Source organism: Brucella gallinifaecis (assembly GCF_006476605.1).
Taxonomy (GTDB): domain Bacteria; phylum Pseudomonadota; class Alphaproteobacteria; order Rhizobiales; family Rhizobiaceae; genus Brucella; species Brucella gallinifaecis.
The window spans coordinates 342,844-400,514 of sequence record NZ_ML636802.1 but is presented as its reverse complement, the minus strand read 5'-3'; the positions used below and the strand labels follow the sequence as shown (position 1 = coordinate 400,514).

Genomic DNA, 57,671 nt, shown 5'->3' with positions numbered 1-57,671 from the left:
TTCGTCAGCGCATTTGGGGATTATTCGTACCGATCTGCATATTGTCAAAAAGTGGGATTTGTTACTTGAAGGCCGAGTGATGCACATGACTGAGGCCAGAACCACTGACTTTGGTGCATTGGCTGCTGTATATCGACATGTCGGCGACAACTTCAAAATCGGTGCCGGATACAATTTTGGACGTTTCTCCGATGATTTACGTGACTTATCTATGAATGATCGCGGTGTTTTTATTAATTTGATAGGAAAGCTCTAGGGTCGGCACCCATTCACTTGATGAGAATGGCATCTGAAAGTGCAAACACGCCCAGAAATGAAAAACCCCCGGAGAACCGAGGGTTTAAACACATCCACGTATTGGTAGATACGTAGAAAAACAGAATTTTGGTGCCCAGAAGAGGACTCGAACCTCCACGCCCTTGCGAGCGCCAGCACCTGAAGCTGGTGCGTCTACCAATTCCGCCATCTGGGCGATGAGGATCGATCTAAGGGGTCGGCCTGTTTCTGTCAATCGCCATTTCGCAATTCCATCAGCTTTTTTTCACATTGCTGATTTGGGCAATCAAAAGACCGGTAAACAGTCGCTCAGGCGCGGTGCTTTTAAACAACCGCGCCTGAAATTCCCTTATGCCGAAAGCACTTCCTTGGAAGCAACGGTCGAATCGGCATTGAGCTTGTAGATGATCGGAACGCCGGTATTGAGTTCCTGCTTGAGAATCTCTTCCGGGGTCAGGCCATCAAGCGCCATGATCAGCGCACGCAGTGAATTGCCATGTGCTGCAACCAGAATGGTTTCGCCGCGCAAAACATGCGGCTGGATCGTGTGCAGATAATAAGGCCAGACGCGGGCACCGGTATCTTTCAGGCTTTCGCCACCCGGAGGAGGGACGTCGTAAGAGCGGCGCCAGATATGAACCTGTTCTTCGCCCCACTTTGCGCGTGCATCATCCTTGTTAAGGCCTGACAGATCGCCATAGTCGCGTTCGTTCAAGGCCTGATCACGGATGGTTTCGAGGTCCGATTGACCAAGCTCGTCAAGAATGTGCTGGCATGTAACCTGTGCACGTGACAGGCCTGACGTATAGGCAAGGTCAAATTTGAGACCAGCCTCTTTCAGGCGCTGACCGGCAGCCTTGGCTTCGGCATGACCCTGTTCGGTCAGGCCCGGATCACGCCAGCCAGTAAAGAGGTTTTTCAGATTCCATTCGCTTTGGCCGTGGCGGACAAGGACGAGGGTACGAGACATCGCAGCACTCCGTTGGGATGAAAAAGAAAGTTCAATCGTTAAGCCCGAGAACATCGAGCATGGAATAAAGGCCGGGCTTTTTACCATGTGCCCATAAAGCTGCTTTCACAGCGCCACGGGCAAAAATTGTGCGGTCTTGCGCATGGTGAGACAATGTAATGCTCTCGCCCTGACCGGCAAAGATGACAGAATGATCGCCAATCACTGAACCGCCACGCAAGGTTGCAAAACCGATTGTGCCTTCTTCACGTGCGCCGGTATGACCGTCGCGCACACGAACGCTGTTTTCAGCAAGATTGATTGCCCGTCCTTGTGCGGCGGCCTCCCCAAGCAGAAGGGCCGTACCGGAAGGCGCGTCGACCTTGTGCTTGTGATGCATTTCGAGGATCTCAATATCGAAATCTTGCGCATCAAGCGCCTGTGCAGCCTTCTTGACAAGACCGGATAGCAGATTGACGCCAAGGCTCATATTGCCGGATTTGACAATTGTGGCATGGCGTGCGGCGGCAATGATCTTTTCTTCGTCTTCAGCGCTTATGCCGGTTGTGCCGATAACATGAACTATACGTGCCTGTGCGGCCAGACTTGCATAATTTAATGTCGCTGCCGGGCTGGTGAAGTCGAGAACACCATGGGCTTTTGCGAAGATTGGCAGCGGGTCGCTGGTAATTTCGACATCAAGTTTGCCAAGCCCTGCGATCTCACCCGCATCCTTGCCAAGAAAGGCTGATCCTTCGCGTTCAATGGCACCGACCAGCCGTGCGCCGTTCGTTTCATGGATTGTCTGAATGAGCGTCTGCCCCATACGGCCACCCGCACCCACAACCACAAGGTTCATTTCAGCAAGCTCAGCCATTGGATTTTTCCTCTGCTCCCGCATTTCCGATAAGATTATCGCTTTTTCCGCTTTGAAGCTCGTAGAAGCGGGCATAGACACCATTTGGTATCTGGATCAGATCATGATGACGACCTTCTTCAACCACATGGCCTGCTTCCATCACCACGATGTGCTCAGCATTGACAACGGTGGAAAGCCGATGCGCGATCACGATGGTCGTGCGATCCTTCATGATGTGATCAAGTGCCTGCTGAACGCGCTGCTCCGATTCATTGTCGAGCGCAGATGTTGCTTCATCAAGCAAAAGGACAGGCGCATTGCGCACAATTGCACGTGCGATTGACAAGCGCTGGCGCTGCCCACCGGAAAGCGTCACACCGTTTTCGCCGACTGGCGTGTCATAGCCCTGCGGCTGCTGCAAGATGAATTCATGCGCATTGGCAAGCCTGGCCGCTTCAATGATTTCTTTCTGTGTGGCATCCGGGCGACCATAGCGGATATTGTCGGCAATCGAGCCTTCAAACAGATAGGGCTGCTGTGAAACATAGGCCACGCAATGGCGAAGCGAGTGTTTCGTGACTTTGGCAATATCCTGCCCGTCGAACAGAATTTTCCCCTCGCTTACATCGTAAAAGCGCTGCACAAGACTGATGAGTGTTGATTTTCCAGCACCCGATGCGCCGACAATTGCGGTGGTCTGTCCTGCTCTGGCAGTGAAGCTCACACCATGCAGAACCGGTGCAATATCGCTGTAAGAAAAATGGACATTCTGGAAATCAATCTCTCCCTTGCCGGGCTTGAGAGCCACAGCATCCGGCGCATCTTCCTGATTGGGTTCAATGTCGAGCACTTCATAGATCATGCGTGCATTGACGAGCGCACGTTCAAGGCCGACCTGCAAACGGGCAAGCCGGCGTGCCGGATCATAGGCCAGCAACAATGCCGTGATGAAAGCGAACATCGAGCCGGGAGGCTGCTGGTTGAGGATCGCATTATAACCGCTATAGGCCAGCACGCCTGCAATGGCACAGCCTGCCAGAATTTCGGCGATAGGGGTGGTGCGTTCTGATACACGGGCAATCTTGTTGCTGCGGTTTTCGGCCTGATCAATCAGCGTGCCGATTTTGTCGCGCAACTGGTCTTCCATCGTGAAGGCTTTCACAATGGCGACACCCTGCACCGTTTCCTGCATGGCACCCAGAAGATGCGAGTTGAGGTGCACAAGATCGCGGGTGACGGCGCGGATACGGCGCGAAATATAGGCAACGGCCAGAACAAGCGGCGGGCCGATCAAAAAAACCACCGTTGACATGAAGGGGTCTGTGTAAAACATCATGCCGATCAGACCGATTAGCGCAACAAAATCACGCGCAATCGATGTGATTGTCATGTTCAGCAAATCACGGATGCCATTCACATTCTGATTGATCTGCGCTGCCAGATGGCCGGATCGTGTATCACTGTAAAAATCGAGACCGAGTTTCAGCAGATGATCGAAGATGCGTTTTTGATAACGCGCAACCAGATTATTGCCGATTTTGGCAAGTTCAACGGCCTGAATATAGCTTGAAAGGCCGCGTAGAATGAAAATGCCGAGAATTGCCCCGCAGATAATCCATATGAGGCCGATTTTCTGTTCATAGAAAATCTTGTCGATCATCGGCTTCATCATATAGGCAAGCGCACCGTTGGATGCGCCGACAATGAGCGAGGCGAGAATTGCGATTGCATAGCTAGCCTTATACTGGCTTGCATTCTCCGACATCATGCGACGGATGACGCGCGTTGCTTCGCTCGGATCGATTTTCTTCTTTTTCTTTTTAAATAGGCTCACGGGCAAAGTGCTTTTTGTCTGGCAGCGTCTGGCTGCAATAATGATCAATTGCAGCGCTTCTATAGCGTTATCTTTGCGGCTTGACCATGCCTGAGAATGTGTGCGGCTCAGCCAAGACGCCAGCGGCGTCCCTGGGTGGCCACTTCAAACCGTGTCGGGGCACGCGCAAAAGCGGACAGTCCGCTGAGTGCTGCAAGTGGATGAACGACAACACGCACCGCAATATCATGCATGAAATGCGAGTGGGGCGCCTTGTCTTCAAAGGCTGCGCGAAACGATCCGCCTTGAAGTGCGGGAAGAATGCGCTGTGGAATGCCGCCTGATAAATAGACACCGCCCTGCGCCTTGAAAATAAGTGCAAGGTCGCCTGCAATACGACCAAGATAGGTCACAAACAGCTCAAGCGTTTCAACGGCCTGTTTATTGCTGCCATCAAGACCGGCTGCGGTGATATCGGGTGGTGTGTCGAGAACCGGTTTTGCATTATCGGCCGCGCAGATTGCCAGATAAAGATTGCGCAGACCGCGGCCGCACAGGATCTGCTCGGCTGCAACGCGGCCTTCGATGGTCTCGATATGCGGAAAGATCTGATAATCGCGTGCACTGCGTGGGCCGATATCAATATGACCGCCTTCGCCGGGAACCGGAACCCATGCCTTGCTGGTGCGTACAAGCCCTGCAACGCCTAAACCTGTGCCGGGTCCAAGGACCACGCGCGTCGCTGTAATTTCTTCTTCATTGCCGCCGATCTGGTGCAGATATTCTTTTTCGATGGACACAACGGCGAGCGCCTGCGCCTCAAAATCATTGAGGACGGTCACATCTTCAAAGCCCAGATTGGCAATCATTTGTTTTGGACGCACAACCCAGTCGCAATTGGTGAGATCGATCTCATCGCCATCAACCGGGCCGGCGACTGCGAGAATCGCTGAACGCGGACGGATGGATGTATGGTTGAGAACTGTCTGCTCGATAGCATCGTCTATCGTGGCATAATTTGCCGTTTGCACAACCGGAAACTCTTTTGGCTCTGCATGCGTATCAACAAGCAGCGCAAAGCGGGCATTGGTGCCACCGATGTCGCCGACGAGGACGGGAAATTTGAAATTCTGGTCAGCGTTAAACATGGTGTGCCTTGCTGCTTTGTTTGTTCTTATTATTTGCGGGCCATATGGACGCGCCTGATTAAGGCCCTGACCCTAATCAAGCACTTTTATAAGTTTTTCAGCCGTGGCCGGGTTGAGCGCCATGGGAATGTCATAGACGCTGCCAAGACGTGTCAAAGCCTTCACATCCACATCATGCGGCAATGGCGAAAGCGGATCGATAAAGAAGATTAAAGCCTGCACAGTGCCTTCGGCGATCATGGCACCGATTTGCTGGTCGCCGCCAAGAGGTCCACTTTTAACGCGCAGAATATTGAGTGAAGGACAGGCGTCCTGAATAAGCCCGCCGGTGGTGCCGGTTGCCACGATATCATAATGCGACAGAGCTTTTTCATGGCTGCGTGCGAAAGCAACCATCTCGTCCTTTTTCAGATCATGGGCGATCAATGCGATGCGCAGGCGTCCTGTCATGAATATGATAACCTTGTCATTGGCGTGTTAAATCGTTTTAAGCCTATAGCGGAGCTATAAGCCAGTGAAAAGCCTGTTTTCTGATGCTAGTATGGCGGACCCGAAATTCGTATCACTTTATTGCAATCAACTGAGCGAATTTCGGGACCAAAGCCATACTAGTAAATTATTGAATCTAGTGTGGTTTACGGATTTGAAGTTCCTAAACATGAATGCAAGACAAATGATAGGAACTTCAAATCCACCACACTAGCTTTAATTAGCATTATAGATTACATCCGCAATTGAATCCGGCGACGGACCATTAAGCACAGCGGCACAGGCTTTTGGCAGGTCTGAAACCATGATCTGCTTTGGTTTTTTCGGCAGTTCTTTGGATGGCTTTGCAGGCTTCCATGGTTCATCGGTAAACCACCATGCCAGTGACTTGTCGCAACCATCGCCACCTGTGACTTTTGGCTGTGGCTTGCAGTCGGGCGATCCGGGCTGGCAATGCAGCCTGATGTGAAAATGATAGAAATGACCCCAATAGGGGCGCACTTTGCTCAACCATTGGCGGTCGCCGGTTGCAGTGTCGCAAAGCTGTTTCTTGATGCCGGGATGTACGAATATGCGTTCGACTTCCGGGTAGCTGGCAGCGTGTTTGATAAGCGCTGTACGTGCCGGGGTCCATTTCTTTGGATCAACATAAAGCGAATCCTTTTTCAGCATGGAAATGGCGGATACGTTTTCACGCTCTGCATCGGTGAAGCGTTCTTTTGGCATTGGCGTCAGCCAGATATCGGCATCAAGCCCCACTTGATGGGAGGCGTGCCCGGTCAGCATCGGGCCACCGCGTGGCTGCGAAATATCGCCAACCAGCAGCCCCGGCCAGCCGTCTTTTGCGGCATCGCGGGAGAGTTTTTCAAGAAGGCCGATTGTGCGCGGATGCCCCCAGTTGCGATTGCGTGAAAGGCGCATGACCTGCCAGTTCGGACCATCCACAGGCAAGGCAACGCCACCGGACAAGCAACCCTTGGCATAAAAGCCGATGGATTGCGGCTCTTTCGTCAGAACGGGCAGTTTCTTGCTGCCGAAAGCCTGTTTTGCAGGGGCATCCTGCGCAAATGCCTGTGAAGTAAGTTCTGCTGAAACAAATTCTGGCACAATCATTACCGAAAGACAGGTTGCGAGGACAAAACGCGACCAGAATCGGGAGGAAAATCTCTTAGCCATGGGCAATTTCCAAATAAATTTGCTCGAATCATGCAAAGCAACAGCCCGGATTTGGCTTTCCGGGGCTGTTGTCAGCGCCAATTATTGTCTCTCCACATGGCCGAAAAAGCAATTTTATAATCGGGGTAGATAAATTCATAACCCAAGGCCTTGATGCGCTGGTTGGAAACACGTTTATTCTCGCCATAAAAGGAGCGGGCCATTGGTGTCATCTCGGCATCTTCAAATGGAATTTCAGGCGGTGGAATAACGCCCATCAGCTCGGCCGCATAGGTGACGACATCCTGTGGCGGCGCTGGTTCATTATCGGTAATATTGAATGCGCCGCCCGTATTGGTGCCGGCGAGAAAGCGTAATGATCCGGCAATGTCTTCAACATGAATGCGATTGAAGACCTGATCCTGCTTGATAATGCGTCGCGCCGTCCCACGCTCAAGATTGATGAAAGCATTTCTTCCGGGACCATAAATGCCCGACAGACGAAGAAGCGCAACCGGCGTGCCGTAACGCTCGCTCAGCGCCTGCCATGCATTTTCTGCTTCAACGCGCTCTGTTGAACGTCGTGAAGCGGGCTGGCGCAATGCTGTTTCGTCAATCCAGTTGCCATCGAAATTGCCATAGACACCAACGGTTGAAAGATAGCCGATCCAGCGAATAGTATTGCCCGGACGCCGCAATGCTTCTTCAACGATTGCCAGACAAGGATCACCATTGTCACGCGGCGAAACCGAGATGACGACATGGGTTGATTTTGCGAGGCGGTCGATCAGTTCCGCTGAAGCAGTTTCGCCGTCAAAAGTGATTGGCGCAATGCCGGATTGTTCAAGAAGCGGGAAATTCTGCTCATTGCGCGTGGTGCCATCAATGCGTTCTGCCTCTCCACGCATCAGGCGGGAAAAAGCTCTCGCTGAATAACCGGCCCCAAACAGAAAAATACGCATTCCAGCTATTCTCCAATATCTATGATCCATTCTGCACGCACCGTAGCATCCTCTTCGCGTGAGGCCAGACGTTTGTGTGATGTTTTGAAATAGTCTGTACTTGCAAGCTGTTTCAAAGCCCAGACAGCAGCACCACGCACGACAGGCGCCGGATCTTCAAGCAGGCTTTCCACTAGCGGCACCAGCGTTTGATCCTCTGAATTTCCTGCCGCAATCAGCACATTGCGCAGGAAACGGTCGCGCCCGATACGCTTGACGGGAGAACCGGAAAACAGCGTGCGAAATGTGGCATCGTCAAGGGCAAGAAAATCCGCAAGCCTGGGCGCCTTGAGATCGTCACGGGCCTTGAGCTTCATCTCGCTGGTCGCTTGCGCAAACTTGTTCCAGGGGCAGACAGAAAGGCAATCGTCGCAACCATAGATGCGGTTGCCCATGGCTTTGCGAAATTCGAGCGGGATCGGACCTTTATTCTCAATGGTCAGATAGGAGATGCAGCGCCGCGCATCGATCCGGTAAGGCGAGGGGAAGGCCTTTGTCGGGCAGGCATCAAGACATGCCCTGCACGATCCGCAATGATCGCGATCAGCTTCATCGGGTGGAATGTCAGCCGTGGTAAAGATCGAACCAAGAAACAGCCATGAGCCAAGTTCACGACTGACCAGATTGGTATGTTTTCCCTGCCAGCCAAGACCTGCCGCCTGTGCCAGCGGCTTTTCCATCACGGGCGCTGTATCGACAAAGACTTTTACATCTTGTCCCGCACGCGCTGCAAAGCGGCTTGCAATATGTTTGAGCTTGCCCTTGATGATGTCGTGGTAGTCGCGATTTTGCGCATAGACCGAGATTGCGGCGCGGTCCTTGTGTTCAAGAATTTCAAGGGGATTGTTGTCCGGTCCATAATTCATGGCAAGCACCATGATTGACCGGACTTCTGGCCATAATACACTCGGATTAGCGCGGCGTTCTTCGGTTTCCTCCATCCAGAGCATATCGGCGTGATGGCCGTCAGCAATATATTGCCGCAACCGAAGGGGGGCTTGCGGAATACAATCAGGACCCGTGAAAGCCACGGCATCGAAACCGATTGCTTTGGCTTCTTCGATCAGAAAGCGTTTGAGCTTGAGCGCCTTTTCGAGAGCCTGTTTTTTATCAGAAGTCGAGGTCGCCATAATGGGCCACTGGTGCTAGTCCGCGCACGCGATCAGACAATAAAGGGCGGAAGGACGGACGCGATTTCATGCGAGCATACCAGTCGCGCGCGGCTTTTGTCTCGCCCCATTCGATTTCGCCCAGATAATCGAGCACGGAGAGCGATGCTGCTGCGGCCATATCCGCATAGCTTGGCAGACCGCCTGCGAGCCAGTCGCGGGTGGCGGCAAGCCAGTCGATATAGCGCATATGCTGACGGATATTGGTGCGGGCTGCACGAATGGCGGTTGAATCGGGTGCGCTGCCACCTGTTTCGGCTGACATTTGCAGCTTGAACACGCGTTCACGCGCAATATGGCGTGTGACTTCATTTTCAAGCTTGAGCAGAAACCAGTCAACCAGTCGGCGCACTTCTGCGCGTTCCATCGGGCTTTCGGGCAAAAGGCGGCGATTGCGCTTGAGTGCCCCACGTGTTTCGTCGAGATATTCTGCAATAACTGTCGCACCGACAACGGGCAGATCGCGTTCAGCGAGCAGGACGGGGAGTGTTGCTGCGGGGTTGAGTGCAAGAAATTCCTTGCGGCGCGACCATGGACGCTCCTCGATCATTTCGGCCTCAACATCATATTCGCCGAGAATAAGCCGCACATAGCGCGAACCTGAAGACATGGGATGATGAAAAAGCGTAAGCATGATCGACGCGGTACTCTCGACTGACAAGCTTGACAGCATCGGCCCAAAAATCGGGATTCGATTTTTGGAAAGCACGATGCTTCGTTTTAAGGGCCAGAGCGTCCTTTGTGCGTCTTTTCGGGACGCACGGCGCTCTGATTAACTTCCGGTGAGAAATCTCGGCTGGCATTTGCACCCTTGGCAGGTTATCGCTGCTTTCAGGTTATTCGAGCCGCCTCAACGGAATGTTTAGGTTATAGGTGCTATGCTTGGCTGAGACAAGCAATCGCCGGGAGTGCTGTTTGTAGCATTTTCATGATTAACAGCTCGTCAAGATGCGCCATTTTTATTCTGCCACCTTCTAAGGTACTGACTTCATGGAAATTTATAATCTTCTGGAAGCCGCTTTTCTCGGACTGATCGAAGGTTTGACGGAATTCATTCCCGTTTCTTCTACAGGGCATTTGTTGCTGATCGGCCATTTTCTCGGCTTTGAATCGACTGGAAAGACCTTTGAGGTTCTCATTCAGCTCGGTGCAATCCTTGCGATCCTGACAGTCTATTCGGCAAAACTGCTTAAAATTCTGACCGACTTCCCGCGCGATGCCCGAACCCGTCGTTTTGTTTTTGGTATTTTGCTGGCATTTTTGCCTGCCGCCATCATTGGTGCAATGATGCATGGTTTTATCAAAAGCGTGTTGTTTGAAACGCCGATGCTGGTTTGTATCATGCTTATCCTTGGCGGGTTTATTCTGCTCTGGATTGATCAGATGGACCTCAAGCCGCGCTATCGTGACGTGATGGATTATCCGATGCCGATTTGTCTCGCCATTGGTTTTTTCCAGTGCCTTGCTATGGTTCCCGGCGTGTCGCGTTCGGGCTCCACGATTGTTGGTGCCCTCCTGCTTGGCGCAGACAAGCGCTCGGCGGCAGAGTTTTCGTTCTTCCTCGCCATGCCAACCATGGCCGGCGCTTTTACTTATGATCTTTATAAAAGCCATAGCATGCTTTCGATGAATGACACGGCTCAGATCATTATCGGTTTTATCATGGCTTTTATCTCTGGCGTATTTGTCGTCAAGCATTTGCTTGATTATGTCTCGCGCCATGGTTTCAGGCTGTTTGCATGGTGGCGCCTGATCGTTGGCTCGCTTGGAATGGCTGCGCTTTTGGTCTGGGGGTGAGGAGCGGTCCGCATCGCGGACAAAAAGCCAATGATTTGGCTTTTTGAGCGACGAACGCCCGGAGCCATAGCGCAGGGCTGGAGCGGTCGCGCAAAAGAAAAGGGGCCATTTGGCCCCTTTATTCATCCATATTCTACTCTTACGCCAATCCGGTCTTGGTATATTGACCGGCAACGCGGTAGCGCCAGAGATAGGCTGGCAGGATTGCATCCACGGCTTCCGGCGTAATACCGATGCCCTGCAATGTGCGGCCTTCCTTGATTGCCTGTTGCGACACGACATTATCTGATTTGAGCAATGTCACCTGATCATTGGTAAGCAGCGGATTGGGCAGCAGACCCAGCACAGACGCCTGAATGCGGGCAACCCACCAGGGTATCGAGATGATGATGCGCTTTCTGGCAATAACGCCAAGCATATCTTGCATCCAGTTCTTGAATGGCTGGACATCCGGTCCACCCAGTTCATATACGGTGCCGGCTTTCAGCTTGCCATCGACGGCCTGTGCAACAGCTTCTGCGACATCGCCGACATAAACCGGCTGAAGCTTGGTTTCACCACCGCCGATAACCGGCAGAAAGGGTGAAAAACGGGCCAGATTGGCAAAGCGGTTGAAAAAGCGGTCTTCATGGCCGAAAATGATCGACGGGCGCAGGATAACAGTATCGGGCAGCACGCCAAGAACAGCCTTTTCGCCTTCTGCCTTGGTTCGGGCATAGCTGGATGCTGAATTTGCATCGGCTGCAAGCGAAGAAAGATGTGTGAGCTTGAGACCCGCCGCTTTGGTTGCTTCGGCAATGTTTTTTGCGCCCATAACCTGCACGGCAGTAAAACGCTGCTTGCCGCTTTCCGACAGAATGCCAACAAGATTGATCACATGGTCGGCACCCATGATCGCGCGTTCAACCGAACCGCGATGACGCACATTGGCCTGAACCATCTGGATCTGGCCGACATTGCCAAGTGGTCCCATATAATAGGCGACTTCCGGTTTGCGCACAGCGACACGCACACGATAACCGCGCTTGGTGAGGCTTGCTACGACCGCGCGTCCAACAAAGCCAGAGCCGCCGAAAACGGTGACCAGTTTTGGTCTGTTGTGAACTTCGTTTGGTTCGGTCTTCATCCTGAACTCCTGCATGAAAGCCTGATTATGTTGCCATTATTACGGTTGGCATGATGATTGCGGCATGTTTTATGGCGCTGATTTATCGCCTTTTGGCAACAACGCAAAGGGGACTTGTTGTCACGACTGCGACAAAGGTCGCTTTTCCAGTATTAAACATGCAATACCGCTTTGAGATTTTGCGGCTTGCTGGTAAATCGCGCATATGAGCACACCACTTGACCATATTCGTAATTTTTCGATCGTCGCCCATATCGACCACGGCAAATCGACGCTGGCCGACCGCCTCATTCAATTGACGGGCGGGCTGGACACGCGCGAGATGAAGGACCAGGTCCTCGACTCGATGGATATCGAGCGTGAGCGCGGCATTACCATCAAAGCCCAGACCGTCCGCCTTAACTATAAGGCGAAGAACGGTGAGAACTATGTGCTGAACCTCATCGACACGCCCGGACATGTCGACTTCGCCTATGAAGTCTCGCGTTCACTGGCTGCGTGCGAAGGTTCGCTGCTGGTTGTCGATGCTTCTCAGGGCGTGGAAGCCCAGACGCTGGCCAATGTCTATCAGGCCATCGACAACAATCACGAGATCGTGGTGGTGCTGAACAAGATCGACCTTCCCGCTGCCGAGCCTGAGCGCGTTAAAAGCCAGATTGAAGAAGTGATAGGCATTGATGCTTCGGATGCCGTCGAGATTTCGGCCAAGACAGGTCTTGGCATTGCCGATGTTCTGGAAGCAATTGTTGAAAAACTGCCGGCACCGACAGAAGGTGATCGCAATGCACCGCTCAAGGCCATGCTGGTCGATAGCTGGTATGACAGTTATCTGGGCGTTATCGTTCTCGTTCGTGTCATCGATGGTGTTCTTAAAAAGGGACAGACTATCCGCATGATGGGGACGGGCGCGAAATATCCGGTCGAACGCACCGGTGTGTTCACGCCAAAAATGGTTCCCATGGACGAGCTTGGGCCGGGTGAGCTGGGTTTTATCACTGCCTCCATCAAGGAAGTGGCTGATACGCGCGTTGGTGATACGATCACCGAAGATCGCCGACCGACTGAAAAAGCTCTGTCAGGCTTCAAACCGGCACAGCCGGTAGTATTCTGCGGGCTTTTCCCGGTCGATGCGGCTGACTTTGAAGATTTGCGCTCCGCCATGGGCAAGCTGCGTCTTAATGATGCGTCATTTTCCTTTGAAATGGAAACCTCTGCAGCGCTTGGTTTCGGTTTCCGTTGTGGCTTCCTCGGGCTTTTGCATCTTGAAATTATTCAGGAGCGTCTTGAGCGTGAATTTGATCTCGATCTCATCACGACCGCGCCTTCTGTTGTCTATCGCCTGAACATGCAGGACGGCTCGCAGAAGGAGCTGCACAATCCGGCTGATATGCCGGATGTGGTTAAGATTGATGCGATTGAAGAGCCGTGGATTCGTGCAACCATCATGACACCGGATGATTATCTCGGTGCGATCATGAAGCTTTGTCAGGAACGCCGTGGCCTCCAGATCGATCTGACCTATGTTGGTCCGCGGGCGATGATCACCTATGATCTGCCGCTCAATGAAGTCGTGTTCGACTTCTATGACCGCCTGAAGTCGATCTCGAAGGGCTATGCCTCGTTCGATTATAATCTTTCCGATTACCGGGAAGGCGATCTGGTCAAGATGTCGATTCTGGTCAATGAAGAGTCGGTTGATGCGCTTTCGATGCTGGTGCACCGTTCGGCTGCTGAAAAGCGGGGCCGTGTGCTCTGCGAGAAGCTCAAAGAGCTGATCCCGCAGCATATGTTCAAGATTCCTATTCAGGCAGCGATCGGCGGGCGTATTGTTGCGCGTGAGACGATCTCGGCACTGCGCAAGGATGTGACGGCCAAGTGTTACGGTGGTGATATCTCGCGTAAGCGCAAACTTCTGGACAAGCAGAAGGAAGGCAAAAAGCGCATGCGTCAGTTCGGCAGGGTGGAAATCCCGCAAGAGGCCTTCATTCAGGCGCTCAAAATGGGTGATGAGTAAGAAACATAAAGAGGTGCTTTGGCACCTCTTTTTCGTTTGCCCCGGCACAGTGCCGTTCTGGACGCATGAAGGCTTGTTTCGCTCGAAGGCAAACAATGCACTTGTTCACTTAGGGTCAGGACCCAATAAATTGCTTATAATGATTGTTGTTCTTGTCAAAAGCCATGGAAAAGTCTATTCCCTGTCATTGTAACGGTATTACATTACAATGGTGAGCAGGAGAGAACAGATATGGTGAAATTGCTGGCTTCAATTAGCCTGTGTGCAATATTGGCTTTCACAGGGCAGGCACTGGCGCAGACAAAGGAAAAATCTGCATCGGGTGACGCGCATTCACATTCACACGCGCATGACCATGCCAATAAAGACAACAAGAGCGTCTATAATGGCTATTTCGAAGATGATCAGGTCAAAGAGCGTGGGCTTTCCGATTGGCAGGGCGACTGGCAGTCGGTTTATCCCTATCTGAAGGATGGGACTCTCGATGCTGTTTTTGCGCATAAGGCGGAGCATGGCGATAAGAGCGCAAAGGAATATAGCGATTATTACGAGATTGGTTATCGCACGGATGTCGATCGTATCCTTATCAAGGGTGACGAAGTTTCCTTTTATAAAGGTGACAAGGCTTCCACTGGCAAATACGCCAGCGACGGCTATGAAATTCTGACCTATGCCAAGGGAAACCGCGGTGTTCGCTTTATCTTCAAGAAGGTGGAGGGCGACAGCTCTGCTCCTGAATATATGCAGTTCAGCGATCATGGTATAGCACCACAAAAGGCGGATCATTATCATCTTTACTGGGGAAATGATCGTGCGGCCTTGCTCAAGGAAGTCACCAATTGGCCGACTTATTATCCGTCATCATTGAGTGGCAAAGATATTGCCCATGAAATGATGCACCATTGATCATCTGATCTGCAAAAGGGCGAATAGTTCACAGGGCCGGGGTGCAAAAGCACTCTGGTCTTTTATCGACCGAACTTTTGCTTAAAAGGTTTTCTCGCCCTTTAGCGTGGACAGGAGAGAATAACATTGAGGAACATATAGGAACGTTTTGTTTATATATGTCTATTTAAGTAGCTGGTTTTACTTAAGAAAAATGGCGCACCCGAAAGGATTCGAACCTCTGACCCCCAGATTCGTAGTCTGGTGCTCTATCCAGCTGAGCTACGGGTGCTTGCCTGTGTGCCGCGTTTGCTGCGGCGATGGGCGGTTGATAATCGGACCCATTGCTAAATGCAAGCGCCTTCTTGGAAAAAAATGCGCTTATATGAAGTTTTCTTATCAAGTCCTGATTTTACGGGCTTTTTGAGCGGCTCTGGAGCCGTGGAAATCTCTCATCAGACGTCTATAATATGCAAGTCTTTCAATATTTTCCCTCTATTGCGAGGGAATCATCGTGAAATTCACGAGCTGATATTGTTTCTTTGCTGGTTATTATGTCTTTCATGCATATGAGGAAGGTCAGGCAGGCGAATTTCAAAATGTGCGCCGATCGGGCGGTCTTCACGCAATTCGATTGAACCGCCATGCGCGTGAACAAGTTCCTGCGCAATTGCAAGGCCAAGGCCGATCCCGTCGCTGCGTGTTGACCCCTTGAAAGCCGTAAACAGATGGTCGCGTGCTTTTTGCGGCAGGCCGGGGCCAGTATCTTCAACGCCGATGATCGCTGTTGTTCCAATGCGCCCGGCTGAGAGGGTCAGCCGTTTGACGGTGGCAACATCACTGGTATGGTCACGTTCCATTGCCTGAACAGAGTTGCGGCAGAGATTGTAGAGAACACGGAAAAGCTGTTCAGAATCGACATCAAGTTCGAAGTCTTCTGCAATCAGGTTTTCAAATTCGATTCTCTGATGCTGGCTGAGATTGAGCGTTTCCTGAACATCGAGCGCAATTGAATAAAGAAGTACGCGGCGTGGGGTCGGGGGCAGCTCCTGCGAGCGGCCATAGGCCATGACGCTTTCCGAATAATTGATTGCCCGGCTGAGTGTATGAATGAGCTTTGGAGCAAAGCGTTGTACCGCGGGATCCTGTGTGTCTGTAAGCCTGTCGGATAACAGTTGCGCCGAAGCCAGAATATTGCGCATGTCGTGGTTGATCTTGGAAACGGCCAGCCCCAGATCGGCAAGGTGTTTCTGTTCTTTGAGGGTGCGTTGCAGGTCGCTTTGAATATGCGCGATCTGCCGTTGTGCAATGCCAAACTCGTCCTTGCGGTTTTCTGGCACCAGAATGCGTGCGGGATTGTCAGGGGCAGATGCAAAATCAATCATATTGCGATGCATCAGGCGGACAGGCCGAAGCAGCATTTCATGAATGATCAGATAGATAAGGCTGGCTGCAATCACAGAAATGAGCAATGAAATCAGTGCCACATTGGTCGCATAGCTCAGCATGGCATGACGCAGCGGTGCATCAGAGGTGACAATTTCAACAATTTGCCCTGATGGATCATTGGGTGGAACAGAACCGTAAATGCGTAAAGTCCGGTCTCCGCCATTAAACAGAGTGCCGAAAGCATCCCATATGGCTGCCGCTTCACTGATATTGTCAAGATCAATCACCTGATCAATTGCGGCAGGCATTTCGCTCATGGCGAGCAGGTTGGATGCGTCAGCTTCGCGTAAGGCAATTGCCTTGGTGCCGGTTGCAAGCAGGACCTTGTCCTGTACTTCGCGTGGAATGTCGATATTGCCGCTGGCAATAAGCACCTCCGCCACTGCATCAACCGCATCAAGGCGTGCATTTAACCAGCGCACACGCATGCTTGCGATGGATGGCACAAAGATCAATACTTCGGCAATCAGAACCGCAAGAGCGGTGAGAATAAGCAACTTGCTTGAAAGGCGATTACGCCAGTGCAGACGGGTGAACTGGGTAGAAGATGTTTTGCTACCGCGTGGCTGTGACATAGCGGGCGAATTGGTAATCGCATTCGTGGCAATATCGCCTCTATCTATGGTCTTTTCAACAGCAGCCATACATCAAATCCAGATAGCCAGACTGCGCGGCTGCCATGCAGCCTTGCCCGGTCCAATAAACTTCTAGCACTGCAATAAATATAAATGCCATTACCTATATATGGTGATGCAGCATAATTCCAACCTGCTTTATGATTTTTGATGAACAGGTTAAAAGCTCTGCTCTGCAGCATTACCGAAATTTAACTCGACGCATGGAATCGCCGCGTGCAAAATTGTCCATGGGGAAATCCATAGTGTCGCATGGGTCGCATAAACATCAAATCTGTCTGTGCGATCATCATTTTGATACTTTTTGCCAGCATTTTAGTGCCGGTATAAATGTCATTTTTAAATCAGATGCCTTTCGAAGCTTTCGATAGCGCTCTGCCGGAGAGTTGAATGAAGTCCTGGAAGCAGATTTTTCTATGCCTGCTTATTGTTGCTGCGGCTGCTGGCGGCTGGTATTTTTATTCCAGTAAGGATTCTTCAACGCAAATCGCTTCAGGGCAGGCTTCAACACAACAGGGCAATGGTGCTGCGACCCGTGGTTCTGGTGGGCGTCCTGCGCCTCTTGTCGTGGTTGAGCCAGCCGGTCAGGAGACGATCAATAATCGCCTGACGGCCATTGGTTCAGCCCGGGCATTGAGTACGGTTTCTGTGACACCCTATTCGAGCGGCTATATGAATGAGTTGCTCGTCAAGGCAGGCGACACGGTAAAAGCCGGTGATCCTATCGCTTTGCTGGATAATGAAATGGAGACCATAGCGCTTAACAAGGCACAGATTGCGCTCAAAGATGCAAAGACCACGCGGGATCGTATTGCGCGGCTGCGTGCCACCAATACTGCTACGGTTGTGCAGGAGGTAGAAGCCGATCTTGCGCTCTCCATTGCCCAGCTCGCTCTCGATGATGCGCAGCTTGCCTTGAGCCGCCGTACGGTGCGTGCGCCGATTTCCGGTGTGGTTGGTATTCTTCCCGTCAATGCCGGGAATTATGTTACGGCACAGACGTCGATTGCACGTATTGATGATCGTTCAAAAGTGCTGATCGATATATGGGTGCCGGAACGTTTTGCACCGCAGATCAAGGTTGGCCAGCCTTTGAGCGCAGAATCAACCGCTTTTCCCGGCGTGAGCTATAAGGGCGTGATTAATGCGGTCGATAATATGCTTGATGAGGACAGTCGCACCTTACATATACGCGCTGAGATCAATAATGATGAGGACCGTCTTCGGGCTGGCATGTCGTTTTCAGTGACAATCTTGTTTCCCGGTGACAGCTATCCGTCAGTCGATCCCCTCGCGATCCAGTGGGGGGCTGATGGGTCCTATGTCTGGCGGATTGAAGAAGGCAAGGCTAAAAAAGTTGCCGCCCGCATCGTGCAGCGCAATTCCACCAATATCCTGATCGATGGTCCTGTGAAACAAGGGGATATGATCGTTACGCAGGGTGTGCAGTCGGTGCGTGATAACGCACCCGTGCGTTTGCAGGATGAGCAGGGAACAGCTCTGGCCGATCCTGCGAAAACCCGAAACGCAGGGTGAGGACAAGGCGTGAGCAATCCTAATTCGTCTTCGGGAAACACTGGTGGATCGACAGCATTATTCATTCGTCGTCCTGTCTTTGCCTTTGTTATCAATGTTCTGATTATTGTTGCGGGTCTTGCAGCCTTTACCGGTGTCGATATTCGCGAATTGCCGGATGTTGATCGTCCGGTTGTCACCATCAGCACGGATTTCAAGGGCGCTTCGGCGGAAACCATTGACCGGCAATTGACGCAGGTGCTGGAAAATGCCGTTGCACGTGTATCAGGCGTCAAGTCGATATCATCCTCTTCATCCTTTGAGCGCAGCCGCGTCACGGTAGAGTTCAATGACGGTGTTGATCTCAATGTTGCTGCGGCCGATATGCGCGATGCGATTTCGCGTGTGGCCAACAACGTGCCTGAAGAAGCTGATCCCTCACGCATTATCAAGGCAGATTCCAACGCCGATCCGGTGATGCGTCTTGCTGTGACCTCTGACACCATGTCGGTTGATGACATGACGGTTCTGGTTGAAGACCAGATTGAAGATGTATTGTCGGCAGTGCCCGGCGTTGCCGATGTTCAGATCAATGGTGATCGTGACAAGATTTTCCGCATCGATATCAATCAGGCGCGGCTTGCAAGCTATGGTCTGACGATTGCCGATATTTCAAGTGCACTTTCCTCAATGGGGCTTGATGCCCCTGCCGGGTCGCTGCGCAGTTCCGATCAGTCGATCGTGGTTCGTGCGACTGCTAATCTGGAGAGGCCGGAGGATTTTGAAAATGTCTATATCAAGGGGCATACGCAGCTTCGCGATGTGGCAACGGTAACGCTTGGGCCTGATATTGAAAGCTCTGCCGTGCGCTCCAACGGCAAGACAGCAATCGGCCTTGGCATTGTGCGTCAGGCGCAATCCAATACGCTCGATATTTCCGAAGGCATTCGCGCAGCTGTTGCCAATCTGAAAAATACATTGCCGCCCGGCGTCAGCGTGACTGTCACAAGTGATGATGCAAATTTCATCAATGGCGCTATTCATGAAGTTGAAATAGCACTGATTGCCTCGGTGATTATTGTGGTGGTGATCATTTTCATATTCCTTTGGGATATCCGCGCCACGCTTATTCCGACACTGGCAATACCTGTAGCGCTGGTCGGTACTGTTGCTGCAATTTACCTCACCGGATTTTCCATCAATATTCTCACTCTTCTGGCGCTGGTGCTGGCCACGGGGCTTGTGGTGGATGATGCAATTGTGGTGCTTGAAAACATTGTGCGCCGGCGCAATCAGGGCATGGGGCCACGTGCAGCAGCCGTGCTTGGTACGCAGGAAGTGTTTTTTGCCGTTGTTGCAACAACATTGACACTTGTCGCCGTTTTTGTGCCGATTTCTTTCTTGCCGGGGCAGGCGGGTGGCCTGTTTCGTGAATTTGGTTTTGTGCTGGCTATTGCCATTCTGTTGTCATCCATTGTGGCATTGACGCTTTGTCCGATGCTGGCCTCGCGCTTTTTAAAAGAAGGCAGCGAAACAGGTGAGGGCGGGCATGGTCCGAAATTTCTGCGCCGCATTGGTGCGGCTCTGGCGCGTTTTTATCGCAAAAGCCTTCATGCCTGTCTTGCGGCCCCCTTTATTGTGGTGATGGTCGCGATTTTGTTTGCCGGCGCTTCCTATATTGGTTTTGGCACCCTCAGACAGGAACTGACGCCCACAGAAGATCGTGCGGTAGCTCTGCTGCGCATCAATGGTCCGCAGGGCATCAGTGTCGAGTTTTTGCAGTCACAGCTTGACAAGATTGAAGCGGCTATCCAGCCCTTGCGTGACAGCGGCGAAATTCAGACAACCTATGCCATTGCCGGTTCTGGCGGTTCATCCAATAATGGTTTCATGGTTCTCACCCTGGCGCCATGGAAAGAGCGTGGTCGCACGCAACAGCAAATCATGGCCGATATCAATGAGCGTGTGCGCGGCATTACGGCTGTACGTATTTTCACCATGCAGCCCAACAGCCTTGGCATTCGCGGCGCAGGCAATGGTTTGCAATTCGCGGTTCTTGGCAGCGATTATGCCAAATTGCGCCCGGCCACCGATGCAATCGTTGCGGCACTGGAAAAAGATCCGCGTTTCGTGCAGCCGCGCCTGTCGGTTGAGCCAACCCAGCCGCAGCTTTCCGTTGAAATCAACCGCGAACGCGCCTCTGATCTTGGCATTGATATTACCGGACTTGCCAATGCCGTGCAGTCGGTTCTCGATGGCCGCAAGATTGGCTCGGTCTATGTCGGAGACAGAAGCTTCGACGTGAAGCTGGTTTCCACCACCAACCCGATCAATGACCCGACTGATCTCGAAAACGTTTTTCTCAAGACAAGCGATGGGCGTTATGTGCCGATGTCGTCGATTGCGAGCGTTGTTGAAAAAGCCGTTCCGCCGCAATTGAACCGTGAAGAGCGCTTGCGCTCGGTTGCAATCACTACCGATTTACGCAGCGATTTTGCATTGGGTGACGCCTATGCAGCGGCCCTTGAAATAGCGGCACCTTTGCTGCCGCCCGGCGCCCATATTATACCACTGGCGGAAGCCTCGACCTTGAGCGAAACCTCAACCGGTATTGCGCTGGTATTCGGTTTTGCAATCATCATCATCATGCTGGTGCTTGCCGCGCAGTTTGAAAGTTTTGTCAGTGCGCTCATCGTTATGGCAACCGTACCGCTGGGCCTTGGCTGTGCGGTCTTTGCGATGATTTTGACCGGTACGAGCCTCAACGTCTATAGCCAGATCGGGCTTGTGCTTCTTGTGGGCATCATGGCCAAGAACGGTATTCTGATTGTCGAATTTGCCGATCAGTTGCGTGACAAGGGCATGAATGTGCGTGATGCAATTGAAGAAGCGGCCAATATTCGCCTGCGTCCGGTCTGCATGACCATGATCTGTTCGGTGCTGGGCGGGGTGCCGCTGGTTCTGGCAAGTGGTGCGGGTGCCGAAGCACGTGTTTCGCTTGGCTGGGTGATTGTGGGTGGTCTTGGCCTTGCAACCATTGCAACCTTGTTTGTAACACCGGTTGCCTATCTGCTGCTTGGACGCTTCACCAAACCAAAGATTGAAGAAGAAGCGCGGCTTGAACGCGAAATGATCAGAGCTGTGGCCCTTGAAGAAAAGCTGAAATAAAAAGTCTCTGTCTTGAAGCCGGGATTTTTATGCGCAGGCATGGCTGCTCTGATCGTAATTATTCTTGACGCTTTGCCTGTTCGCGGCGATGTTTTCTCATCATGAAAACGATTCTTATTGCAGCAGCCATTGTCCGTGATGAAGCGGGCCGTTTCCTTCTTGTGCGCAAGCGCGGCAGCGAAATTTTCTTCCAGCCCGGAGGCAAGATCGATACGGGTGAAGCGCCTGAAAACGCGCTTATTCGCGAGATCGAGGAGGAGCTTGGCATTGTCATTGATAAAAGCCAGTTGCGCTATGCCGCACGCATGTCTGCGCCCGCTGCCAATGAACAGGATTCAATCGTTGAAGCAGAGCTGTTTCATCTCGCCTTGAAAAAAGGGCAGGTGCCGGCTGCTTCCAGCGAGATTGAAGAGCTGATCTGGGTTGCGGCGGGTGATCAGTCCCGCCCTGTTGCCCTGCTTTCACAAAGCATTCAGGCCCGGTTCGCGGCTATGGCCTGAAATCCTTTATTCGCAGATGAATAGGTTTTTCGTTTGCGCATTTATTATCTTGCTCTTATCAGTCTGTTTGCGCTTATAAAGCATAAAGCATAAAGCATAGGTTCTGGAGGAGATATCCATGCAATTGAAGGCATCCGAAAAACGGACTTTGGGTCGTACTGGTCTGGCTGTGACTGCACTTGGTCTGGGAACAGCGCCTTTGGGTGGGCTTTATGCGCCGGTTTCGCGGGCTGATGCACATGCTTTGCTGGAAGCCGGGTGGGAAAGCGGCATCCGCTATTTCGACAGTGCGCCGATGTATGGCCTTGGCCGTTGCGAGCATTTTCTTGGTGATATGCTGCGTGAAAAGAGCGAACGCGCGGTTGTTTCCACCAAGGTCGGACGCTTGATGACCAACGAACGCGCAGGTCGCACATTGCCGCCGCCACCACCTAAAAATCCGCTTGATTCCGGCTGGCACAATGGTCTTAATTTCCGTGAAGTGTTTGATTACAGCTATGACGGCGTCATGCGCAGTTTCGATGATAGCCAGCAGCGTCTGGGCTTCCCGGAAATCGATCTGCTCTATGTCCATGATATTGGCCGTGTAACCCATGCTGAGCGGCATGAGCTGCACTGGAATGCGCTGACCAAGGGCGGCGGCTTCCGGGCGCTGACCGAATTGCGCGAAGCAGGCAATATCAAGGGCTTTGGCCTTGGTGTGAATGAATGGCAGATCATTCGTGATGCATTGGAAGAAGCCGATCTTGACTGTTCGCTTTTGGCTGGCCGTTATTCACTGCTTGATCAGGCTTCGGAAAAAGAGTTCCTGCCGCTGGCGCAAAAGCGCGGCATGGCGCTGGTGATTGCCGGTGTGTTCAATTCCGGTATTCTTGCAGCACCACGTGGGGTGGAGCAGAAGTTTGATTATGCCGATGCACCTGCCGAAATCATTGCACGTACCAACCGCTTGCATGATATTTGTGAGAGTTTCAATGTGCCGCTTGCTGCGGCTGCCATGCAGTTTCCATTGCGGCATGAAGCGGTCAGCTCGGTTTTGATCGGGGTGCGTTCGCCCGAGCAGATCAGGCAGAATATTGCCTGGTTTGACCAGTCCATCCCGGATGAATTCTGGCAGGCTTTGCATTCTGAAGGCTTAATTTCCTAAGCATGAGGGTCAAGCTCTCTGTGTCCATGCTCTGAGCATGGACACAATTCTTCGTCCTGATGCACATCCCTGTTGCCAGAGGTTTCCTCTGCTTGTTTGGGCAGAGAAGGGCGTGAGCTTAGAACCAGCGCACAGCCTGCGATGATCACGGCAGCACCGGCAAATTGTATCAGTGAGAGCTGCTCTTTCAGGAATACAGCACCCACCAGAACCGCAATCACGGTGACGGCAAATTCCACGCTGATGGCTTTTGTCGGGCCGACATTTCCCACAAGTCGGAAATAAAGCACATAGGTCAGCGCACTCATTACACAGGCTGAAACCAGCAGATAGGTGAAATCGATCAATCCCGGCGTGGTGGGCACGCGAACAGCAAAAATCAGCGGCAAGGTCATAAGGCCGCCAAACACAAAGGCGCCAATGGTGGTTTCCCACGAGCCGGTGGTGGAAAGACGGCGGCTTGCATAATTGCTTCCAAAAGCTGCCGAAAAGCATGAGAAGATTACGGCAATGCAGCCCATTATGAATTCAGGCGTCACGGCCACTGCCGGAAATCCGACCAGCAATACAATGCCGGTAATGCCAAGCACAAGGCCAGCCAATCCCCGTGGGGTAATGCGTTCAAGACCCCATAACTGGCTGATCACCATTGAGAAAAGCGGAATTGACGCAACACAGATTGCAGCCATGGCAGTGCCGATCAGCGGCGTGCCGTAGGAAAGGCCGATCAGCTGACCGGCAACGGTGGTCGCGCCAACAATCGCAAAGGGTTTCCAGCCCGCATGAAAATCCAGACGGCGTTTTGAGAGTTTGGCGATTGCAAACAAGGTTCCCGCTGCGATGAATGAGCGGAAGGCGACCGCGCCGACCCAGCCAAAAGCTTCAACCACGCGCAACACCACGAGGAATGACAGCCCCCATGCTATGGCAAGAAAAATATAGGTGGCGACGTCTCTGGGTTTCATGCCGACAGGCTTTCAAAGTGCTGCTGATTATCGACTACTTCATCGGGATGAAAAGCGAAAATGCATTCATGCTAAAACTCATACTATATTGGAATATTGGAATGAAATTATGCTGTTTTTGCAGCGGCATTATCGAGCGCTTTTTGCGCAGCCGCAGCACCGATATTTGCAAAGAACCGATCCGCAATCTTGCGTGCTACTGAGCCAAGCAGTTTGGAGCCGAGCTGCGCGATCTTGCCGCCTGCATCGCCATTGATGGAATAGCTGAGAATTGTCTCATCACCATCTTCGGTCAGGGTCACATCGGTATCGCCATGGGCAAAGCCTGCAATCGAACCCTCACCACGCCCTGAGATCGTATAGGACGCAGGTGGATTGAGGTTGGAAAGTTCCAGCATTCCATGAAAACGGACTTTGATAATGCCGAGGCTGACTTTTAATGCGGCACGAATTTCTGTGGCTGAAATTCGCTCCAGATCCTCGCATCCGGGAATGCAGCTTTTCAGCGTTTCAATATCATTGAGCGCATCCCAGACGGCCTGCCGGGGGGCGTTGATTCTCTCTTCTCCGGTAAGGTCCATGCTTTGACTCTGCTCCTGATCAATCTAAATTGATGCATATGCATATATGGAACCACATCAAAAGGAAAATTCTGTAATTTAACGGATGCATTTCTCGTTCAAAATGCTCTATGAAGACAATTAAATCGATTTGATTGACTGGAGAACCATCATGGCAAGAGATATAGCGAAGCTCGATGCAACGGTTGCCAAGCTGAAAAAGCATTGGTTGGAATCTGCACCCAAAGACATGCGTGCAGCATTTAAAGCCGATCCGGGCCGTTTTGATCGTTATTCGCTGTCACTTGACGATCTTTTGTTCGATTGGTCCAAGGCTCGCGTCAATGATGAGACAATTGCGCTTCTGACAGAGCTGGCAAAAGCCGCTGATGTTGAAGGTCGCCGCGCAGCCATGTTTGCAGGCGAGCACATCAACAATACCGAAGATCGTGCTGTTTTACATGTAGCCCTTCGCGACACCAGCTCGAAAGAAGTTCTGGTCGATGGCCACAACGTCCTGCCGGATGTGAAGGAAGTGCTTGAGCGTATGGCTGCATTTTCGGACGGTATCAGGTCCGGTTCTGTCACAGGCGCGACGGGTAAGAAGATCACCGACATCGTCAATATCGGCATTGGCGGCTCTGACCTTGGTCCGGTCATGGCAACCATTGCGCTTTCGCCCTATCATGATGGCCCACGCGCCCATTATGTTTCCAACATTGATGGCGCACATATTGCAGATACGTTGAATGTGCTTGATCCGGCAACCACGCTGATCATCGTCGCCTCCAAAACCTTTACCACCATCGAGACCATGACCAACGCGCAGACTGCGCGTAAATGGATTGCGGGAGCTCTGGGCGAGGATGCTGTTGGTGCGCATTTTGCGGCTGTTTCGACTGCACTCGACAAGGTTGCAGCATTCGGTATTGGCGAAGACCGCGTCTTTGGTTTCTGGGATTGGGTTGGCGGTCGCTATTCGGTTTGGTCGGCAATCGGTCTGCCTGTGATGATTGCGATTGGCGCCGACAATTTCCGGAAGTTTCTTGCCGGTGCGCATTCCATGGACGTGCATTTCCGCGATGCACCATTGGAAAAGAACCTGCCCGTCTGGCTTGGTCTTATCGGCTATTGGCACCGTGCAATCTGCAATTATTCGAGCCGCGCAGTCATTCCTTATGATCAGCGTCTGGCGCGAGTTCCAGCCTATCTCCAGCAGCTTGATATGGAATCAAACGGCAAGAGCGTGACGGTTGACGGCACGCCGGTTTCCGGCCCAACTGGTCCGGTTGTGTGGGGTGAACCCGGCACCAATGGCCAGCATGCCTTTTTCCAGCTTCTGCATCAGGGCACGGACACCATTCCGCTCGAATTCATCGTTGCGGCAAAGGGTCATGAAAAGCACCTTGATCACCAGCATGAAATGCTGCTCGCCAATTGTCTGGCGCAGTCAGAAGCCTTGATGAAGGGCCGCACACTGGATGAAGCACGGGCACAGCTTAAAGCCAAAAACCTGCCCGAGGAGGAAGTGGAGCGCATAGCGCCGCATCGCGTGTTCTCCGGCAACCGCCCATCGCTGACGCTCGTGCATGACAAGCTTGATCCGTTTGCATTGGGCCGCCTGATCGCGCTTTATGAGCATCGCGTATTTGTTGAAGCGCAGATTTTCGGCATCAATGCGTTTGATCAATGGGGTGTCGAGCTTGGCAAGGAACTGGCTACCGAGCTGCTGCCAGTTGTTTCGGGGGCAGAATCTGCTGAAGGCAAAGATGCCTCGACAATTGGCCTCGTTGCGCATTTGCATGCACGCCGCAAAGCCTGATATTAAGGCAAATCAATAAGGCAAGCCGGGCGCTATGCCCGGCTTTTTTGTGCATTAAGTGGGAACTGAAATGAAGACCGAGATTATCGAGTTTGCCGGCGATGTACCGGGTAACGCTATCGAGCTGCGTGTATTGCGTTTTGCAGGTAAAACCAGTGATGCGCCAACCGCCTATCTGCAATCATCCTTGCATGGTGGCGAATTGCCGGGACAGGCGGCTTTGCATTTTCTCGTGCCGATGCTCAAAAAGGCGGCTGATGAGGGCCGTATTCTCGGGAACATCACAATTGTCCCGCAGGCCAATCCGATAGGCTCGAACCAGTGGCAGGCGCATCAGCATCTTGGTCGTTTCGAGTTTTTTTCCGCCGTCAATTTCAACCGTGCTTTCCCGCTTTTGCCAGATTTTGATACAAGTGATCTGCCCGGCCCGGATGCACCCGTTGCCCTTGCGCAACGCCTCAAATGCACACTTCTCAAGCTCGCGCTTGAAAACGATATTGTGCTTGATCTTCATTGTGATGATGAAAGCGAAAATTATGTCTATATCGCGAAAGAATTCGTGGAAGACATGAAGGATCTGGCCGTGGCGCTCGGATCAACCGCAATTCTTGCATGGGACACAACCGCGGATGCGGCTTTTGAAGAGGCCTGTGCGCATCCGGTTCTGCAAATGCCAGCGGATCAGCGCAATATGAAGCGTCGCGCCGTGACTACGGTCGAGTTCCGTGGTTTGAGCGATGTTTACGCGGATATGGGCAAGGGCGATGCCGAAGGACTTTATAAATTTCTCGTTCATCGTGGTGTTGTCCGCGATGAAAACGTGAAGCTTGATCTTGATTACAAGGGGCTGGTGACGCCACTTGAAAATGTGGAAATGCTGCGTGCGCCTGAAGGCGGCATGGTGCTTTATCATGTTGCGCCCGGTGATGTGGTGGAAGCCGGTACAAAGCTCGTAACTGTCGTCACAAAGCCGGGCGAGCCAGAAGGCGATATTACGCTCACCGCACCGCAGGCTGGCCGCATTCTGACCCGCCGTACCCTGCGTTATGTCCGCCGTGGTGATGATCTGCTGAAACTGCTTGGCGCAAAGCCATCGGCGGTCAAAAAACGTGCCGGTGCATTAGAGGCATGAGTGCATTGCCAGCTGCCGAAAAACTCAAATCAATCCGTGCCATTCTGCTTGACAAGGATGGCACATTGATTGACTTTGACAGAACATGGTTTGCCGTTTCGTGGAACCTCGCCCAGCGCACTGCCAATGGTGATGAACAGCGTGCACGTTTGCTGCTTGATGCGGGTGGTTATGACTGGGAAGCCTCGAGATTTCGCGCCAATTCAGTTATTGCAGCCGGAACGGTCGAAGACATTGTGCAGCTCTGGCACCCGGATATTGATGAAGCCGGTTTCAAAACCAAAATAGCCGAATTTGATGCCTATACGGTTGCTGAAGGGGCGCGTTCTGCTGTGGCGATTGAAGGTTTGCGCGAAACATTGGAAAGCCTGCGCACGATGGGTTTCATCCTTGGCATTGCCACCAATGATTCCGAGGCCGGTGCACATGCAACGGCAAAGGCTTTAGGCATTGATCATTTCTTTGATGTGGTGATTGGTTACGATACGGCGGCACGTCCGAAGCCCTTTGCTGACCCACTGCTCTATTTTGCGAAAAAAATCGGCCTTGAGCCGGAGGCAATCGCAATGGTGGGCGATAATCTGCATGATCTTGAAACAGCACAGGCTGCAAAAGCGGGGCTTGGCATTGGAGTTTTGTCAGGCAACAGCCCGCGTGCGGCACTGGAGCCGCATGCGGATGTGGTGCTCAATTCCATCGCAGACCTGCCAGACTTGTTCAGATGAACCGAAATGGCCCTCCTGATTAGAGGGCCATCTCTCATTTAGTCGCGTAATTCGCGACGCAAAATCTTGCCGACATTGGTTTTCGGCAAGGCATCGCGGAATTCCACTTCGCGCGGACGCTTGTAATTGGTAAGGCGCTGGGCGCAGAAGAACTTGACGTCTTCTTCTGTCAGGTTCGGGTCGCGCCGCACGACATAGAGCTTCACCACTTCACCGGAATGTTCATTCGGCACACCAACAGCGGCAGATTCGACAATACCCGGATGCTCAGCCGCAACTTCCTCGATTTCATTGGGATAGACATTGAAACCGGAAACAAGGATCATATCCTTTTTGCGGTCCACAATCTTGGTGAAGCCGTTTTCATCCATGAAGCCCATGTCGCCGGTGCGAAAGAAACCATCGGCCATGATTGCATGTGCGGTTTCATCGGGCCGGTTCCAATAGCCCATCATCACCTGTGGGCCGCGTACGCAGATTTCACCCACTTCGCCCAGCGCCAAATCCTTGCCCTCGTCATCGCGGATCGCAATGTCGGTTGAAGGCATGGGCAGGCCGATTGTGCCGCTGAATTCTGTCGCATCAAGTGCATTGGCAGATGCGACTGGTGAGGTTTCCGAAAGTCCATAGCCTTCCGTAATATGGCAACCCGTCATTTCCTGCCAGCGTTCGGCAATCGGGCGCTGAACCGCCATGCCGCCACCAAGGGTGAGCACCAGTGGTTTGAAATTCAGCGCTTTGAAATCCTCATTATTCATCAAAGCGTTAAACAGCGTGTTGAGACCCGGAAAAATGTGGAACGGATATTTCTGCAACTCTTTTACAAAGGCTGGAATATCGCGCGGGTTCGGTATCAGAATATTGCGTGCTCCCAGTTTTAGCCCGATCATCGCATTCACAGTGAGCGCAAAAATATGATAAAGGGGCAGGGCGCAAACGAAGTTAAGCTCCTTTGGTTTGCCCTTGTTCTGGAATGCCACATCCATCCATAGTTGCATCTGTTCGACATTGGCCAGAATATTGGAATGGCTGAGCATCGCGCCTTTGGAAACGCCGGTTGTGCCGCCTGTATATTGCAGAAATGCAAGGTCGGAACTATCGACCGGAACCGGATTGAAAGACTTGGCTTTTCCCTGCGTGAGAGCGTCCTTGAAGCGGACATGACCCGGAATAGTCCATTCCGGCACCAGTTTCTTGATCTTGCGCACCACCAGATTAATGATATGGCCTTTGAAACCATGCATGTCGCCCATGGACGCGACAATGATGTTGGGCACATGGATTGATGGGAGGGACTTTTGCACCGTTGAGGCAAAATTTTCGAGCACGATCAGGGCCTGCGCACCTGAATCGTTCAATTGATGCTGTAACTCACGCGGTGTGTAGAGCGGGTTAACATTCACGACCACGAAACCAGCGCGCAGGATCGCTACAATTGCTACCGGATATTGCAGGATATTGGGCATCATGATCGCAACGCGATCACCCTTCACAAGTCCGCGCGATTGCAGCCATGCAGCAAGCATGCGCGATTGCTCATCAAGCTCTTTATAGGACAAATCCTTGCCCATACATGTAAAGGCTGGCTTGTCGGCAAACTGGCGGCACGCATTGGCAATCATGTCGCCAATCGAAGTGGCTTTGCTCAGATCAATCTCATGCGGGACGCTTTTGGGATAGGATTTGAGCCAGATTTTGTCCTGTGCAGCAGCGTTTCTGGTTGTCTTGCGCGATGTGGGTTTTGCTTCGGTTGCTTTTTTTGCCATGCTTTCTCCCCGGATTGCTCCGTCCTTTGTTTGAGCAGCCAACCCGCCACCCGTCTCCCAATATTGCCTGCTCCCGAAAAACGGGCAGATACTCCTCAATGCTGAATGTGGTCGACTTTCGTCTTAATCGCAAGAGTTACATTAACGTAAGCGTAAATTAAAAAATATTTGCAATATGCGTCTGTTTGATGAAGCCGGGCGGACACTCCTGTGACAGGAGCTGTCAATAATGATTTATATACTCAATTTGCAATGCGATATATGGTCGGGATGCGGTTTCGATCCTGCCCCTGAGGCATGACTTAATCAATCTGCGCGTGTTCAATGTGCATGGATATTATCATGGCCTTGACTGCTTTTGTGCCTGAATCGAGCAGGTTGAAACTTTTTTCGCTTCTAAGCCACTCATTCAACAGCCCACCAAGCAGAGCCAGCAGAATTTGCGCGGCCATGCTGGAATTCCATTCTTTGGACAATTCTCCGCGGCGTTCGGCAACTTCAATTAGCGCTGTGAAAAGAGACAGCACATTTGCACGGGTTTCTTTCAAATGTTCTGTAAGATGGGCAACGTCACCAACATATTCGCAGCGCTGATGAATGATTGTAAATACATTTTGTTGACGTTCATCGGTTGAAAAAAGTTCAAGGGCAGTTAAAATTGATTGTTCAAGGATATGAAGAGGGTTTGGATGGTCACATGCTGCTGCTTGGCGCATGATTTCTTCATGCGGGAAGCATGTGCGGTTTAATATAGCTTGAAAAATATCAAGTTTATCGCGAAAATGAAAATAGATCGCGCCACGCGTGACGCCAGCATGGCATGCGATTTCCATTAATGTGGACTGTTTAACGCCGCGTTCAAGAAATACTTGCTCGGCAGCAGTCAGTATAGCATCGCGTGTTGCTGCGGCCTCGGCCTTGGTTCTTCGCATTCCGGTTCTTTCAGTATTCCAGCAATAAGCGCATGTTCAAAATAAACGGACTTCTGTTCACAATCGGAATAACGCATTCGTGATGTGCCACATTATATGATTGACTATAACAGGGTAATTCGTATTTACAAACATTGGTGTATGTTTATTCGGCCGCACCGTACGACATCAAGGGCAACTCCCATTATGACAATGACCAGTTCCATCCGGGTTTTTGCGGCAAGTGCTGCATTCCTCATTCTTGCAGGACAATCTGCACTTGCGCAGGCACCGGGTGGTGCTACGCCTCCGCCTCCGCCTGTTACTGTGACACAAATCAAGACCGAGAGTATCGAGGTTCCATATGAATATGCGGCTCGCGTCAGCGCGTTTCGTGATGTTCAGGTCCGTGCACGTGTTGGCGGTATTCTTCTGCATCGTAACTTCGTAGAAGGTTCGGTCGTCAAGGCGGGGGATTTGCTGTTTGAGATTGATCCGGCACCTTATGAGGCTGAGTTTGCGCGTGCGCAGGCACAGGTCGCCCAGGCTGAAGCGCAGTATCAGCAGTCGATCCGCGATGCGGATCGCGCAGAACAGCTTGTTCAGCAAAAGGTACAAAGTGCTGCGGCACGCGATACGGCTTTTGCAACCCGCGATCTGAACAAGGCCGCTGTAGCGGCTGCCAAGGCGCAGTTGCGCACGGCAGAACTTAATCTCAGCTATACCAAGGTAACGGCACCTATCAGCGGTATCACCAGTCAGGAACAGGTCTCGGAAGGCAGCCTTATTGGTACTGACGCTGCCTCGAGCCTTTTGACGTCGATTACCCAGATTGATCCCGTCTATGTCAATTTCTCTTTCACCGACTCGGAAGCCGCTGAAATTCGCAAATTGCGTGAGGCCCGTGCTGCGACAGGTCAGGATACGGATAGTCTGCGCATCAAAATCCTGTTCGGTGATGATCAGGCCTATGATCATGAAGGAACAATTGATTTCACGTCATCATCCCTTGATACGGAAACCGGGACGCTTGGTGTTCGTGCCGTGGTAGACAATCCTGAACAGCGTCTTATTCCCGGTCAGTTTGTCCGGGCCAATATTCTGGGCGTCACCATCGACAATGCGATACTGGTTCCCAAGGAGGCGCTTATGCAGACTCCGCAAGGTCAGTTTGTCTATGTCGTGAATAAGGATAATATTGCGGAAGTGCGTCCGATCAAGATCGCGCGTGAACTCACCGACTCATGGCTGGTGAGTGAAGGCCTGCAGCCCGGCGACCGTGTTATCACCGAAGGTGTGATCAAGGCCGCACCGGGTAAGGCAGTCCAGCCGGTTGAGGCGAAAGCCGCAAATGAAGCCGGCACAGATGCCGGTAAAGAACAGGCGGCAGACAAGCAATGAACAGGTTCTTTGTCGACCGTCCGGTTTTTGCGGCGGTCATTTCCATCATCATTGTGCTGGCAGGCCTCATTTCGATGCGGATTCTGCCTGTTGCACAATATCCCGAGTTGACGCCGCCACAGGTGGTTGTCAGTGCGACCTATCCGGGCGCCAGTGCTGAAACGGTGACACAAACTGTTGCAGCGCCGCTTGAGCAGCAGGTCAATGGCGTCGAGAACATGCTTTATATGCAGTCCTCGAGCCTTGGCAGCGGCACCATGCAGCTGACCGTAACCTTCGCGCTGGGTACGGACCCGGATCAGGCGACGATTAACGTCAATAACCGTGTGCAGCGTGCAACCTCGTCGCTCCCACAGGAAGTGCAACGTCTTGGCGTCACCGTCGACAAGCGTTCCAGCACCATTCTCGGCATGGTGGCGATGTTCTCCACCAGCGATCGTTATGACCGTACTTATGTCGGCAACTATGCGATCCTGAACGTTATTGATGACCTCAAGCGTTTGCCGGGTGTGGGCGATGTCCAGATTCTTGGTAATATTGAATATTCGATGCGTATCTGGCTGCGCCCGGACAAGCTTGCACAATATAATCTGACACCATCAGATGTTCAGACGGCTATTCAGGAACAGAATGCACAATTTGCCGCCGGTCGTTTTGGCGATCAGCCTGACTCACTGGCCGGACCGTTTACCTATACGGCAACCACGCAGGGTCGTCTGCCGGATGCGAGTGCATTTGAAAATATTATCCTGCGTTCTGATAAGAATGCGGCGACACTCCTTCTCAAGGACATTGCACGCGTTGAGCTGGGTACGGAAAGCTATCTGGTTGACAGTGCGCTCAATGGTACGCCTGCTGTTCCTATTGCGATCTATCTTCAGCCCGGAGCAAACGCGCTCAACACAATGGAGCTGATTGAGCACCGCATGACGGAACTCAAGGCCAGCTTCCCTGAAGGCATTGATTATTCGGTTCCGTTTGACACCACCAAATTCATCAAGGTGTCGGTGGAAGAAGTGATCCACACTTTCATCGAGGCGATTATCCTCGTTGTTCTTGTGGTCTTCATCTTCCTTCAGAACTGGCGTGCAACACTTATTCCGGTCATCGCGGTTCCGATCTCGATTATTGGTACCTTTGCAGGCATGTATGTGCTTGGCTTCTCTATCAACCTGCTGACATTGTTCGGTCTGGTTCTGGCGATTGGTATCGTGGTGGATGATGCTATCGTGGTGCTGGAAAACGTCGAACGCATCATGACGACCGAGAAATTGCCGCCTCGCGAAGCTGCGATCAAGGCAATGGGCGAAGTGACTGGCCCGGTTATCGCAATTGTTCTGGTGCTCTGTGCGGTGTTTATTCCGGTCGCCTTCATGGGCGGTCTGGTCGGCGAAATGTATAAGCAGTTTGCTGTTACCATTGCGATATCTGTAACGATTTCGGGTGTCGTGGCTCTGACGCTGACGCCTGCACTCTGCGCATTGATCCTCAAACCCGGCCATCATGAGCCGATGCTGCCATTCCGTATTTTCAACCGTTTCTTTGATCGGGTGACAAGCGGTTATACAACCGGCGTGCGCTTCCTTCTCAAGCGTGCTTCGATTGGCCTGTTGATTTTTGCCGGCATTCTGGGTGGTACATATTATCTGTTTGAAAAAGTACCGGGTTCGCTGTTGCCGGATGAAGATCAGGGCTTTTTGTTCAGTGTGGCTGTGCTGCCTCCTGCCGCATCGCTGGATCGTACAAGTGCTGTTCTGCATGAGGCGAGCAACAATATCCGCAAGCATCCAGCCATTGAGAGCGTGTTTGAGGTTGCTGGTTTTGATCTGCTTTCGGGCGGTCTGAAAACCAGTGCCGGCACAATGTTCATCATGCTCAAAGACTGGAAAGAACGCACAACGCCTGATGTCGATGCGCGTAATCTTCCCGGTGCGATCATGGGCATGAATGCGGGCATTCAGGATGGTATGGTGCTGGCATTCAACCCGCCGCCAATTCTGGGGCTTAGCACGACGGGCGGTTTTGAACTTTATGTGCAGGATCGTACGGGCGGTGGTGTTCAGTCTTTGACCAATGCGACCAATCTTCTGGTTGAAGCTGCGAACAAGCGCCCTGAGCTTGCAGGCGTTCGCACAACCTTCGACCCGAATGTGCCGCAATATGACATTGAGCTTGATCGTCAGAAAGCCAAGGCCATGGGTGTGCCGATTAATTCGGTGTTCACGGCCATGCAGGCGACATTCGGCAGTGTTTATGTCAATGACTTCACGCTTTATGGCCGTAACTATCAGGTCAACTTGCAGTCGGAAGCAGAATTCCGCCGCGATCCAAGTGATCTCAAACATGTGTTTGTGCGTGCGGATTCCGGCAGCATGATTCCATTGAATGCACTGGTGACGGTCAAGCGTATTGTTGGCCCCGATCAGCTTGAGCGTTTCAATGCGTTTAATGCGGCCAAGGTCACGGGTAATCCGGCGCCGGGCTACACTTCGGGCGAGGCTATCAAAGCCATGCAGGAAGTGGCCGCAGACGTTCTGCCGCAGGGTTTCCAGATTGCCTGGACGGGTTCAGCCTATCAGGAAGTCTCGACAAGCGGCAGTGGCACACAGGCCATGATCTTTGGCTTGATCATGGTGTTCCTGATCCTTGCTGCCCAGTATGAGCGCTGGAGCCTGCCGCTGGCTGTTATCACGGCTGTGCCATTCGCTATCTTTGGTGCACTTCTTGCAACCTATCTGCGTGGTCTGACCAATGATGTCTACTTCCAGATTGGTATGGTGACGCTGATAGGTCTTGCGGCGAAGAATGCGATTCTGATCGTCGAATTTGCCGTCTTGCAACGCGAAGAGGGAAAATCGGCAATTGAGGCTGCTGCCGAAGCTGCACGCTTGCGTTTCCGCCCGATTGTGATGACGTCGCTGGCGTTTATCCTTGGTGTGGTTCCGCTGGCAATCAGCACGGGTGCGGGTTCAGCAAGCCGTCACTCAATCGGTACTGGCGTTATCGGTGGTATGTTGGTTGCAACTTTTGTCGCGACCTTCTTCATCCCGATGTTCTATAGCCTGATTGCACGCAAGCCGCCTAAGAAGCGCCCGAATGATGTCGCTGTAGCACCGGCCGCAACCGGTGAAGGCAACGGCTCGACGCAGTAAAAAAAGATCCCCGGGCATGAACATGGCAAGCCCGGGGAAACTCTTGCATAGATGTAAAAGCATTGATGTAAAAAGCCCCGCTCATGGAGCGGGGCTTTGTTTTATTGATACAAAATTTCAGAAACAAATTTTAAAAATGGGCCATTATTCCCTGAGCTATTGCCCAAAGGATGATTGCCGCTGGAACTGTAAGGCACGCCAGAAATATCCCGAAGAATACATATGTGGCTTCGTGTGGTGAGCGCTGTGCCTTTGCAGGAGTTTTGTGCCAATGAGTACTGATGCCCTGGTACATGAATAATTCCTCCTTCTCCTCATTTTTTATTATCAGTGAAAAGAAAAAATCTACAAGAGGCAATAAATCTCTGGAAATATTTATAATATATGGTAGAAGCGACCTGAATTTTCGGATATATGACAATTTATGTGCTGATGAATTTAATGAATTGCCATTCAATATTATGATTTTAAATAATTTTACTTTAATACTGTAAGTATCGAAAAGTCGATCATTTCAATAATGACTGAAAATTCAGCTGGAACCGCGAATTGCCATGCGACAAAATGGCACGCATACCGCTTGTCGAAACAGCTGATGGGTTGAAAAGAAAGACAAGGTCTTTTGATTCAATAAAAACTGTTTGGAAAATAGCGCAGATAAAGCTCGGTCAGTTTTCCCTGCTGTTGCAGGGATTGAAGCGCGTGGTTGAAGGCGCTTGCAAGGGCTGCGTCCTTGTGCGCGACGGCGATGCTCAGGCCTGATCCCAGATATTGCGGTGCGAGATAAGGCCCGCCTGCAAATGCGCAGCAATCATTTGCTTCATCACTTGCGAGCCAGAACGATAGGGTCATTCCATCGTCAAATGCTGCGATAATTTCATCCTTTTGCAGGGCTTGTAGCAGCTTTTCTCTGTCAGGATAGGCTTTTGCAACAGCGTCAGGGAAATAAGTCTTCAGCACTTGTTCATGCGCTGTGTCGCTTATGACACCGACATTTTTGCCTTTGGTTGCAACAGCAGCTCTATCAGTGAAGCCACTTGTCTTTTTTGTCATGAAACGGGCTGGCAGACGCAGATAGGGTTGTGTGAACAGAAACTTCTCGCGATTTTGCGCATTGATGCTCAAGCCTGCAATAATGGCTTCAGCCTCACCATTTTCCAGTTTGGAGATAATCTCGTTCCATGGCGCTGCCTCAATCTGGCAAATGTCGTTTAATTTCATCTGATCGCAAAGCGCCTTGGCAAGGTCCACATTGTAACCTGAAAGCTGCCCCGCATTGTTGAGAGCATTGAAAGGCGGGAAATCGAGCGTGGTGATAAAGCGCAGTCTGTCCATTCCCCGTAAGGATGGCAAGGCCAGCCGTTCTTTGGGGTTAAAAAACGCAGGAAACTGGGGCAGGTTCTGGGTGCTGGCAGGCAGGCATGCCGAAAGCCAGAACATTATAAACGCTGCACTGAAAAGATGTGGTCTCATTGCATTTTATCTTGAGCTCTATCTTATAAGATAGCGTTAATATGAGCTGGTAGAAACACAGGATGCATGAAACTTTGATCGCATTCATTGAGATTAAAATATACTGCAAAAACACTTTTAAAAATGAAATTATCTAGCGATTATAATAATTTAGATTAAATTGATTTTAATTTTGCATTTTATGTATTAAACACTAATAAACAAGTGTTTTACAATATTGTTAATAATAATGTTTGTATTTTTTATTTGATAGTCTAGATTGATTTTAGCTATATAAATACAAATGCACTAATTTAGTGCAAAATAAATTTGCAATTCAATAATAAACAATAAAATAAGTTCAGTAGTAGTGCGGGGGTACTATGAGTGACGGATCGAATATATTCGATCTGGGGGTATGCACAGCCATATCTGCCAGATTGGCGCAACGCGGTGTGTCGCGTGATTGCCTTAAAAGAGCTTATGAAGCTGCGAAAACAAACGGTACCAGTTTTTCGCAAGAAATTTTGCATATGCCAGCTGTTTCGGAGACGCTGCTTTTTCAGGCAATTGCGGATTATCTTGAACTTTCATTCACAGAAGAGATTCTCCCGTCACGAATATTTGTTTCTGGAGAAGAAACGCTATCAATTCTGGCTGAAGCGCGTGAAGTGATGGTACTGGGGCAGGATGGTGCCAGTCAGCTTTATCTTGCACCCAGTGAACAGCGGATTGGCAGGCTTGCCGAGCATCTGCGTCAATCACCTCAATTACGCAGCCGCATAAGGATTTGCACGCCCTCTCTTCTGAGGAAAATTTTGCAGCAACGCCACCAGAGGGAACTGATTTCGCGTGCGCATTCCATGACGCCGCAATTCTTCTCCGCATCCCGGGTTCTGAATACGCCGCAGGCATTCATGATCGCAATGGGGCTTTATGCTTTTGTTGTTTGTATCGTGAACTGGCCAACAAAAACAATGCTGATGCTTCATGCTTGCGTGACGTTATTCTTTTTTGGGTGCGTGCTCATTAGATTATTTGCTGCAGCGTCCAGTCGTCGGCTTCAATTGACGAAGATACGGGCATATAACAAGAGTGACATGCCTGTTTATTCAGTTCTTGTTCCGCTTTATCGTGAACAGGCCGTTGTGGGACAGCTTGTTGCGGCCCTTGATCAGTTGAATTGGCCACGCAGCAAACTGGATATCAAGCTGGTTTGTGAGAAAGACGACTTTGATACGATTGCGGCCCTGCGCAGCAGGAAATTACCGCGCAATTTCGAGCTTGTCCTGGTTCCTTCAGGGGGGCCGAGAACAAAACCAAAAGCGTTGAATTATGCATTGCAGTTCACCCGTGGTGAGTTTGTTGCGATTTTTGACGCCGAGGACCGGCCACACCCGGATCAACTTCTGGAAGCATGGCAGAAATTTGAACGTGATGGCATGGCGCTTGCCTGCGTTCAGGCGCCACTCATTATTGGCAATTTCCGGGAAAATCTGCTGACCCGTATGTTTGCATTTGAATATGCAACGCTTTTCCGTGGGCTTTTACCATGGCTTGCATCGCAGGGGCTGGTTATTCCGCTGGGTGGCACATCCAATCATTTTCGCCGCTCATCTCTGGATGAGGTTGGCGGATGGGATGCATATAATGTCACAGAAGACGCGGATCTTGGCTTGCGGCTGGCACGTTTTGGTTATCGGGTTGATGTGATCAGCCGGGGCACGATTGAAGATGCGCCCAGCGATTACAGTGTCTGGAACAAGCAGAGGACACGCTGGATAAAAGGCTGGATGCAGACATGGCTTGTGCATGGGCGCAATCCCTATGCGGCATCGCGTGAACTGGGCTGGTGGCGGTTTACCATCAACCAGATCTATATGCTGGGCATTATAGGCTCGGCGCTTTTGCATATTTTCATGCTTATGACCATAGCGCTACTGCTTGCCAGCATGATGTTCGCTCCGCTTACGACTGATAATCTGTGGCTGCTGCGCATTGATGCGCTGAATATCCTGCTTGCCTATCTGAGCTTTTATGTCCTTGGGCTTAAAACCATGGAGCCGACTGAGCTGGGCGGCTATTTTTATATTCTGGCCATTCCGGTATATTGGGTGTTGATATCTGTGTCCGCATGGCGGGCATTGTGGCAGCTGGTGCGAAGACCACATCTGTGGGAGAAAACACCGCACCAGCCAAGTCTGTTTTATGTACCGGAAGAAGAGAGCGTCTCCGTGCTGGATGCAAGAAATTCAGCGCCCCGACCAATAATGGACTGATCTTCCGGCCCTATCGCTTCGAGATTGCGATCTTCATAGGGCAAGGTTAGCAGGACGCGTCGGATGGCTGCAAGCCGGGCGCGTCTTTTGTCGTTGGAACGGATGATGGTCCATGGCGCATAACCGGTATCGGTTCGCGTCAGCATGGTTTGCAGCGCCGCTGAATAATCATCCCAGCGCGAAATTCCGGCCACGTCCATGGGCGAAAATTTCCAGCTCTTGAGCGGGCTGTGGCGGCGTTCATGAAAGCGCTTGAGCTGCATTTCCTGGCCAATATCCAGCCAGAACTTGAACAGATGAATGCCTTCTGTCACCACCATGCGTTCAAAATCAGGGGTCTCTGTCAGGAAGATTTCAAGCTGTTGCGGCGTGCAGAAACCCATGACGCGCTCGACACCTGCACGATTATACCAGGAACGGTCGAAAGTGACGAATTCACCTGAAGTCGGAAAGTGCTGAGCATAGCGCTGGAAGTACCATTGGCCGCGTTCGGTTTCGGTGGGTTTTGGCAAGGCGACATTGCGTGCTGTGCGCGGGTTCATGAATTGGCGAAGGGTGAAAATCGTACCGCCCTTGCCGGCAGCGTCGCGTCCCTCGAAAACGCAGATCACACGCCCGCCTGTGTTCTGAAGCCAATATTGCAGCTTCACCAGCTCAATCTGCAACCGTTCCAGCGTTTCCTCATAATCCTTGGTCTTCATTTTTTCAGGATAGGGATAGCCGCCCGATTGCAGCGCATTATCTTCGATCCAGTCTCGCAGCTTCGGATCATTGATATCGAATTTTTGCGTTTTGCCGCCAATCTTCAGCTTGATGGGCTTGATGAGGTCTTTGTCTGCATTCTTTTTGTTAGCTGTCTTTGAACTGTCACCCACTGCAAGCTCCTTTGGTCTATAGATAATGGCATGTTTCAAATCATGCCCATAGATGTTGTTTACATGATATGGGCTGTTTGTGACGGACGTAAAGGACGCAGCACTGGATTTCGCACTGGCCGCGCTTCAGGGCACATTGCGTAAAGTGTGAAACGATTTTCGGATAAGATGCGCGTTAAATAACTGAGAGAAGTCAGAATGAGTGAAAAGAACAATCAGGATATGTCCAGTGCGAGAGCGGATGAATCTTTTTTCGCGCCGCTTCTCAGGGTCCGTGGTGTACTGATTGCAAGTCTTGTCGTCGTCATCTGTATCATGGTGCTGGATCTGCCCTTATGGTTTCGCATTGCGGTGCTTTTTCTGGTTGTTATTGGTGCAATCTGGGTTGCAAGTGCTACGACCGACGATGTCATTGAGCAAAAGCCGCAAAGCGTGCGCAATGTCAGCGAGATGGATAATGTTTCCGGCCAGCGTCTTGCAGACCTGCTTACGGACCCAATGATTGTCTTTGACCATCGTGCGACGGTCCTCTTCGCCAATGCTTCAGCCCGGGAAGCCTTTCAGTCCTTGCAAAAGGATACAGGGCTTTATCTGCGCTTTCGTGCACCGGAGATGCACACGCTTATCCAGGGTATCATTGCCGATGGCGAACCACGCAGCATCGATTATTTCGAGCGTGTGCCGATTGATCGCTGGTACAAGGCTATGGCGAAGGTGCTGCGTGGGCCTGATGGCAAGCCGGAACTGTTTGTTCTTCTGTTTCGCGATCAAAGTGAAACACGCCGGATTGATCGCATGCGATCAGATTTTATTGCCAATGCAAGCCATGAGCTGCGCACGCCACTGGCGTCTCTGCTTGGGTTTATTGAAACCCTGCAAGGCCCCGCACGCAATGATGCGGGTGCACGCGAGCGTTTCCTTGGCATCATGCAAAAACAGGCTGAACGCATGTCGCGGCTGATTGATGACCTGTTGTCATTATCGCGGCTTGAAATGCGCGCACATCTGGCTGTCAGCGAATGTGTGGACATGACGGCAGTGCTCAATCATGTGGCAGATACATTGACCCCGCTGGCGCAAGGTCTTGAGGTGGTGATCGAGCGGCATCTGCCTGATTATCCGCTCAATGTCACGGGCACGCGCGACGAGCTTATTCAGGTTTTCCAGAATCTGGTTGAAAATGCCTGTAAATACGGACAGGGCGGCAAGCGCGTTATTTTGCGGCTTGATGAAGAGAAAACGGAAACTTCATCTGAAATTGTCGTGTCGGTGCAGGATTTTGGGCCGGGCATCGCGCCTGAACATCTGCCGCGTCTGACGGAGCGTTTCTATCGCATCGATGTCGAGACGAGCCGTGCACAGAAGGGTACGGGGCTGGGGCTTGCTATCGTCAAGCATATTCTGGCCCGCCATCGGGGGCGTCTTGTCGTGCGTTCGCAGCTTGGCGAAGGGTCCACCTTTGTGGTGCGTTTGCCAAAGAGGGCATAGCCGGCTCTAGATGCGAGCAAAGAAAAACCCCGGAGCCAAAAGCTGCCGGGGTTTGAATTATAAACGCTGGTGTAACGGATCAGCGTGCGCGGCGACGTTCTGCCGTTGGCTGGAAAGCAAGTTTCGAGTGGTAGCCGCAATAGGGGCTGGATTCACCGGATTCGCTGCCGCAGAAGTGGAAATCTTCATTAAGCGGATCGCCGATAGGCCATTTGCAGGTGCGTTCGCTCAGCTGCAAAAGTGTCAACTTGCGCGAGATTGGAACAACCACGTCAGATTCCGGGCGAATGACACGTTCTGTCACGGCATCGGCTACATAGTCCATCTGAAGCGCTGCGGCACCAACGGTCTGCGTAACGGTCGCTGTGCGAATGGTTGTGCTCGCCTGTGGACGGCTTGCACCATTGCTGGTGCTTGTTGCTGCCGGACGTGGTGTCGCTGCCACAGTGTTGACTTTTTTACTGCGCGGAGCCGCGGTCGTGGTTTTGCCGCGGCCTGAGAGTTTAAGGCGGTGCACTTTGCCGATCACTGCGTTACGGCTGACGCCACCAAGCTGTGCTGCGATCTGGCTCGCGCTCAAGCCATCATTCCATAATTTCTTAAGCAGTTCGACGCGCTCATCTGTCCAGTTCATTGCCCTGGGCTCCAATCAATCTTCGTTATCCGGAATCCACCAGCGCCCCCGGATTTTTCCAGGTGCAAATACTATATCTATCCGGGTGACTAGGTCCGCCGTACAAAATGTGGTTTTTTTACTTTAAAAAGAAACTACATTATTGAACGACGCCATGACAAGGGATAGCCTTGCCAGGCGGATTCCATTTTTATGGTTTTCCCCAACTTGGGTGCCAAAGACGGCTTTTCTGAGTCAGTTTAGCGCATTTTCCAGCAGCTTTTCAGAAGTGCGGCCAGTCAGGGAGAACAGCTGGCGTCTCTATAACGGTGTGATTGGTAAAATGCCACCCCTTCGACTGCATAGGTGCTATCTTATTTCCCGCAAGAAATACAAGCTGTGTTTCCGGCATGGGTTCATGCATAAAGATGCATGATTATCCTGGGTTGCTTTGATTGACATTTTTTTTGCGAACGCCAATATATGCACGGGATTAAATAATGCCGCCTTGAGGGCGGTTTTTTATTTCCGCAAAGCGCATCCCGAAAAGTGCGAAGCGGTTTTCGGATAAGATGCGCGAAGAGAGAAGTCAAAATGCATCCCGAAAAGTGCGAAGCGGTTTTCGGACAAGATGCGCGATGAGAGAAGTCAAAATGCATCCCGAAAAGTGTGAAGCGGTTTTCGGACAAGATGCGCGAAGAGAGAAGTCAAAACGCATCCCGAAAAGTGCGAAGCGGTTTTCGGACAAGATGCGTGTTTTGAATATGGGAAACGCTGCCTGATCGGCTCTTGCCGGAGGCGCTGCAATAAAAGGGCTAATGGAGGCCTGACTGCAATGACCAACGTTACGACTGTGCAACCGCTCTACGACACGTATAATCGTGCGGCTCTGCGCTTCGAGCGAGGTGAGGGCATCTGGCTTATTACCGAAAGTGGCGAGCGTTATCTCGATTTTGCGGCAGGCATTGCGGTCAATTCGCTTGGCCATTCGCATCCGCATCTTGTCAAGACATTGAAGGATCAGGCTGACAAGCTCTGGCACTTGTCGAATCTCTATGAGATTCCGGGGCAGGAAAAGCTGGGCCAACGGCTGGTTGATGCAACCTTTGCGGACAAGGTTTTCTTCACCAATTCCGGTGCGGAAGCCATTGAGTGCGCGATCAAGACTGCGCGTCGCTATCATTTTGTCAATGGCAATCCGGAACGTTTCCGCATCATTACTTTTGAAGGTGCGTTTCATGGCCGCACGCTGGCCACGATCGCGGCTGGCGGTCAGGCCAAATATCTTGAAGGCTTTGGTCCGAAGGTTGATGGTTTTGATCAGGTTCCATTTGGCGATGAAGCGGCATTGCGGGCTGCGATCACCGACGAGACGGCTGCCATTCTGCTTGAACCTGTACAGGGCGAGGGCGGTCTGCGTGCTTTCCCGGAAGAATTCATGCGTCTTATTCGCCAGATTTGCGATGAAAAGGGCCTTTTGCTGATCCTTGATGAAGTGCAGACCGGCGTTGGCCGTACCGGTAAACTGTTTGCGCATGAATGGTCAGGCATTACGCCGGATATAATGGCGGTTGCCAAGGGTATCGGCGGCGGCTTCCCGATGGGCGCTTGCCTTGCAACGCTGGAAGCAGCCAAGGGCATGGTGGCCGGCGTGCATGGCACCACCTATGGCGGCAATCCCCTTGCCATGGCGGTTGGCAATGCGGTGCTTGATGTGGTGCTGGCTGATGGTTTTCTTGAAAACGTGCAGGAAACCGCTTTGACCATGAAGCAGGGCCTTGCATCGATCATCGATCGTTATCCGAATGTTGTTTCGGAAGTGCGTGGCCGCGGCCTGTTGATGGGTATTAAATGCGTGGTTCCGAATGGTAATCTCATTCAGGCTCTGCGCGATGAAAATTTCCTGAGTGTTGGCGCGGGTGACAATGTCGTGCGTCTTCTTCCTCCGCTGGTGACAACGCCGGAAGAGGCGCGTGAAGCATTGGCACGTATTGAAATAGCCGTTGAACGGCTTTCTGTTGCAAATCCGACCAGCAAGACGGCATAAGATCATGACGAATAACAACGGTATCAAGCATTTCATTGACCTGTCGAGCGTTCCGGCTGACGAGTTGCGTGCGATCATGGAAGACGCCAAGGCACGCAAGGGGCGCACAAAAGCGGGCGGGATCGAAAAGCCTTTTGCTGGCAAGGTGCTGGCGATGATTTTTGAAAAACCCTCCACGCGTACCCGTGTGTCGTTTGATGTCGGCATGCGTCAGCTTGGCGGCGAAACGATTATGCTGACCGGTTCGGAAATGCAGCTTGGTCGCAGCGAAACCATTGCCGACACCGCAAAGGTGCTGTCGCGCTATGTTGACGCGATCATGATCCGCACGACATCGCATGACCGGATGCTGGAATTGGCTGAACATGCAACCGTTCCGGTCATTAATGCACTCACGGATGACACGCACCCTTGTCAGATCATGGCTGACGTTCTTACATATGAGGAACATCGCGGCTCGATCAAAGGCAAGACCTTTGCCTGGATGGGGGACGGCAACAACGTTCTTCATTCGCTTGTGGAAGCTGCGGCGCGTTTTGATTTCAACGTCAATATCGCAACGCCGGAAGGCAGCGAGCCGAAGCAGCAATATATCGATTGGGCAAAGGCAAACGGCGCAAGGATCATGTCCACTGTGGACCCGGTTAAAGCAGCTGAGGGTGCAGATTGCATCGTCACTGATACCTGGGTTTCGATGGGACAAGAAGATCGTGCCCGTGGCCACAATGTTTTCCTGCCCTATCAGGTGAATGCAGAACTGATGGCTCACGCTGACCCAAAGGCGCTTTTCATGCACTGCCTGCCCGCGCATCGCGGCGAGGAAGTGACCAATGAGGTAATCGACGGCCCGCAATCGGTCGTATTCGATGAAGCTGAAAACAGGCTTCACGCGCAGAAGGCCATTCTGGCGTGGTGCCTGCAAGGCAGCGGTTCAGGAGCATAATTTGTCTGACAAGATCAGAACAGAGCAGAAAGAAGCAGAAATCGTTCATATCGATATGAATAATTTCGACTTTGCAGGTGATGATGCCGTTGTGCCTTTTCAGGTGGAAGGGCTGGATGTGCGCGGCCGTGCCGTGCAGATGGGTGCAAGCATTGACGCAATCTTGAAGCGTCATGATTACCCGGAAACAGTTGCCCGCCTTCTGGCGGAGGCAACGGTTCTGACAACGCTTCTTGGCACGTCTTTGAAGTTTGAAGGAAAGTTTATTTTCCAGACGCAGTCTGACGGGCCTGTGGACATGCTGGTCGTGGATTTTACCACCCCGCATTCCGTGCGGGCCTATGCACGCTTTGATGCTGAGCGCGTTGCGCAAGCGGAGAATGCAGGTAAGACCCGCCCGGAAGAACTGCTCGGTCGCGGCACACTTGCCTTCACGGTCGATCAGGGTGTGCATATGCAGCGCTATCAGGGCATTGTCGCTCTTGACGGATCGACGCTGGAAGAGATCGCACGCACCTATTTCCGCCAGTCGGAGCAGATTGCAACAGATATCAAGCTCAGCGTTGCAAAACTTGTCGAGCGTGATGGTAATGGTAAGCTGGTTGAGCGCTGGCGTGCCGGCGGCCTGATGATCCAGTTCCTGCCGGAATCCGATATTCGTTCGCGCATGCCGGATCTTCCGGGTGGTGATGGCGATGAGAATACCGCTATTCATGGCCCTGAAGATGATGGCTGGGATGAAGCCCGTTCGCTGGTTGGCACAATCGAAAGCTCGGAACTGACCGACCCGCAGGTTGGCTCGGAACGTCTGCTTTATCGTCTGTTCCATGAGCGTGGCGTGCGCATTTATGAAGCGATCCGCGTTGAGGATAAATGCTCATGTTCGCGCGAGAAGATCGAAGGCGTATTCACTAATTTCTCGGCAGAAGAAATTCAGGACAGCGTTCAGGACGGCAAGATTGCGGTAACATGCGAATTTTGCTCAACGACTTATGAATTTGATCCTGCGCAGTTTGCGAAGTAAAAACTATAAAAGGCGCATGGTTATTTAATACGCATTCTCCTCCGCAAAACCGCTTCACACTTTTGCTGGAAATGCTTGCCGAGCGCCTTTTTTATGATTAGCCCCTGATCCTAATTCAAGGTCCGTCTTGTTTCGGGAATATCGAGCGAGAAAGCCGGAATATCCACTTCAAAGGCACTACCATCAGATGATTGCATCTGATAGCGCCCGACCATGACGCCGGAGGTGGTGCTTAGCGGGCATCCTGACGAATATTGATAGGAATCACCGGGGTTCAATGTGGGTTGTTCGCCGATAACACCCGCACCGCGCACTTCTTCAATGCGGCCATTGCCATCGGTAATCTGCCAATAGCGTGAGCGCAATTGAACGCTCTGCGATGAATTATTGGCAATGGTGATCCGGTAGCCCCAGACATAGCGGTTTTCTTCCGGCTCGGACTGATCTTCGAGATAGAATGGCTCTGCCGTTACCTCAATATCCCGCGTTACCGCTTTGTACATGCGCACTCGCCTTCAAATCATATCCTCTGCCCACCTATCGCTAAACTTGCCGGCAACGTCAACAATTTGTGGCTGCAATTGCCGGGATGTCCCGGCAATTGCGTTGTGAGGGTTAAAATCAGCGCGTCGCCTTCAACGCTTCCAGAACATCTTCAATCAGATCATCGGTATCTTCCAGTCCAACGGAAACGCGCAGCATACCGTCAGAAATGCCCAATTCTGCCCGTGCTTCATCAGTGAGGCTCTGATGCGTGGTGGTAGCCGGGTGCGTGATGATGCTTTTTGCGTCGCCCAGATTGTTGGAAAGGCTGAATACTTCAAGTGCGTTTTCAAACTTGAAGGCTGCTTCCTTGCCGCCTTCGAGTTCAAGTGCAATCAGGGTTGAACCGCCACTCATCTGACGGGCGATGATATCTGCCTGCGGATGGTCGGCACGGCCCGGATAAATCACGCGCTTCACACCCGCCTGACCTGCAAGCGCATCAGCAATCGCCGCTGCCGAGCGGGTCTGCTGCTGCACACGTACACCAAGCGTTTCCAGACCTTTGAGCATGATCCAGGCATTGAACGGGCTTATACCCGGCCCGGTATGGCGGTAATAGGCCTGTAATGTTTCCTCGACCCATTCCTTGTCAGAGAGGATGATGCCACCAAGACAGCGGCCCTGACCGTCAATATGTTTGGTGGTCGAATAAACGACGATATGTGCACCCAGTTCCAAAGGCTTCTGGAAAAGCGGCGTTGCAAAAACATTGTCAACGATCAGCTTGGCGCCGGCTTCATTGGCAACTTGCGCCACACCTGCAATGTCGATGATTTCCAGCGTCGGGTTTGACGGGCTTTCCAGAAACATCACCTTGGTGTTCGGGCGAACAGCGGCTTTCCAGTTTTCAATATCAGAGCCATCGATGATCGAAACTTCCACGCCATAGCGCGGCAGAATTGTCTCCACGATATAGCGACATGAACCGAATACGGCCCGCGCTGAAATCACATGGTCGCCAGCCTGTACCTGACACAGGATTGCAGCAGAAACCGCCGCCATGCCGGATGTGAAAGCACGGGCTTCTTCCGCACCTTCAAGGGCGCACATGCGCTTTTCAAACATGTCGGTGGTCGGGTTGGCATAACGCGAATAGATGAAACCCGGATCTTCACCCTTGAAACGCGCTTCTGCGGCTTCTGCGGTGGGGTAAAGAAAACCCTGCGTCATATACAGAGCTTCTGAAAATTCTGCAAAATCAGAGCGCAACGAGCCTGCATGAACGAGCTGGGTCGCCGGGCGAAACTTACGGGTAGTCTTATTCGTCATTTTATCCAACCTGTCGAAAGCTGGTCGGCCGGGGCGGATTGCCTCGGCGGCCAATAAAAAACCGGCCCTGCGAACACGCAAAAGGCCGGTTACGAACCGCGGCCTTATTTTAGCGAATTCTTTAACGTGGCTGCAAGCCGGCCGGCCAAATCACCACGGAACGCTTTTTCCTTATGCCTCTTGAGCGGGGTCGTCAATGCTTGAAAGATCAGTTTTCATGAAAAGCGTGACCTGTGAAGGGCTGATCCGCTTTGTTTCTTGCGGAAAACCCGCAAACTATGGGCTTTGAGGGCTTGGCAGCGGGGCTTTGAGCAGTCAAAGGTCTTAGACCGATTTTAAGTAATTCACGGAGTTGAGTGGCATGACGCAGAGGGACGCAGGAATTCTGGCAGATGCGGATATTGCAGCGCTCTTTGAAAGCGGTTTGCTCAAATCTCAACAATCGCTGGATGTTGACCAGATTCAGCCTGCAAGCCTTGATTTGCGACTGGGAGCGAAAGCCTATCGTGTACGGGCTTCCTTCATGCCGGGTCCGGGAACCCCTGTCATCGACAAGCTGGAACGCCTGAAACTCCACGAGATTGATTTGAGCCAGGGCGCCGTGCTGGAAACCGGCTGTGTCTATATTGTGCCTTTGCTTGAAAGCCTGGCACTGTCAGCGGAATTGTCAGCTTCCGCCAATCCGAAAAGTTCAACTGGCCGCCTTGATATTTTCACCCGTGTCATTGCCGATGGCGCGCAGGAATTTGACAAGGTGCCAGCCGGTTATAATGGTCCGCTTTATCTTGAAGTCAGCCCACGCACTTTCCCGATTGTCGCCCGCACCGGCTCGCGCCTGTCGCAGATCCGTTTCCGCAAGGGTCGTGCGCAGTTGAGCGAAGCAGAACTGACGCTCCTGCATGATAATGAAACGCTGGTCGCAGCAGAGCAGCCGAATATTTCCGGCGGCGGTATTGCGCTTTCGGTCGATCTTTCGGGCGGCGAAGACCGGCTGATCGGTTATCGCGGCAAGCACCATACGGCAGTTGTCGATGTTGACAAGCGTTCAGCACATGATGTTCTCGATTTCTGGGAACCGATTTATGATCGTGGTTCGCGTGAACTGGTGCTCGACCCGGATGAGTTCTATATCCTTGTTTCGCGCGAGGCGGTGCATGTTCCGCCGCTATATGCGGCTGAAATGACGCCTTTTGACCCGCTGGTCGGTGAGTTTCGTGTGCATTATGCAGGCTTCTTTGATCCGGGCTTCGGCCATAGTCTTGCTGGTGGTACGGGGAGCCGTGCGGTTCTGGAAGTGCGCAGTCATGAAGTCCCGTTCATTCTTGAACATGGGCAGATTGTCGGTCGCCTTGTTTATGAGCATATGTTGAATCGTCCGAAGGCACTTTATGGTCTTGATCTTGGGTCCAACTATCAGGCGCAGCAGCTCAAGCTCTCCAAACATTTCAGGTGATTGCATCCTTCCCGGATCCGTCTCTATAAAATAGGGAACAGGTGGAGGATTGCTTTGGTGAAAAACGGGAAAGATGAAATGCGCGAAATTGCGGCAGACACGCCAGCGCGTCGTCTGTCTGTGGGCATCGTTGCATTGCCGGGCTTTACGCTCACGGCCCTCAGCCTGTTTCTTGATCCGTTTCGCCTTGCAGCCGATGATCGTGATAAAAGCCGCCAGATCAGATGTGCATGGAAGATTTGCACGCTCTCGGGCGATCCGGTGACATCCAGCTCCGGCATGGTGATTGAGCCGACCGCGCCGATTGGTGCACTTGATGATTGCGATTATGTGGCCATTGTCGGTGGTGTTCTCAAGCAATATCGTCCGCGTCAGCAGGCCTTGATCGATCTTATCAAGCGTGCCGACAAGCGCGGTAAGACGGTGGTCGGTCTTTGTACTGCGGCTTTTCTGCTGGCTGAGGCACAATTGCTTGATGATCGCAATTGTTGTGTCAGCTGGTTTCACCGCGACGATTTTATCGATCTTTTTGACGGCTATTTTGCTGATACGACCAGTCTGTTTCATCGCAGTGGCCGGCATTTTACCTGTGCAGGCGGTCTGGGGGCGGCATCCCTGTCTTTGTCTATCATCCAGCACGAGATTTCCGAGGAACTGGCACGCAAAAGCGCTTCCATATTGATGATTCCTTATGAGCTGGTGCGTTCGGAACAACCGGCACTGAGTTTCAACGGTGTGCGTTCGCCAATGATCCGCAAGGCAATCCGCATTTTTGAGGAAACACTGGAAGAGCCGGTGCCGATGATCGATGTGGCTCGCAGGCTTGGCATCTCTGTGCGCCAGATGGAACGCGGTTTTCGCTTGGGCTTGGGTCGCACGGCATTTGAGGTGCGTGAAGAATTGCGGGTCAAGAAAGCGCGTGAATTACTGTCTGAAACGGGCCTTTCATTGCTGGAAGTGGCTGTCGCCAGTGGCTTTACCGATACGCGCAGTATGAACCGCTCCTTTGTTCGTCAGAAGCAAAAACCGCCGCGTGAATATCGTAAGCAGCATTGAACGCATCAGATAACTTGCGAAATCCGCACCGACCCCCTATTTTCCAAAGCATGTTTTGATACTGGAGATTTGCATGTCTGATGGTGTAAACCGTTTTCTTGGCGATACGCCAGCGCGCGTACTGATCAAGCTTGTGCTGATCTCGCTGGTGGTTGGCGTGCTAATGAGCGCGTTCCACTGGACGCCCTATGATATTCTCTATGGCATCCGTGATTTTGTCCTGCGCCTGTGGAATATGGGCTTCTCGGCAATTGCAGGTTTTGCTGATTATCTGATCCTCGGCGCTGCCGTGGTTATTCCAGTCTTTATTTTGCTCCGAATCCTCAGCTATCGCAAGTAAGAGCATTTCCAGTAAAAGTGCGAAGCGGTTTTGCGTAGGATAATGCGTAACTGAGAAAGCACTTCGGGATCACGACAAATGCAGCAGACTAATGGTTTCACTCTGTCCCGGCGTGGTTTTATGATCCTCGCCGGTGGTGCTCTCACCTATGCTGTTTTGCCGAAGGTCTTTGCCCAGGCTGCTTCTGGAGATGTGGATACAACGGCATTGTTTAACCAGATCCGCAAGGCAAATGGCCTTCCTTTGATGGCAACTGATAGCAAGCTTGAACAGGCAGCGCTTTATCAGGCACGGCGCATGGCAAGCTATGGCAAGATCGGCCACTCGGTCGGCTGGGGCAATGGTTTTGTCTCGCGGCTTAAACAGGCCGGCATTCGTGGTCCTGCTGCGGAAAATGTTGCTGTCGGGCAGCCTGACACGAAGGCTGTTTTTGATGCCTGGATGAAATCGCCGGGGCATCGCAAAAACATGCTTGATCCAACCTTTCATCATTACGGGCTGGCATGGGCCACGCCTGAGAACAATCCGCGCCGTCTCTATTGGGCAATGATGCTTGGGCTTTAAATCCTTTTTTCAGCGAGAAGCCCGGAAGCCAGATGCTCAAACACATCGACAGCTTTCTTGAGAGCAGATGCCGGGCTGTCACTTGCTGCAACCCAAAGTGCTGCATTGAGTGCAGCACCACTTAAAAGACGTGCGGCGGCATCCACATCAACGGGTTTCAGAACGCCCTCGGCAATCAGCACCCCAACCGTTTTGCGTGTGACATCAAGACAGGCATTCTGGCTCGGCCATTGCGAAGGGTCGCCAAGAAAAGCCGGACCGTCGAGCAGGACAATCCGCTGAACTTCTGGTTCGAGTGCCATTTTTATATAGGTGACGGCTTCCGTCATCAGCGCATCCCACGGGTCGTTTTTAACGGATGCTGCTTCCTTGGCGCGAGCCGCCATTTCCCCATCAATCTGGGCAACGACGGCAGCCAGCAGTCCTTTTTTGTCACCAAAGCTGTGATAAAGCGCACCGCGCGTAAGCCCCGCTTCGGCAGTCAGATCATCCATGGATGCAGCCGCAAACCCTTTATCGGCAAATGCTTTCCTTGCTGCCGCCAGCAGCAGCTTGCGGTTTTCCAGCATGGTTTCGGCGCGAGGTTTTGGCGGCATGCAAATCTCCGGCATTGACATACGTAGCGTATGTGAAATATACATACGTCACGTATATCAAACTTGTCAGCCAGATAAAAGCTGCACGGCGAAAGGATGTTTTATGACCCGCACTGCAATATTTCCTGATGGTCGTCAGGACCTCTATCAACAAAATGGTTATTCTGCTGCTATTCGCTCCGGCGATCTTCTTTTCGTCTCTGGTCAGGTCGGCAGTCGTGAAGACGGCTCTCCCGAGCCTGAATTCAAGGCTCAGCTTGAGCGGGCATTTGATAATCTGCGAAATGTTTTGGCGGCGGCAGGCTGCAATTTTGACGACATTGTTGATGTGACCACATTCCATACCGACCCTGAAAACCAGTTTGCGCAAATCATGGAGGTCAAGGCGCGTATGTTTCCCGAACAGCCTTACCCAAACTGGACCGCGGTCGGTGTAAACTGGCTTGCCGGTTTTGACTTCGAGATCAAGGTAATTGCACGCATACCAACTGTGTAATCTATCGATTATTCTCCAGACACAATGCTGTCAGACCTGCGACAATAGGGTGGCCGAATTTTCTGTTGTTTGAAATGATTCCAGCATAGAGCTTTCCTTTATCTTGTTTGAATATCGGGAAAGTTATGGATCACATGCTGCACGATAAGAGCATTGTTTCCAGACCATTTGAAGTGACCAACCGCATGGTGATGATGATCGCCGTGCCGATGACGCTCGCATCCGTTACCACGCCTTTGCTGGGGCTGGTGGATATGGGCGTGGTTGGTCAGATGGGGCAGGCGGAGCTGATTGGCGGTCTTGCCATTGGTGCACTGGTGTTTGATTTTTTGCTGACCATGTTCAGTTTTCTGCGTTCAGGCACCACCGGCCTTGTCGCGCAGGCGATGGGCGCGGATGACAAGGCCGAAGAACAGGCCATTTTCTGGCGGGCAATTGTCATTGCCATTGCTGCCGGTCTTCTGATGATTTTGAGCCTGCCGCTGGTTTTGAAAATTGCATCGGACTTTATCCATCCGACCCCGGCGACCCAGGCAGCAATGGTCACTTATGTGTCGATCCGTATGCTTTCGGCTCCCGTGGCCTTGATCAATTATTCGGTGCTGGGTCTGTTGCTTGGGCGCGGGCAGGGCATTTTAGGTCTCAGCCTTCAGGTGTTGATCAATGGCATTAATATTGTGTTGTGCATCGTGCTGGGGCTGGAACTGGGCTGGGGTGTGGCCGGTGTTGCATGGGCAACGGTGACTGGCGAAACAGTGGCCGCCATTATCGGTCTTTTCCTTGTCATGCGGCATTTTCATAAACAGACCGGACGCCACCCTGACGTAAAGCAGATTTTGCAAAAGGCAGGCATTGTGCGGATGATTGCGCTCAATCGCGATATCATGATCCGCTCAATCCTGCTTTTGACTGCCTTTGCCTATTTCACCCGTGCCGGGGCCGAGCTGGGACCGGTAACACTTGCGGCCAATGCTGTTTTGATGAATTTCTTCCTCATTTGCGGCTTTTTTCTTGATGGAATGGCGGCCGCAGTTGAACAGATCATCGGTCGCTCGGTTGGTGCACGCTACAGCCCGGCTTTCGTGCGCGGTGCGAAGCTTACCTTCCTCTGGGGGCTGGTCATGTCAGCCGCGATTGCGCTGATTCTGCTTGTTTTTGGTGATGCGATCATCGGTCTTTTGTCAAAGGCCGAAGATGTGCGTGATCAGGCGATCAGATATTTGCCATGGGCCGCACTGACAGGGCTGACCGGTCTGCTCGCCTTCCATATGGATGGGGTCTATATTGGCGCAACCTGGTCGCGTGACATGCGCAATATGATGTTCCTGTCACTGCTTTTCTTTTTGGCGGTTCTTTATGCGCTAAAGCCCACAATGGGAAATCACGGGCTTTGGCTGGCAATCAATCTGTTTTTATCGATCCGCGGCATCACGCTTCTGGCGCTGCTGCCGCGCAGATACAGAACTGAATTTTTCAAAGCATGATCCCGAAAAGTGGGAACCGGTTTTCGGTATAAGATCATGCTCAAGAGAAGTTTAGTCAGGCAGACGCCGTGCTGCCCATTCCTTGGTGTCGCGATCACGCAGATCAGCAATGCTGGCCACGCCAGCGGTCTTCACAGCTTTTGAAAGGCCACGCACGATGTCGGATGCAAGGCCGGGTCCGCGATAGATCATGCCGGTATAAAGCTGGATGAGATCAGCCCCGGCCTTGATCTTGGTCAAAGCGGTTTCGGCACTATCGATACCGCCGACACCAATCAGCGGCATGTCCTGACCGACACGCTCACGCATGCGTGCGAGAATAATTGTCGAACGTTCAAACAGCGGTACACCTGAAAGCCCACCTGTCTCGTCGCGGTTGTCAGCATTTTTCAGCCCATTGCGCGACAGTGTGGTGTTGGAAACTATAATGCCGTCAAGCTTTAGCGCAAGCGCTTCCGCTGCAATATCATCAAGTTCTTCATTGCTCAGATCGGGCGCAATTTTCAGGAAAACCGGACGTTTGAGCGTACACATCTTGCCTTCTTCGTCACGGGCTGCAAGCACGCGCGAAAGAAGCTCGCGCAGCGCATCGCGCGATTGCAGATTGCGCAAGCCCGGTGTGTTGGGCGACGAAATATTGACCGTGAAATAGCGTGCCAGTTGATAGAATTTGCGAATGCCGGCAACATAATCGGCGATGCGGTCTTCAGCATCCTTGTTGGCGCCGATATTCACACCGATAATACCGCTTTTACCGGCACGCTGTGACAGGCGCTTATATGCTGCATCATGGCCTTCATTGTTGAAGCCAAGACGGTTGATGACCGCATGATCATCGGGCAGACGAAAAACACGCGGACGCGGATTTCCACTTTGCGGGCGCGGTGTGATGGTGCCGACTTCTGTAAAACCAAAACCGATTTTCAAAAGTGCATCCGGCACTTCGGCATTTTTGTCAAAACCTGCGGCCATGCCGACCGGATTGGGGAATTGCAAACCCGCAATCTTGACTGAAAGAGCCGGGTCATGTGGGCGGTTACAGGTGACAATACCTGTTTTCAGCCCCGTAATGGACAGAGCATGCGCTTGCTCGGCGTCGAGCGTAAATAATGCACGGCGTCCAAAAAGTTCAAAAATTCCGCTCATTTGCCCTCAAGCTCCGGGAAGATATGCAGACCATTTTTGTCAAGCGGCAATGGCTCGACTTTTATCACTGCCGATAAGGGCAGAGCGCTATAAAGATGCGGAAACAATGCGCCGCCGCGTGAGACTTCATATTTCAGCGCATCGCCCAAAGCATCCGCATCCACGCTTATCAGCAGCAGATCCGTTTGCCCGGCAAAATGTTTGGCGGCTGTTTCGCGCAGCTGTTCACGGGTGGAGAAATGGATATAGCCATCGGCAATATCAACCGGTGCCCCGGTAAAATTGCCAGCTTCTTCCGCCTGCGCCCAGAGATCGCGCGGGGCGATCTTGTAGATGGTCGTTTTGATCATGGGCGCTCTCTAACCTGAATTTATTTGAAAATCAAAGCATGGCTTGTTCGTTTTTCTTGCATAGCTCCCATATGATACAGAGTGAACTTTACAGGAGGTCGGTTATGGCTGGCAGAATGAGTGCAATTGCGATTGTTTCTATGCTTGGGTTAAGCTTTGTTGCAAGCAATGCTTTTGCAGAGGAAAACGGGCGCTATCGTCTTGAAGGTACTGAAAATGGCTATGTCCGCTTTGATACGCGGACAGGCGCACTTTCGGTCTGTAATGAGCAACAGGGTCAGCTCATCTGCAAAATGGCGACTGAAGACCGCGAGGCTTACGAGAATGACATTTCCGATTTGCAGGATCGTGTGAAGAAGCTTGAAGATAAATGTGTGGCGGTTGAAGCTGCCGCCGCATCCTCCAAACTGCCTTCGGAAGCAGAGTTTGAACAATCTCTTGGCTATATGGAGCGCTTCATGCGTCGTTTCATGGATATCGCAAAAAGCTTTGACAGTGAGCCGGAAAAGCCTGCGGAGAAGCTGCAACAATAGTCCCATGGTTATTTAGTAGTGCTTGCGTCAGTGACATGAAAATGCTTGCCTCCCTGAAGCGCAATAGCAGGGGGAGGGAAGTCCGGCGATGCAGGGCTGGGGAATTATAGGCGTCGCATTTTTGTATCTTTTGTTGCTGTTTGCCGTGGCAAGCATCGGCGACAGACGTGCGGCCCTCTGGAGCAGCGCTCCACGCCCCTATATCTATGCGCTCAGCCTTGCGGTTTACTGCACGTCATGGACTTTTTTCGGCTCTGTTGGCCTGTCGGCCCAGCGCGGGCTTGAATTTTTAGGCATCTATATCGGCCCTATTCTGGTGTTTACGCTGGGAAACCGCCTGCTGCGCCATATTGTGCGGCTTGCCAAGGCTGAGCATATCACTTCCATCGCTGATTTTCTGGCTGCACGCTATGGCAAAAGCTTTGGCGTGGCGTCCCTTGCCACCTGTATCGCGGCGGTTGGTTCCATTCCTTATATCGCGCTGCAACTGAAAGCCGTCTCCGGCAGCGTAGGGCTGGTGATGGAGCATTATGGTGCAGCCTTTGATCCATCTGTCTTTGTGTTTGGCGATATTTCGCTGCTTGTGGCTGCTGTTCTGGCGGTCTTTGCAATCCTGTTCGGCACACGCCATACAGATGCAACCGAGCATCAGGACGGGCTTATTCTGGCCGTGGCGCTCGAATCGGTCATCAAGCTTTGCGCATTCCTTGCGGTTGGTCTGGCCTGCACTTTTTTCATGTTTGGATCGCCCGGTGAGCTGATTGAAAAAATTTCGCAATCGCACGCGGCGCTGGAAGCATTTCACTACGAAACCTCCATAGGCACATGGATTGTGCATACGATGTTGAGTGCGGCCGCAATCATCATGCTGCCGCGACAGTTTCATGTGACGGTCGTGGAAAGCCGCAGCGAAAAGGAATTGCGCACGGCTTCGTGGCTGTTTCCGCTCTATCTGATATTGATCAATATTTTCGTGTTTCCCATTGCACTGATCGGCGTGATGACACTGGGCAATACGGTGAGCGGCGATCTTTATGTGCTGGCGCTGCCGCTATCAGCCGGTGCGCATTGGCTGGCACTGATTGCATTTCTTGGTGGCTTGTCTGCGGCAACAGCCATGGTGATTGTTGCCTGTGTGGCGCTTTCGATCATGATCTCCAATCATCTTGTTCTGCCATTGATCATTCGCAGACTTGCCGTGCGTCACCCGACCGAACAGCGTGATCTGACAAAGATCATTTTAAACACCCGGCGGCTGACGATCATTGGCATTCTGGCGCTGGCCTTTGTCTATTACCGCATGGCGTCGAACAATATTCACCTTGCCTCCATCGGTCTGATTTCCTTTGCTGCCATTGCCCAATTTGTTCCGTCTTTTATCGGTGGGCTGTGCTGGCGCAATGCCAATGGGCGCGGCGCGATACTGGGCTTGTCTGCTGGCTTTCTGATCTGGGCCTATACGCTGTTATTGCCAACAGTTGCGCCTGAAAATGCTGCCATTTTGCGGGATGGTTTTTTAGGTTTTACTGCATTGCGGCCAGAGGCTTTGTTTGGTTCCGACATGCTGCCGCTGACCAATGGCGTGGTC

At 52.0% G+C, this 57,671-nt stretch carries 49 protein-coding genes, 2 tRNA genes and 1 riboswitch (2 of these 52 only partly in view); of the genes, 26 read left to right on the top strand and 25 right to left on the bottom strand.

The genetic code is table 11. The annotated features are described in order from the left end of the window. Nucleotides 1–256, top strand: the 3' portion of a protein-coding gene (locus FHY56_RS06530) for a TonB-dependent receptor (RefSeq protein ID WP_235889433.1). It extends 3,497 nt beyond the left edge of the window; the window shows 256 of its 3,753 coding nt (coding positions 3,498–3,753); the start codon falls outside the window, past its left edge; it ends in the stop codon at nt 254–256. Nucleotides 257–385: 129 nt separating this feature from the next. Here FHY56_RS06530 and FHY56_RS06525 read toward each other — a convergent pair. The 10 genes from FHY56_RS06525 to FHY56_RS06480 form a co-directional block, all read right to left on the bottom strand. Beyond that, nucleotides 386–472 (bottom strand) — tRNA-Leu (locus FHY56_RS06525). 153 nt (nt 473–625) lie between these two features. Next, nucleotides 626–1,246: a 2,3-bisphosphoglycerate-dependent phosphoglycerate mutase gene (locus tag FHY56_RS06520; RefSeq protein WP_140904350.1), complete on the bottom strand. Its 621-nt coding sequence runs from the start codon at nt 1,244–1,246 to the stop codon at nt 626–628. A gap of 31 nt (nt 1,247–1,277) precedes the next feature. Beyond that, nucleotides 1,278–2,102, bottom strand: coding sequence for a 4-hydroxy-tetrahydrodipicolinate reductase (gene dapB, locus FHY56_RS06515; RefSeq protein WP_235889432.1), 825 nt, complete (start codon nt 2,100–2,102; stop codon nt 1,278–1,280). Further along, a complete protein-coding gene (locus tag FHY56_RS06510; RefSeq protein ID WP_140904349.1) occupies nt 2,095–3,918 on the bottom strand; it encodes an ABC transporter ATP-binding protein in 1,824 nt (607 codons plus the stop codon). The genes dapB and FHY56_RS06510 overlap by 8 nt, the downstream gene beginning before the upstream one ends. Before the next feature lie 107 nt (nt 3,919–4,025). Further along, the gene (locus FHY56_RS06505; protein WP_140904348.1) at nt 4,026–5,045 is read right to left on the bottom strand and encodes a glucokinase; all 1,020 of its coding nucleotides are present in this window, start codon (nt 5,043–5,045) and stop codon (nt 4,026–4,028) included. Nucleotides 5,046–5,117: 72 nt separating this feature from the next. After that, nucleotides 5,118–5,495, bottom strand: coding sequence for a methylglyoxal synthase (locus tag FHY56_RS06500; protein ID WP_140904347.1), 378 nt, complete (start codon nt 5,493–5,495; stop codon nt 5,118–5,120). A 255-nt stretch (nt 5,496–5,750) separates the two neighbouring features. After that, complete coding sequence (mepA, locus tag FHY56_RS06495; RefSeq protein WP_140904346.1) at nt 5,751–6,710, bottom strand: penicillin-insensitive murein endopeptidase; 960 nt, start codon at nt 6,708–6,710, stop codon at nt 5,751–5,753. Between the two features lie 71 nt (nt 6,711–6,781). After that, nucleotides 6,782–7,651: an SDR family oxidoreductase gene (locus FHY56_RS06490; RefSeq protein WP_140904345.1), complete on the bottom strand. Its 870-nt coding sequence runs from the start codon at nt 7,649–7,651 to the stop codon at nt 6,782–6,784. A 5-nt stretch (nt 7,652–7,656) separates the two neighbouring features. Beyond that, entirely contained in the window at nt 7,657–8,820 is a 1,164-nt protein-coding gene (gene queG / locus FHY56_RS06485) for a tRNA epoxyqueuosine(34) reductase QueG (RefSeq protein WP_140904344.1), read from the bottom strand. Next, nucleotides 8,801–9,493, bottom strand: a complete 693-nt coding sequence (locus FHY56_RS06480) for a glutathione S-transferase family protein (protein ID WP_140904343.1) — start codon at nt 9,491–9,493, stop codon at nt 8,801–8,803. Before FHY56_RS06480 ends, queG begins: the two co-directional genes overlap by 20 nt. Before the next feature lie 356 nt (nt 9,494–9,849). On the opposite strand from FHY56_RS06480, the gene FHY56_RS06475 reads away from it, so the two are divergent. Then, complete coding sequence (locus FHY56_RS06475; protein ID WP_140904342.1) at nt 9,850–10,656, top strand: undecaprenyl-diphosphate phosphatase; 807 nt, start codon at nt 9,850–9,852, stop codon at nt 10,654–10,656. Between the two features lie 139 nt (nt 10,657–10,795). Here the strand turns inward: FHY56_RS06475 and FHY56_RS06470 are convergent, their stop codons facing one another. Continuing rightward, a complete protein-coding gene (locus tag FHY56_RS06470) occupies nt 10,796–11,782 on the bottom strand; it encodes a complex I NDUFA9 subunit family protein (RefSeq protein ID WP_140904341.1) in 987 nt (328 codons plus the stop codon). Nucleotides 11,783–11,987: 205 nt separating this feature from the next. Here FHY56_RS06470 and lepA point away from each other — a divergent pair, with 205 nt between their 5' ends. Both lepA and FHY56_RS06460 read left to right on the top strand, forming a co-directional pair. Then, the gene (lepA, locus tag FHY56_RS06465; protein ID WP_140904340.1) at nt 11,988–13,796 is read left to right on the top strand and encodes a translation elongation factor 4; all 1,809 of its coding nucleotides are present in this window, start codon (nt 11,988–11,990) and stop codon (nt 13,794–13,796) included. A gap of 231 nt (nt 13,797–14,027) precedes the next feature. Then, a complete protein-coding gene (locus FHY56_RS06460; RefSeq protein WP_140904339.1) occupies nt 14,028–14,702 on the top strand; it encodes a metal-binding protein ZinT in 675 nt (224 codons plus the stop codon). A 194-nt stretch (nt 14,703–14,896) separates the two neighbouring features. Here the strand turns inward: FHY56_RS06460 and FHY56_RS06455 are convergent. Together FHY56_RS06455 and FHY56_RS06450 are read right to left on the bottom strand one after the other, a co-directional pair. Further along, nucleotides 14,897–14,973 (bottom strand) — tRNA-Arg (locus tag FHY56_RS06455). A 229-nt stretch (nt 14,974–15,202) separates the two neighbouring features. Continuing rightward, nucleotides 15,203–16,774 (bottom strand): sensor histidine kinase, encoded by a 1,572-nt coding sequence (locus FHY56_RS06450; RefSeq protein ID WP_140904338.1) that lies wholly within the window; start codon nt 16,772–16,774, stop codon nt 15,203–15,205. 381 nt (nt 16,775–17,155) lie between these two features. Between FHY56_RS06450 and FHY56_RS06445 the strand changes: the two genes are divergently transcribed. The 4 genes from FHY56_RS06445 to FHY56_RS06430 all read left to right on the top strand — a co-directional run bounded on the left by FHY56_RS06445 (nt 17,156) and on the right by FHY56_RS06430 (nt 23,095). Next, nucleotides 17,156–18,301, top strand: a complete 1,146-nt coding sequence (locus FHY56_RS06445; RefSeq protein ID WP_140904337.1) for an efflux RND transporter periplasmic adaptor subunit — start codon at nt 17,156–17,158, stop codon at nt 18,299–18,301. Nucleotides 18,302–18,310: 9 nt separating this feature from the next. Beyond that, nucleotides 18,311–21,448 (top strand): efflux RND transporter permease subunit, encoded by a 3,138-nt coding sequence (locus FHY56_RS06440; protein WP_140904336.1) that lies wholly within the window; start codon nt 18,311–18,313, stop codon nt 21,446–21,448. Nucleotides 21,449–21,549: 101 nt separating this feature from the next. Further along, on the top strand, nt 21,550–21,948 hold the full coding sequence (locus FHY56_RS06435; RefSeq protein ID WP_140904335.1) for an NUDIX hydrolase: 399 nt from the start codon (nt 21,550–21,552) through the stop codon (nt 21,946–21,948). A 118-nt stretch (nt 21,949–22,066) separates the two neighbouring features. Continuing rightward, entirely contained in the window at nt 22,067–23,095 is a 1,029-nt protein-coding gene (locus tag FHY56_RS06430; protein ID WP_140904334.1) for an aldo/keto reductase, read from the top strand. On the opposite strand, the gene FHY56_RS06425 is transcribed toward FHY56_RS06430, so the two are convergent. Both FHY56_RS06425 and FHY56_RS06420 read right to left on the bottom strand, forming a co-directional pair. Then, nucleotides 23,092–24,060, bottom strand: coding sequence for a DMT family transporter (locus FHY56_RS06425; RefSeq protein WP_140904333.1), 969 nt, complete (start codon nt 24,058–24,060; stop codon nt 23,092–23,094). The genes FHY56_RS06430 and FHY56_RS06425 overlap by 4 nt on opposite strands. Nucleotides 24,061–24,167: 107 nt before the next feature. After that, nucleotides 24,168–24,641, bottom strand: coding sequence for an SRPBCC family protein (locus tag FHY56_RS06420; RefSeq protein ID WP_140904332.1), 474 nt, complete (start codon nt 24,639–24,641; stop codon nt 24,168–24,170). A 151-nt stretch (nt 24,642–24,792) separates the two neighbouring features. Here FHY56_RS06420 and pgi point away from each other — a divergent pair, with 151 nt between their 5' ends. The 3 genes from pgi to FHY56_RS06405 all read left to right on the top strand — a co-directional run bounded on the left by pgi (nt 24,793) and on the right by FHY56_RS06405 (nt 28,299). Beyond that, the gene (gene pgi, locus FHY56_RS06415; RefSeq protein ID WP_140904331.1) at nt 24,793–26,442 is read left to right on the top strand and encodes a glucose-6-phosphate isomerase; all 1,650 of its coding nucleotides are present in this window, start codon (nt 24,793–24,795) and stop codon (nt 26,440–26,442) included. A 70-nt stretch (nt 26,443–26,512) separates the two neighbouring features. Continuing rightward, nucleotides 26,513–27,574: a M14 family metallopeptidase gene (locus FHY56_RS06410; RefSeq protein WP_140904330.1), complete on the top strand. Its 1,062-nt coding sequence runs from the start codon at nt 26,513–26,515 to the stop codon at nt 27,572–27,574. Beyond that, nucleotides 27,571–28,299 carry an HAD family hydrolase gene (locus FHY56_RS06405; RefSeq protein ID WP_140904329.1) on the top strand — a complete coding sequence of 243 codons (729 nt, stop codon included), beginning with the start codon at nt 27,571–27,573 and terminating at the stop codon, nt 28,297–28,299. The genes FHY56_RS06410 and FHY56_RS06405 overlap by 4 nt, the downstream gene beginning before the upstream one ends. Before the next feature lie 38 nt (nt 28,300–28,337). Here FHY56_RS06405 and FHY56_RS06400 read toward each other — a convergent pair whose 3' ends face one another. Both FHY56_RS06400 and FHY56_RS06395 read right to left on the bottom strand, forming a co-directional pair. Beyond that, nucleotides 28,338–30,065 carry a long-chain fatty acid--CoA ligase gene (locus FHY56_RS06400; protein WP_193556766.1) on the bottom strand — a complete coding sequence of 576 codons (1,728 nt, stop codon included), beginning with the start codon at nt 30,063–30,065 and terminating at the stop codon, nt 28,338–28,340. A 302-nt stretch (nt 30,066–30,367) separates the two neighbouring features. Beyond that, a complete protein-coding gene (locus FHY56_RS06395) occupies nt 30,368–30,997 on the bottom strand; it encodes a TetR family transcriptional regulator (protein ID WP_140904328.1) in 630 nt (209 codons plus the stop codon). Nucleotides 30,998–31,183: 186 nt separating this feature from the next. On the opposite strand from FHY56_RS06395, the gene FHY56_RS06390 reads away from it, so the two are divergent. Continuing rightward, nucleotides 31,184–32,377, top strand: coding sequence for an efflux RND transporter periplasmic adaptor subunit (locus tag FHY56_RS06390; RefSeq protein ID WP_140904327.1), 1,194 nt, complete (start codon nt 31,184–31,186; stop codon nt 32,375–32,377). Further along, a complete protein-coding gene (locus FHY56_RS06385; protein ID WP_140904326.1) occupies nt 32,374–35,529 on the top strand; it encodes an efflux RND transporter permease subunit in 3,156 nt (1,051 codons plus the stop codon). The genes FHY56_RS06390 and FHY56_RS06385 overlap by 4 nt, the downstream gene beginning before the upstream one ends. Nucleotides 35,530–36,156: 627 nt before the next feature. Here the strand turns inward: FHY56_RS06385 and FHY56_RS06375 are convergent. Continuing rightward, entirely contained in the window at nt 36,157–37,002 is an 846-nt protein-coding gene (locus tag FHY56_RS06375; RefSeq protein WP_140904324.1) for a transporter substrate-binding domain-containing protein, read from the bottom strand. A gap of 362 nt (nt 37,003–37,364) precedes the next feature. On the opposite strand from FHY56_RS06375, the gene FHY56_RS06370 reads away from it, so the two are divergent. Then, complete coding sequence (locus FHY56_RS06370) at nt 37,365–39,260, top strand: glycosyltransferase family 2 protein (RefSeq protein WP_140904323.1); 1,896 nt, start codon at nt 37,365–37,367, stop codon at nt 39,258–39,260. Here FHY56_RS06370 and ppk2 read toward each other — a convergent pair. Next, on the bottom strand, nt 39,188–40,135 hold the full coding sequence (gene ppk2, locus FHY56_RS06365; RefSeq protein WP_140904322.1) for a polyphosphate kinase 2: 948 nt from the start codon (nt 40,133–40,135) through the stop codon (nt 39,188–39,190). The genes FHY56_RS06370 and ppk2 overlap by 73 nt on opposite strands. A 198-nt stretch (nt 40,136–40,333) precedes the next feature. Here ppk2 and FHY56_RS06360 point away from each other — a divergent pair, with 198 nt between their 5' ends. After that, nucleotides 40,334–41,623, top strand: a complete 1,290-nt coding sequence (locus FHY56_RS06360) for an ATP-binding protein (RefSeq protein ID WP_140904321.1) — start codon at nt 40,334–40,336, stop codon at nt 41,621–41,623. Between the two features lie 79 nt (nt 41,624–41,702). Here FHY56_RS06360 and FHY56_RS06355 read toward each other — a convergent pair whose 3' ends face one another. Then, nucleotides 41,703–42,257: a GcrA family cell cycle regulator gene (locus FHY56_RS06355; protein ID WP_140904320.1), complete on the bottom strand. Its 555-nt coding sequence runs from the start codon at nt 42,255–42,257 to the stop codon at nt 41,703–41,705. Nucleotides 42,258–43,071: 814 nt separating this feature from the next. On the opposite strand from FHY56_RS06355, the gene FHY56_RS06350 reads away from it, so the two are divergent. Genes FHY56_RS06350 through FHY56_RS06340 form a run of 3 tightly spaced genes read left to right on the top strand, consistent with a single transcriptional unit; the run spans nt 43,072 to nt 46,250 of the window. Further along, entirely contained in the window at nt 43,072–44,283 is a 1,212-nt protein-coding gene (locus tag FHY56_RS06350) for an aspartate aminotransferase family protein (protein WP_140904319.1), read from the top strand. Between the two features lie 4 nt (nt 44,284–44,287). Beyond that, on the top strand, nt 44,288–45,226 hold the full coding sequence (gene argF / locus FHY56_RS06345; protein WP_140904318.1) for an ornithine carbamoyltransferase: 939 nt from the start codon (nt 44,288–44,290) through the stop codon (nt 45,224–45,226). 1 nt (nt 45,227) lies between these two features. Next, a complete protein-coding gene (locus FHY56_RS06340) occupies nt 45,228–46,250 on the top strand; it encodes an Hsp33 family molecular chaperone (protein ID WP_376889689.1) in 1,023 nt (340 codons plus the stop codon). 110 nt (nt 46,251–46,360) lie between these two features. Here FHY56_RS06340 and apaG read toward each other — a convergent pair whose 3' ends face one another. Both apaG and FHY56_RS06330 read right to left on the bottom strand, forming a co-directional pair. Further along, the gene (apaG, locus tag FHY56_RS06335) at nt 46,361–46,753 is read right to left on the bottom strand and encodes a Co2+/Mg2+ efflux protein ApaG (RefSeq protein ID WP_140904316.1); all 393 of its coding nucleotides are present in this window, start codon (nt 46,751–46,753) and stop codon (nt 46,361–46,363) included. 118 nt (nt 46,754–46,871) lie between these two features. Continuing rightward, complete coding sequence (locus FHY56_RS06330; RefSeq protein WP_140904315.1) at nt 46,872–48,065, bottom strand: O-succinylhomoserine sulfhydrylase; 1,194 nt, start codon at nt 48,063–48,065, stop codon at nt 46,872–46,874. A gap of 86 nt (nt 48,066–48,151) precedes the next feature. Then, a riboswitch (SAM riboswitch) is annotated at nt 48,152–48,232 on the bottom strand. Between the two features lie 194 nt (nt 48,233–48,426). On the opposite strand from FHY56_RS06330, the gene FHY56_RS06325 reads away from it, so the two are divergent. The 4 genes from FHY56_RS06325 (at nt 48,427) to FHY56_RS06310 (ending at nt 51,478) form a co-directional block, all read left to right on the top strand. After that, entirely contained in the window at nt 48,427–49,518 is a 1,092-nt protein-coding gene (locus FHY56_RS06325; RefSeq protein ID WP_140904314.1) for a 2'-deoxycytidine 5'-triphosphate deaminase, read from the top strand. A 78-nt stretch (nt 49,519–49,596) separates the two neighbouring features. Further along, nucleotides 49,597–50,574 carry a GlxA family transcriptional regulator gene (locus tag FHY56_RS06320; RefSeq protein ID WP_140904384.1) on the top strand — a complete coding sequence of 326 codons (978 nt, stop codon included), beginning with the start codon at nt 49,597–49,599 and terminating at the stop codon, nt 50,572–50,574. A gap of 73 nt (nt 50,575–50,647) precedes the next feature. Continuing rightward, complete coding sequence (locus tag FHY56_RS06315; protein ID WP_140904313.1) at nt 50,648–50,914, top strand: DUF6460 domain-containing protein; 267 nt, start codon at nt 50,648–50,650, stop codon at nt 50,912–50,914. Nucleotides 50,915–50,992: 78 nt separating this feature from the next. After that, nucleotides 50,993–51,478, top strand: a complete 486-nt coding sequence (locus FHY56_RS06310; RefSeq protein WP_140904312.1) for a CAP domain-containing protein — start codon at nt 50,993–50,995, stop codon at nt 51,476–51,478. On the opposite strand, the gene FHY56_RS06305 is transcribed toward FHY56_RS06310, so the two are convergent. Further along, nucleotides 51,475–52,074 carry a TetR/AcrR family transcriptional regulator gene (locus tag FHY56_RS06305; protein WP_168927591.1) on the bottom strand — a complete coding sequence of 200 codons (600 nt, stop codon included), beginning with the start codon at nt 52,072–52,074 and terminating at the stop codon, nt 51,475–51,477. The genes FHY56_RS06310 and FHY56_RS06305 overlap by 4 nt on opposite strands. Before the next feature lie 103 nt (nt 52,075–52,177). Here FHY56_RS06305 and FHY56_RS06300 point away from each other — a divergent pair, with 103 nt between their 5' ends. Further along, on the top strand, nt 52,178–52,570 hold the full coding sequence (locus tag FHY56_RS06300) for a RidA family protein (protein WP_140904311.1): 393 nt from the start codon (nt 52,178–52,180) through the stop codon (nt 52,568–52,570). Nucleotides 52,571–52,704: 134 nt separating this feature from the next. Beyond that, nucleotides 52,705–54,054: an MATE family efflux transporter gene (locus FHY56_RS06295; RefSeq protein ID WP_140904310.1), complete on the top strand. Its 1,350-nt coding sequence runs from the start codon at nt 52,705–52,707 to the stop codon at nt 54,052–54,054. Between the two features lie 51 nt (nt 54,055–54,105). On the opposite strand, the gene FHY56_RS06290 is transcribed toward FHY56_RS06295, so the two are convergent. Together FHY56_RS06290 and FHY56_RS06285 are read right to left on the bottom strand one after the other, a co-directional pair. Then, nucleotides 54,106–55,200 carry a quinone-dependent dihydroorotate dehydrogenase gene (locus FHY56_RS06290; RefSeq protein ID WP_140904309.1) on the bottom strand — a complete coding sequence of 365 codons (1,095 nt, stop codon included), beginning with the start codon at nt 55,198–55,200 and terminating at the stop codon, nt 54,106–54,108. Next, nucleotides 55,197–55,550, bottom strand: a complete 354-nt coding sequence (locus FHY56_RS06285; protein ID WP_140904308.1) for a DUF952 domain-containing protein — start codon at nt 55,548–55,550, stop codon at nt 55,197–55,199. The genes FHY56_RS06290 and FHY56_RS06285 overlap by 4 nt, the downstream gene beginning before the upstream one ends. Before the next feature lie 104 nt (nt 55,551–55,654). On the opposite strand from FHY56_RS06285, the gene FHY56_RS06280 reads away from it, so the two are divergent. Together FHY56_RS06280 and FHY56_RS06275 are read left to right on the top strand one after the other, a co-directional pair. Continuing rightward, a complete protein-coding gene (locus FHY56_RS06280) occupies nt 55,655–56,083 on the top strand; it encodes a hypothetical protein (RefSeq protein WP_140904307.1) in 429 nt (142 codons plus the stop codon). 88 nt (nt 56,084–56,171) lie between these two features. Then, nucleotides 56,172–57,671: the start of a PAS domain-containing hybrid sensor histidine kinase/response regulator gene (locus FHY56_RS06275; RefSeq protein WP_140904306.1), read on the top strand. 2,007 nt of this gene lie beyond the right edge of the window; only the first 1,500 of its 3,507 coding nucleotides appear in the window; it begins with the start codon at nt 56,172–56,174; its stop codon lies beyond the right edge, outside the window.

What these genes read in the sequence shown, in the direction of transcription:
- FHY56_RS06520 (WP_140904350.1), bottom strand. Translation starts at nt 1,246, where the DNA reads ATGTCTCGTACCCTCGTCCTTGTCCGCCACGGCCAAAGCGAATGGAAT.
- dapB (WP_235889432.1), bottom strand. Translation starts at nt 2,102, where the DNA reads ATGGCTGAGCTTGCTGAAATGAACCTTGTGGTTGTGGGTGCGGGTGGC.
- FHY56_RS06505 (WP_140904348.1), bottom strand. Translation starts at nt 5,045, where the DNA reads ATGTTTAACGCTGACCAGAATTTCAAATTTCCCGTCCTCGTCGGCGAC.
- FHY56_RS06500 (WP_140904347.1), bottom strand. Translation starts at nt 5,495, where the DNA reads ATGACAGGACGCCTGCGCATCGCATTGATCGCCCATGATCTGAAAAAG.
- mepA (WP_140904346.1), bottom strand. Translation starts at nt 6,710, where the DNA reads ATGGCTAAGAGATTTTCCTCCCGATTCTGGTCGCGTTTTGTCCTCGCA.
- FHY56_RS06490 (WP_140904345.1), bottom strand. Translation starts at nt 7,651, where the DNA reads ATGCGTATTTTTCTGTTTGGGGCCGGTTATTCAGCGAGAGCTTTTTCC.
- queG (WP_140904344.1), bottom strand. Translation starts at nt 8,820, where the DNA reads ATGGCGACCTCGACTTCTGATAAAAAACAGGCTCTCGAAAAGGCGCTC.
- FHY56_RS06480 (WP_140904343.1), bottom strand. Translation starts at nt 9,493, where the DNA reads ATGCTTACGCTTTTTCATCATCCCATGTCTTCAGGTTCGCGCTATGTG.
- FHY56_RS06475 (WP_140904342.1), top strand. Translation starts at nt 9,850, where the DNA reads ATGGAAATTTATAATCTTCTGGAAGCCGCTTTTCTCGGACTGATCGAA.
- FHY56_RS06470 (WP_140904341.1), bottom strand. Translation starts at nt 11,782, where the DNA reads ATGAAGACCGAACCAAACGAAGTTCACAACAGACCAAAACTGGTCACC.
- lepA (WP_140904340.1), top strand. Translation starts at nt 11,988, where the DNA reads ATGAGCACACCACTTGACCATATTCGTAATTTTTCGATCGTCGCCCAT.
- FHY56_RS06460 (WP_140904339.1), top strand. Translation starts at nt 14,028, where the DNA reads ATGGTGAAATTGCTGGCTTCAATTAGCCTGTGTGCAATATTGGCTTTC.
- FHY56_RS06450 (WP_140904338.1), bottom strand. Translation starts at nt 16,774, where the DNA reads ATGGCTGCTGTTGAAAAGACCATAGATAGAGGCGATATTGCCACGAAT.
- FHY56_RS06445 (WP_140904337.1), top strand. Translation starts at nt 17,156, where the DNA reads ATGAAGTCCTGGAAGCAGATTTTTCTATGCCTGCTTATTGTTGCTGCG.
- FHY56_RS06435 (WP_140904335.1), top strand. Translation starts at nt 21,550, where the DNA reads ATGAAAACGATTCTTATTGCAGCAGCCATTGTCCGTGATGAAGCGGGC.
- FHY56_RS06430 (WP_140904334.1), top strand. Translation starts at nt 22,067, where the DNA reads ATGCAATTGAAGGCATCCGAAAAACGGACTTTGGGTCGTACTGGTCTG.
- FHY56_RS06425 (WP_140904333.1), bottom strand. Translation starts at nt 24,060, where the DNA reads ATGAAACCCAGAGACGTCGCCACCTATATTTTTCTTGCCATAGCATGG.
- FHY56_RS06420 (WP_140904332.1), bottom strand. Translation starts at nt 24,641, where the DNA reads ATGGACCTTACCGGAGAAGAGAGAATCAACGCCCCCCGGCAGGCCGTC.
- pgi (WP_140904331.1), top strand. Translation starts at nt 24,793, where the DNA reads ATGGCAAGAGATATAGCGAAGCTCGATGCAACGGTTGCCAAGCTGAAA.
- FHY56_RS06410 (WP_140904330.1), top strand. Translation starts at nt 26,513, where the DNA reads ATGAAGACCGAGATTATCGAGTTTGCCGGCGATGTACCGGGTAACGCT.
- FHY56_RS06405 (WP_140904329.1), top strand. Translation starts at nt 27,571, where the DNA reads ATGAGTGCATTGCCAGCTGCCGAAAAACTCAAATCAATCCGTGCCATT.
- FHY56_RS06400 (WP_193556766.1), bottom strand. Translation starts at nt 30,065, where the DNA reads ATGGCAAAAAAAGCAACCGAAGCAAAACCCACATCGCGCAAGACAACC.
- FHY56_RS06395 (WP_140904328.1), bottom strand. Translation starts at nt 30,997, where the DNA reads ATGCGAAGAACCAAGGCCGAGGCCGCAGCAACACGCGATGCTATACTG.
- FHY56_RS06390 (WP_140904327.1), top strand. Translation starts at nt 31,184, where the DNA reads ATGACAATGACCAGTTCCATCCGGGTTTTTGCGGCAAGTGCTGCATTC.
- FHY56_RS06385 (WP_140904326.1), top strand. Translation starts at nt 32,374, where the DNA reads ATGAACAGGTTCTTTGTCGACCGTCCGGTTTTTGCGGCGGTCATTTCC.
- FHY56_RS06375 (WP_140904324.1), bottom strand. Translation starts at nt 37,002, where the DNA reads ATGAGACCACATCTTTTCAGTGCAGCGTTTATAATGTTCTGGCTTTCG.
- FHY56_RS06370 (WP_140904323.1), top strand. Translation starts at nt 37,365, where the DNA reads ATGAGTGACGGATCGAATATATTCGATCTGGGGGTATGCACAGCCATA.
- FHY56_RS06360 (WP_140904321.1), top strand. Translation starts at nt 40,334, where the DNA reads ATGAGTGAAAAGAACAATCAGGATATGTCCAGTGCGAGAGCGGATGAA.
- FHY56_RS06355 (WP_140904320.1), bottom strand. Translation starts at nt 42,257, where the DNA reads ATGAACTGGACAGATGAGCGCGTCGAACTGCTTAAGAAATTATGGAAT.
- FHY56_RS06350 (WP_140904319.1), top strand. Translation starts at nt 43,072, where the DNA reads ATGACCAACGTTACGACTGTGCAACCGCTCTACGACACGTATAATCGT.
- argF (WP_140904318.1), top strand. Translation starts at nt 44,288, where the DNA reads ATGACGAATAACAACGGTATCAAGCATTTCATTGACCTGTCGAGCGTT.
- apaG (WP_140904316.1), bottom strand. Translation starts at nt 46,753, where the DNA reads ATGTACAAAGCGGTAACGCGGGATATTGAGGTAACGGCAGAGCCATTC.
- FHY56_RS06330 (WP_140904315.1), bottom strand. Translation starts at nt 48,065, where the DNA reads ATGACGAATAAGACTACCCGTAAGTTTCGCCCGGCGACCCAGCTCGTT.
- FHY56_RS06325 (WP_140904314.1), top strand. Translation starts at nt 48,427, where the DNA reads ATGACGCAGAGGGACGCAGGAATTCTGGCAGATGCGGATATTGCAGCG.
- FHY56_RS06320 (WP_140904384.1), top strand. Translation starts at nt 49,597, where the DNA reads ATGCGCGAAATTGCGGCAGACACGCCAGCGCGTCGTCTGTCTGTGGGC.
- FHY56_RS06315 (WP_140904313.1), top strand. Translation starts at nt 50,648, where the DNA reads ATGTCTGATGGTGTAAACCGTTTTCTTGGCGATACGCCAGCGCGCGTA.
- FHY56_RS06310 (WP_140904312.1), top strand. Translation starts at nt 50,993, where the DNA reads ATGCAGCAGACTAATGGTTTCACTCTGTCCCGGCGTGGTTTTATGATC.
- FHY56_RS06305 (WP_168927591.1), bottom strand. Translation starts at nt 52,074, where the DNA reads ATGCCGCCAAAACCTCGCGCCGAAACCATGCTGGAAAACCGCAAGCTG.
- FHY56_RS06300 (WP_140904311.1), top strand. Translation starts at nt 52,178, where the DNA reads ATGACCCGCACTGCAATATTTCCTGATGGTCGTCAGGACCTCTATCAA.
- FHY56_RS06295 (WP_140904310.1), top strand. Translation starts at nt 52,705, where the DNA reads ATGCTGCACGATAAGAGCATTGTTTCCAGACCATTTGAAGTGACCAAC.
- FHY56_RS06290 (WP_140904309.1), bottom strand. Translation starts at nt 55,200, where the DNA reads ATGAGCGGAATTTTTGAACTTTTTGGACGCCGTGCATTATTTACGCTC.
- FHY56_RS06285 (WP_140904308.1), bottom strand. Translation starts at nt 55,550, where the DNA reads ATGATCAAAACGACCATCTACAAGATCGCCCCGCGCGATCTCTGGGCG.
- FHY56_RS06280 (WP_140904307.1), top strand. Translation starts at nt 55,655, where the DNA reads ATGGCTGGCAGAATGAGTGCAATTGCGATTGTTTCTATGCTTGGGTTA.